This window comes from Paenibacillus bouchesdurhonensis (assembly GCF_900155685.1).
In the GTDB taxonomy this organism is placed as follows: domain Bacteria; phylum Bacillota; class Bacilli; order Paenibacillales; family Paenibacillaceae; genus Fontibacillus; species Fontibacillus bouchesdurhonensis.
In genome coordinates, this window is record NZ_LT732548.1 from 761284 (window position 1) to 818954 (window position 57671).

Sequence of the window (57671 nt, forward strand, 5' to 3'; positions counted from 1 at the left end):
CCGCACGCCTGTGCGCGGTGAAGCGGAGCTCACCGCGCTGTGCCGCAGCCTGCCGCAGGTGCAGGCTGCGCTGGAGGCGGGCGTAGGGATGATCTACGCCGACTTTGAATTCATTAAGCAATTCCCGGCAGCAGTGGAAGCCGTACATGCTGCGGGCAAACAGATTGCGCTGGCAACACCGCGCATCCATATGCCGGGCGAGAACGGCTACCATAACAATATCCTGCGTCTTCAGCCAGACGCGGTGCTGGTGCGCAACACCGGAGCGCTGTATTACTACCTGCGCCATCGGCAGGAGAATCCGGACGCAAAGCACCCGCGGCTCATCGGTGATTTCTCGCTGAATATGGCGAATCATAAAACGGTAGAGCTGTTCCTGGATGCAGGCTGCGACATCGTTACGCCATCTTACGATCTCAACATTCAGCAGATGGTTGATTTGCTGGGACAGAGCCAGGGCATGGCGGCAGACATGGAAATCGTCATTCACCAGCACTTGCCGATGTTCCATACGGAGCACTGCGTATACTGCACCTTCCTGAGCGAGGGCACGGATTATACAAACTGCGGGCGCCCTTGTGAAGAGCACAGAGTATCGCTGCAGGATCGGATCGGCATGTCCCATCCCGTTCGCGTCGATGAAGGATGCCGCAACACGGTATACAATGCGATTGAGCAATCCGGTGCGGAATATTTGCAGAACTTCCTGGAGCTAGGCGTGCGGAGCTACCGCGTGGAATTTCTGGAAGAGACGCCGGAGCAGGTGCATGAGGTTATCCGTCTCTATAGCCAAGCCTTGCGCGGAGAAATTAGCGGCACGCAAGTATGGAAGACGTTAAAAGCAACAAACCAGCTCGGCGTGACACGCGGACAGTTGGTGAAATAAGCTAGAGCCCCCTTTGAACGTCATCTTTGACGGAAAGAGGGGGCTCTTTTTTTACAAATGTATGTTGAGCTTGAAGGAGTTAAGCTTAATTACTTTTTAATCTCACCATTAATTGATAGAAGATATAAATGCTAAGCAGAATAAAAGATAGGAATGTGATTACTGCTAAACTGCCCCCAACTTGGGAATCTCGCAAAAATACTAATCCAACTAGACTCAAAATCATGTTAATTAGAAACCACCAGATCATAGCTCGTCCCGCAGCTTTGTTGAAAATCATACTTCTAAATGCATCCGTTAGTTTGCTAATTTATAACACATCCTTAGAATCAAAAGATTTGTATCCTCAATCTCCAAGCGAAGCGATTATCCTGCCCACAGATAGGGTTGTCGTATAATCAGCGGGCGTTCCAGAATGCTTGTGACCAGTCGGTCAGAAGATTGTTGAAGTCGGTGGATTAGAATTCAATAAAGACATCGTTACCCACATGCCGCTGCAGTCTCTATAGCTAAAGCAGTCGCATATTACGGCATCATGACGTGTTGTCCATTCGGGAAGAGGATCGGGAATGGATTCTAATTTTTGATCGCAAGCCCCGACGACGAGCCTGGCCTTGGTTAAAGCACCAAAGGGCTCAGCTTCGGCAAAGAAAGTTTTTACAACCTCACCGCCAACGTACTCTAGTTGGTATTTCCGTTCAATTCGCTTTTGCGTTTCGGCTGTTTCTTCTCGTAGGATTGGATTGCTACACTGTCGATCGGCACGTGACTTCCATCGATGGTTCCTTCCTCTTTACAGCGTGTGACGAGATCCTCAAACAACGTTTAGCCAGTCCGCTACTGTGCTGAAGAAGATAGATAAACGCTTTAGTTTCAAGTTTTTGAAGTTCTTCAAAGAAAAATGACTTTCTTGTAAAATATACATAGTGACTCCATTCTCTTGGGTTTACTGGGTTTATCGGCAGAACCCCAATAAGAGCATGGATGATGATGGGTTATTTGGATTATAGGTATGAATGAGTATTATTTGGTAAAAAAACCATAAAAAATATAGGGGTTTATGTTGATTTATACCAAAAACAATATAAATGATGAATAAATACAACATAAAACAATAAATATTAATTGCAATGTCAGTAAGAACATGATAACATCTGATTACAAACAACAAAATGATACGTTTAGCTGGATGTAGTTGAAAGTTTGTTGCTTGTATTCTTTATGAAAATTTATATCAAAACAAAGGGGCTGGAAATATGAAATACAAATTTATGAAAACGCTTATCATTAGTTTGCTGGCCGTGTTTTTGGTGATTACAGGCTGTTCGACTGGTGGCGGAACTAACAAAGGGACTGATGAAGGTTCTTCCAAGAGTGCAGGCGAGAAGAAAGTCGTCGTCGAAGGATTGCCGGATGCCATCAAGAGCAAGGATAACATCAAATTAATGGTAGTCCGCAAAATCGGTGGGGATGACCATACTGCACAGTTTCTGGCTGGAGCCAAGCAGGAAGGCGAATCGATGGGAATTACAGTGGATACTTTCACGGCAAATGGCGATACGGCAAGATTCCATGATGCAATCTTGCAGGCTGTAGACAAAAATTATGATGGAATCATTATTTCACATGGTGATGATGCAGCTACCGTTGACGAAGTGAAGATGATCGTTGATAAGGGCATTCCCGTAGTAACTTTTGACTCAAACCCTGATTTGAAGAATATTCCCGGTGTCACATTAACATCGCAGGATGATGAGGCGCTTGCCAAGTTAACTCTTGATAACCTGATCAAAGAGAAGGGCGAGAATGCGAAGATCATTTATCTGTGGGTTGACGGTTTCCCTCCAATGGTAAGACGTAACAATGTGTATCAAGAAGTATTGAAGCAATACCCTGGTATCGTTGAAGTAGAACGCTTTGGCGTAGCTGCTGGAGACACTTCTGTGCAAACGCAAAACGCGGTTTCCGCCATGCTGACGAAGCATAAGAAAGGTGAGATCGATGCTGTGTTCGCGGCTTGGGATGCATTCGCTATCGGTGCAACCAGAGCCATTAAGGAAGCTGGACGCGATGAAATCCAAATCTATGGTATCGACGTATCGAATAGTGACCTTCAACTGCTTCAAATGGAAGGAAGTCCATGGGTATCCACGGCTGCAGTTGATCCTCAAATGATCGGTGCTGTTAACGTTCGAATTCTACTTAATAAAATTGCTGGTGAAGAAACACCGCAAACTTATGATTTGGAAGCAAGTCTTATTACACAAGAGAAGCTTAAGGAGTCCACGGAACCGGTCAACATGGTCAATCTGTCGGAGGTTGTTCCGGGATGGGGCAAAACAGATGCATTCTTAACAGACTGGATGAAAGCGCTTAAGGACGCTTATAAAAAATAGCGTTACTAATACCCCGGTTGTAAGCGCTCTCCCTATAGAGGGCGCTATATACAACTACACGGGCTAGAGGGTGGCAAGAAATGGACGATATGAAAAGATCCAACATCGAAATGAAAAAAATCTCGATCGAGTTCCCTGGAGTTAAGGCGTTAAAGGAAGTTGATTTTGTTACAGAATCTGGAGTAAGCCATGCTCTGATCGGTGCCAACGGCGCAGGTAAATCAACGCTTATGAAAGTCCTTTCCGGTGCCTATAACCACTATACAGGTGAAATCTTCATTGATGGCAAGCTGGTCAATATTCGTTCTCCGAAGGATGCCAAGGATTTGGGCATTCAGATCGTGTATCAGGAGGTCGATACAGCCTTAATCCCTTATCTTACCGTTGGTGAGAATATCATGCTGGATGAAACCGTAAATGATATGGGCGGCAGGCAGTTTGTGAACTGGAAGGAGATACATCGTAAATCAAAGGAAGTGCTGGCTAGACTCCATGTTCCAGTCTCCACCAAGAAGCTTGCCAGTGAGTTAACCTTGGCAGAGAAGCAAATGGTGCTTATCGCAAGAGCTATCTCCAAGGAATGCAAATATTTGATTCTTGATGAGCCTACAGCTCCGCTAAGTCATGCCGAAACCGAAGAGTTGTTTCGAATAGTCAGAGATTTGAAGCAAGCGAACGTAGGCGTAATCTTCATTTCTCATCGTCTGCCTGAGCTGTTTGAAATTTGTGATGATATAACGATCATGCGCGACGGCGAGTTTGTCATTAAAGAGAAGATTGGGAATTTGGTTCAGAATCAAGTGGTTGAATATATGCTCGGCAAGAAAATGGATCAGCAGTTTCCGAAGCATAATATCACCATCGGCGAGAAGTGCTTTGAGATCAAAGGCTTCAGTGACGGGACGAATATTCAGGATATTAACATGTATGTGCGCAAAGGCGAGGTTGTTGGCCTGGCTGGACTCGTTGGTGCAGGGAAGACAGAGCTATGTAAAGCGTTGTTTGGTTTAAGCAAGGTCAGGACGGGAGAGTTGATCCTGAACGGCCGAAAGCTGGCTTATAAAACTCCGCATGCAGCAGTGAAGGAAGGGATTGCCCTTGTGCCGGAGGAACGCCGCAAGGAAGGCATTCTCGTCTCTGAATCTGTTTCAGTCAATCTAACTGCGGTAAGCTTGGGCAAATTCACCAGCTTGAGGACTTTCCTTAACTTTAAGAAGGAGAAGGAGATTTCTAGACAGATGATCGCCAGCCTGGGCGTCAAGACACCTCATGAACAAACAAAAGTAAAAAATCTTTCAGGCGGTAATCAGCAGAAAATTGCTATCGGCAAATGGCTTGTCGGTGATGCCGAGGTATATATATTCGATGAACCAACCAAAGGCGTCGATGTCGGCGCAAAGCGTGACATATTCGAACTGATTTCCGGTTTAGCGGCAAAGGGGAAATGCGTCATTTACGCATCCTGTGAAATGTCGGAGCTGCTGGGGATTTCTGATCGTATGTACGTGCTCTATGACGGTCAGGTTGTCAAGGAGCTGGAAACAAGCAAAACAAATGAAGAAGAGATACTGTTCTACTCGACTGGAGGCAAGTAGTATGAGCAAAGGGAACTCGGTACAAACAGCTCGTAAATTTGATTTCTTTGATATCCTGTACAAGTACGGAACCTTGATTACCATCGTGGCCCTGATTGCATTCTTCGGAATAATGTCGGATAGCTTCCTGCAAGGATCTAATATTATTAATATTCTAAGGTCAATCTCCATCGTAACGATTATCGCGATCGGGATTACGATCTCCCTGTCGGTTGACGGTTTTGACTTGTCGGTCGGCTCTGTTGCATCGCTAGCGAATGCAGTCGTCATTTCTATGTTCGTCTGGTACGGTCAGAACATCGTGCTGGGCATTATTGTAGCAATTGCCGTTAGCCTGATTGTCGGGATTCTTAATTCCTTCGCGATCGTAAAGCTGCGCATTCCGGATATGTTAATGACCCTGGCTATGATGTTCATTGTTCAGGGGATTGCCTTGACTTATACAAGAGGCGCGACCGTATCCGAGAACATGGTTATGCCGGACGGCAGCTTCGCGACAGGTACAATCAGCCCGCTCTTTGCCAAGCTGGGTCAGGTTCCTTGGATCATTATCATTATGGTCGTTGTCGTAGCCGTTGTTCATATTTTCTTGAATTATACGAAACACGGTCGCTATATGTACGTGATCGGGGGGAACCCAGAAGCTGCCAAGCTCTCCGGGATCGCTGTAAATAAATATCGCGTTGCAGCTTACCTGTTGTCTGCTCTGTTCGCAGCTATCGGCGGTATTATTCTGGCATCGCGGGTTATGACCGCTGAAGTTAACGCAGGCGCTCCCTATCTGATGGATGCAGTAGCTGCGGCCTTCATCGGCTTATCGGTTCTTGGTTCGGGAAAACCGAATGCGATTGGTACCTTTGTCGGTGCGATTCTGATCGGGGTTCTACAGAATGGGCTTGTTATGATGTCTGTTCCGTACTATGCGATGGATATTGTCAAAGGAACCGTTCTAGCTCTGGCGCTAGCTCTGACCTATTACAAGAATAAATCATAATGGACTAAGGCTAACTTCATTGATTTCATCAAAATAACTATCGTTTCTCGCAGGTGAAGCATTTAATCTTTACAGGAGGTATGGGAGAAAATGAGAGATTTCAGCACTTATTTTACAATGAAGGAATCAGATGTAATTGCATATGCAGCAACACAACTAGACATATTTGATCAGGATGCGGACTTGGTATGCACCGAAATCGGGGATGGAAATCTGAACTTCGTGTTTCGGATCCAGGACAAGAAATCGGGCAAATCAGTGATAGTGAAGCAGGCGGGTCCAGTAGCTAGAATTTCCAGTGATATCGTGGTTTCTACCGACCGTAACCGGATCGAGAGCGAGATTCTTGCCATCCAGTACCAACTCGCGCCCGGTTCTGTTCCGCAAATTTACAAATTTGACAGTGCGATGAATTGCTGCGTAATGGAGGATTTGTCCGATCATGTCATTATGAGAAAGGCGCTTATGGAACATAAGCAATTTCCTCTGTTTGCTGATCATATCACAACCTTCTTGGCAAGGACTTTGCTGCTTACCTCGGATGTTGTCATGAATCATAAAGAGAAGAAGGATCTCGTTAAGCGCTTCATTAATCAGGATCTGTGCGAGATTACTGAGGATCTAGTATATACAGAGCCGTTCTATGACTGTCCCCGTAATGATGTATTCGGTCCAACCCGAGCATTTGCCGAGGAACATCTATGGAAGGATGAGGCATTGCTGCTGGAGACCGCTAAGCTGAAGTTTGAATTCATGACGAATGCACAATCGCTAATTCATGGCGATCTGCATACCGGATCGATCTTCATCAAGGAGGATTCAACTAAGATCTTCGACCCTGAATTTGCCTTCTACGGTCCTGCAGGCTATGACATCGGCAATGTCATAGCTAACCTGATCTTTGCATACATTAACGCTGAAATGACAATGGAGGCAGGTGTGGCCAAGGAGAAGCATATCGCTTGGTTGCTTGAGACAATCCAGTCTATCATAGATTTATTCCAGGATAAATGGAACAAGCTGTGGGATGAGAAGGCGGCGGATCGGGTTGCCCGTTACGAGGGCTTCAAGTCCTTCTATCTAGGCAATATACTTAAGGATACCGCGGCTGTAGCTGGTCTTGAAATGATTCGTAGAACCCTTGGTCTGGCTCATGTGAAGGACATAACGTCTATAGCTGATGAGGCTAAGCGCGCAGAGGCTGAGAAGTTCTGTTTAATTGTAGGCAAGCGGTTCATCATGGAGAGGGAGCAGTTAACTACAGGCACTAAATACGTGGAAATTTTGCAGGCGGGGGTGCAGCATGACTAATCAACAGGATATTCTATCATCTGTAATTCAATCCGTAACATTGGACGATACTAACGATACACTTATCATTCTTGATCAGACCTTGCTTCCGAATGAGAAGGTGTTCCTTGAGCTCCAGGAGATGAAGGATATATGGGATGCCATTTATCATCTGCGTGTTCGCGGTGCTCCCGCTATCGGGATTGCAGCGGGATACGGTGTATATCTCGGAACGAAGCAATCCGGGGCGGAAACCTATGATGAACTGTATGCTGATTTCCTCAAGGCGAAGGAATATTTGGCTTCCTCAAGACCAACGGCAGTGAACCTGTTCTGGGCGCTTGACCGTATGGAAGCCCGTTTCAAGCGAGAGGCGGGCAAGTCTGTGGCTGAAGTGAAGGCTGCCTTGCTTGAAGAGTCTGAGTTGATCCGCTCCGAGGATGAGCAAATCTGTAAAAATATCGGTGAATACGCACTATCCTTGCTTAAGCCGGGGATGGGATTATTAACGCATTGCAATGCCGGAACGATAGCGACTGCCAAGTATGGTACTGCGCTTGCACCGATGTATTTAGGTCAAGAACGTGATTATAACTTCAAGGTTTATGCGGACGAGACGCGCCCGCTGCTTCAAGGAGCCCGTCTTACGGCATGGGAACTGAAGGAAGCCGGCGTAGACGTTACCCTGATCTGTGATAATATGGCTTCCATCGTAATGAAGGAGGGCAAGATTCAAGCTGTCCTCGTCGGCTGCGACCGTGTTGCCGAGAATGGCGATACTGCGAATAAGATCGGTACGTCGGGTGTGGCTATTCTGGCAAAACACTATGGAATTCCGTTCTATGTATGCGCCCCGTTATCCACGGTTGATTTGAACTGCAAACACGGCGACGATATTCATATCGAGCTAAGGCCATCTGAGGAAATCACTACGAAGTTTTACGTGAAGCCGCAGGCGCCGGAGGGTGTTCAGACGTATAATCCTAGCTTCGACGTAACAGACCATAGTTTGATTACGGCGATCATTACGGAGAATGGTATTGCATACGCTCCGTTTGAAGAGAGTCTGCCGAAGATGTTCAAGGACAACCCATAGGGTGATCTAAATATAGCTAGCGATTTTAGCCGATGAAGAGCAACCTCTGGCCTGTAATGGCTCTGGGTTGCTCTTTTTTTTGGAGTATTCAAATAAAGAGCCGCCTAGTCTGTGAATGTTCTGCAGGCTGGGCGGCTTGTTCGTCTTATGTTCCGGAGTGCGGAGGGATTATTCCTCGCATTCCGTCAACGCTACATTATGGGCTTCCAAGAACTCGTGCCACTCCAGGCTGAGCGGTGTGTCAACGACGATGTTGTGGATATGTTCAAAGTCACAAATACTTGCAAAAGAAGTCCGGTCGAATTTAGTGTGATCCGCGATTAAGTACACGGTGTTAGCGCGTTCCACAGCCAGTCTCCGTACTTCAGCCTGCTGCTCATTGGAATCTGTGATTCCGTGCTGCATGCTGATCGTCCGGCAGGAGATGAAGGCAAGATCGAAATAATAGCTGTTCATGTTCTGCTCAGCATTGCGGCCCAGCGCAGACATAGAACTGTTCGATACAACTCCGCCCACGATGACTAGACGAACATTCGGACTGTCTACTAGTGTGTTGACGATTTTGATTGAATTGGTTACTACAGTAATTCGTTTGTTTGCGATCATGTTGGCAATATACAAGGATGTTGTGGAGGCATCCAGAAATATAGAGTCCCCATTCTTGATGAATTCCACACACTTGCTGGCGATTCGTTTCTTGCCCTCCACATGGATATGTTCTCTCAGATTGACATTCACGTCATTCTGCACTCCGTCCGGGATGTAGGCGCCTCCGTAAATCCGAATTAAAACCCCTTCGTCCTCCAATTGTTTTAGGTCTCGGCGGATCGTTTCCTCAGTTACATTGAACATCTCAGTAAGTTCGGCAACAGTTACATTTTTCTTCTCTATAATCAACTCTTTTATTTTGGCCTTACGGGCAACTGGTAACATAAAGCGATCACACACTCCCCTAATTAGTTATGGTTTGTAGCTATTATAGCATGTTTGTGGATGGAATTTACTGCAATTGTGGGTTTTCTTGATTGAAAGCTTGCAGATTTAATTGTTGTTTGGCCTTTATTTACGTATTATTCGGTATATCTCTAAGATACATCACACAAAAACAACAAAACATCACATAATCAGAAATAAACAATTGACAAACAGTGTATAAAGTAGGAAAATCAATGTATGATCAATGTATGAAGTTATGATTTTGTTTGAAAGAGAATTCAGGAGGTGACTACATGTTGGATAATCAGAAACATTTAAGCGATTTTGAAGCAAAGAAGATGATTTGTGAAATTGGCAGACGGGTTTATGCGAAAGGCTTTGTAGCAGCGAATGATGGAAATATATCAGTGAAGACCGGGCCTAATGCGATTTGGGCTACACCTACGGGGGTTAGTAAAGGTTATATGACACCGGATATGCTGGTGAAGGTAGATCTGAACGGTAAGATACTGGCTGGCAAGCTGAAGCCTTCCTCAGAGATCAAAATGCATTTAAGAGTCTATAGAGAAAATCCAAATGTAAACGCTGTAGTCCACGCGCATCCGCAGGCGGCAACGGCTTTTGCGATTGCTGGGATCGGGTTGGATCAGGCGTATTCGCCGGAAGGCGTAATTTTACTTGGCAATGTGCCTGTAGCACCGTATGCAACACCAAGCACTCAGGAGGTGCCGGACTCCATTGCGCCTTACTGTAAGGACTATAACGCAGTGTTGCTGGCCAACCATGGCGCACTGACATGGGGCAGAGATATTACGGAGGCTTACTTCCGGATGGAATCGCTGGAGCATTATGCGATGACTGTGATCCTTACGAAGAAGATTACGGATCAAGTTCAGGAGCTAACCTGTGAGCAGTTAACCGAACTGATCAAGATCAGAGAGAGCATGGGGATTAAAACTGGAGGTACCCTGACCTGCCGTACAGACTCAGAAGCACTAGCTGCGGCACAAGCAACCAAGCAAGCTGCACCAGAAGCGGACAAACAGGAAATGATTTCGACGATAGTTGCCAAGGTAACGGAAGAAGTAATGAGAAGACTTTCATGAAATGATTAAGTACGGCTGGAAGTTAATGATTAGAGGGGTGAAGCATCGATGAATTTAACCGAAGCAGACGTTCAGAAAATTGTTAGCAGTGTCATGACCAATATCGAGAAGAAGCTATCGGATACGATCCCAACTGTTTCAGCAGCGGTACAGGTTGAACCTGCACGGCAAGCAAAGGCAGCCTTTGGCGGTGATCATGGGGTGTTTGATCGGGTCGAGGATGCCGTGAAGGCGGCTCATCAGGCTCAGGCTAATTTTGTTAAGAACTATAAGCTGGAGGATCGCGAGACGATGATTACGGCTATTCGTCAAGCAACTCTCGCGAACAGGAATGAGTTGGCTCAGATGATCGTCAGCGAGACGAAGCTGGGCAAGCTGGCGCACAAGCTGGATAAGCTGGAGCTAACGGCTGTCAAGACTCCAGGGACTGAAGATTTGAAAACGCTAGCATTTTCCGGAGATTCAGGCTTGACGATTGTGGAGCAAGGGCCATTTGGTGTAATTGGAGCGGTGACTCCTGTTACAAATCCGGTAGAGACGATTATCAACAACTCGATCGGAATGATTGCATCAGGCAATGCGGTTGTCTTCAATGTCCATCCGTCCTCGAAGAAATGCAGCGCATTCGCTGTCCAAATGATTAATCAGGCGATCCTTGCTGCGGGCGGTCCGGAGAACCTCGTTACGATGGTGAAAGAACCAACGAAAGAAACTCTAGATCAGATCGTTGCGGCACCGGAAACGAAATTGCTGGTTGGTACTGGCGGTCCAGGACTGGTCAAAGCGCTGCTAAGCTCAGGCAAGAAGGCGATCGGTGCGGGAGCAGGCAATCCTCCAGTCCTTGTTGATGAAACGGCAGATATCGAGCACGCGGCCAAAGAAATTATCAAGGGAGCCTCCTTCGATAACAACATTCTCTGTATTGCTGAGAAGGAGGTATTTGTTGTTGATTCTGTAGCGGATGACCTTATTTACCACATGATGAATAACGGTGCATACCGCCTGGATCAAGAGGAGCTTGAACAGGTGATGAGCTTCGCCCTGGAGGCGAATGAGAAGCAAGTAGCAAGAGGCTGCTCGCTCGATACGAAGCGTGTGTACCACACCGTAAAGGATTGGATCGGCAAGGATGCGATGGCTTTCTTGAATAAGCTGGGTGTGAATCCGGGTAAGGAGATCGATCTCCTCATTTGTGAAGTAGATTTCGATCATCCGTTCGTTCAGTTAGAGCAAATGATGCCGGTGCTGCCGATTGTCCGGGCACGTAATCTGGATGAAGCGATTGATATGGCGGTTAAGGCGGAGCACGGCAATCGCCATACAGCGATGATGCATTCACGTGATGTTGATAACCTGACACGTTTTGCGAGAGCGATCGGGACGACGATTTTTGTAAAGAACGCATCGTCATTGGCAGGTGTTGGCTTCGGGGGTGAAGGGCATACGACGATGACCATTGCGGGGCCGACAGGAGAGGGCATAACCTCGGCAAGAACATTTACAAGGCAAAGACGCTGCGTACTGGCAGAAGGCGCATTTCGAATCGTATAATTTGTGACCTATCAGGAGGTGATGAGAGATGGATCGTTACGCACTAGGTTTCCTGGAGGTTCAAGGCTACAGTGTAGCGCTTGCCGCGATGGACAGAGCATGCAAGACAGCGAATATTACGATTCACGGGATGGATTGCAACAATCCGCCTGATGAGAAGAATGCCGTCATTCCGGTCATGGTACAGGTGAAATTTACCGGATCCATCAGCGATGTGCAGATGGCGCTTGAGGTTGCACGTGAAGCAGCCTGTGAGTATGTAAGTCCTAATGAAGTGATGATCCGCTGCATTCCTTCAAGCTCCAAAGAATTACATGCCTTACTGCCGCTTGGAAAGGTAAGGCGCAAATAAGCAGATTGTCAGCAGGAGGAAGAAGATGAGAGAAGCCCTGGGCATGATCGAGACGATCGGGATGACTGCCGCGATCCGCGCTGCGGATATGATGGTCAAATGCGCTTATGTCGAAGTGATTGGATTTGAACAATCCGGTGCCGGTTATGTAACGGTATTGATCAAAGGCTCGACCGCTTCTGTACAGGCTGCCTTGGAGATTGGAGAAGAAGAAGCGGGCCGTACGGGACACATCATCGCCGTACATGCGATTAACAATTCCTATGAAGGAATCCACCCTATAATTCCGGTTGACAGAATGGAGAATGAAGATGAAGAGCTATGAGGCGATTGGCGTTGTAGAAGCACAGCATTTTACGACGGCACTGGAACTGGTCGATGAAATGTGCAAGACGTCTCATGTTCAACTGCTCGGTGCCGAGAAGTATCTGGGAGGAAGACTCATTAGCGTGATCGTGGCTGGCAGTATTGCGAATGTGACGGCAGCCATTGAAGCAGCTAGAGAGGTTTGCGCAAAGAAACCGAGTAATCCGCTTAAGATGAGTCTGGTAATCCCCAAGCCGCATGGCGAAATTATGAAGTTTATTATCCCGGTACAAGAAGAGGGCGAAGCGGCGAAGATAACCGCCTCCGAGTCGTTATTGCAAGAGACAGTTGCGCAAGATTCGGCGGTGCAGAATATAGCGGAAGATAAAGATGCACCTCGGAAGAAGAAAGCAAGGCAAAAGCCAGAGCCGGAGAAGAAGGTTGAAGTGAGCCATTCTGAAACAGTGCAGGATCAGCAAGTACAAACTCAAGCAGAGGTTCAAACACAGATTTCTAGCCCTCGCAAGGGTATGAAGAAACGGAAATAAAAGTACGAACCAAACTCTTTCAAAATACAACCCTATTAGGAGGAATTATCCCATGAACGAATCTATAGCGATTATCGAAACAAGAGGCTTGACGGCAGCGATTGAGGCAGCCGACGCGATGCTGAAGGCAGCGAATGTTGAAATTGTAGGCACGGAGAAGATTGGCTCCGGTCTTGTCACTGTCATTGTACGCGGCGATGTGGGTGCGGTGAAGGCAGCAGCAGAGGTAGGTTCCGAAGCAGCGCAAAGAGTTGGCGAGCTTGTAGCGACTCATGTTATTCCAAGACCGCATAGCGATGTGGCGAAGCTTCTTCCTATGTTGAAGTAGTCCTCGGACACCTTTCAGCAGGTGTGAGTGATTTAGGTGTATCTTCTGCAATTACTATATCGATTCTATGAACTTTTTAAAATTTGAGGAGGCATCCCCATGAAGGAATCTATCGCCATTATTGAAACAAGAGGCTTAACAGCAGCTATTGAAGCGGCTGATGCGATGCTGAAGGCAGCGAATGTTGAAATTGCAGGTACAGAGAAGATTGGCTCAGGCCTGGTGACGATCATTGTCCGCGGTGATGTAGGTGCAGTGAAGGCCGCCGCAGAGGTAGGCTCCGAGGCGGCGCAGAGAGTTGGCGAACTTGTAGCCGTACATGTTATTCCAAGACCGCATAGCGACATAGCGAAGCTGCTTCCTATGCTGAAATAATGAATATGAAAATTAACGATCGGCCCTAACAAAAAATAAGGAGGTTACATTATGAATGAATCTTTAGGTGTTATTGAGACAAAAGGCTTGACGGCAGCGATTGAAGCAGCCGACGCCATGCTGAAGGCAGCGAATGTTGAAATCATAGGCACAGAGAAGATCGGCTCCGGCTTAGTCAGCGTGATGGTGAAGGGGGAAGTAGGCGCAGTGAAGGCGGCGGTAGAGGTTGGTTCTGAAGCAGCACAAAGAGTTGGTGAACTTATCGCCGTACATGTCATTCCTAGACCGCATGGAGACGTTGTGAAGCTTCTCCCTAGCATGAACTAAGAAGTGGTGATCCTATGAAACAATCACTTACAGCTGAATGGACAGAGACGATTACAAAGCTTGTGATAGAGGAGCTGAATAAAGCTGGATTGGCTCCCTCCGGGGAGCCTCGAAAATATGTGCCGGTCGGTGTATCGGCCAGGCATGTGCATGTAAATCGCGAACATTTAGACATCCTGTTCGGATCGGGATATGAGTTGACTAAATTCAAGGATATTTCCCAGCCTGGCCAATTTGCAGCAAATGAGCAGGTAACATTGGTCGGTCCGAAGGGCAGGCTCGAGAAGGTTCGCATACTCGGACCATTGCGCAAGGATACGCAGGCAGAGATAGCGCCCAGCGATGCCAGAAGGCTTGGCGTAAATCCTCCAGTCAGACAATCCGGCGTACACCATGGCACACCGGGTATTACTCTTATCGGTCCTAAGGGAACCGTTGTTATAGAGCAGGGATGCATCGTAGCCGAGCGTCATATTCATATGACACCTTGCGAAGCTACTGCCTTCGGTGTTCAGAATGGGCAGAAGGTCCAGGTGAAGATCAATGGGCCGAGAGGTGGATTGATGGATGAAGTCATGATCCGAGTTAGAGATGATTTTGCACTGGACATGCATATTGATACGGATGACGGCAACGCCTTCGGATTGAAGACAGGGGATACGCTTGAGATTATTAAATAGTAAAGTGAGGACAAAGGGATGATTATTGGTAGAGTAATAGGCAATGTCGTTTCTTCCCGTAAATATGACACGCTTCAGGGCTATAAATTGCTGCTCATTCGTCTTCAATATACGGATAAGAGAGAAGTTATCGTCGCTGCTGATGTGATGGGTGCCGGTATAGGTCAGCAGGTGATCGTGTCATTTGGGGAAGGTAACCAGTATGCGTTAACCAAGAACGCTCCGATCGACGCGTTAGTCGTCGGGATTGTCGATAACGAGCCGATCATCGATTTGTTTGAGCAGCCTTAGCCTTAAACGAAGGGGGAAGCTGAATTGACAGAGACGATTCGCGTTCTGGCTGTAGGCGATCCGGCAGTGGCTGCTTATGTGGAACAGAAGTATGGCCTGATTACCACCTATGAGCAGAGGAATCAAGTGAAGGTTGATTTTGACATCGTACCGTTTGAACAGTATTACGGCACAATGATGGCGGCTTTTCAGGGAGAGCAGAATTATGACGTTGTCATGATTGCAGGACATTTGTGGCTCAAGGATTTCGTAAATAAAGGTCACTTGGCCGAAGTCAACTATCCTCGGAATGCCGCTTGGAATCTGCAGGATATCGTCCCTGTCGTACGCCAAGAGTTGGAGATAGCGGGAAATCCTTATTTATATCCTTCATTCTGTGATGGACATATTGTGCTGTACCGCAAATCAATCGTTCTCCGTCTCTTAGGCACTCTTCCTCCTGACGTGATTACGACGGATGAGTTGCTAGGCATGGCAGCAAAATGCCATAAGGACTCCTCCATGTACGGCATTGTGCTTAAAGCGCATCCGAGTGAAATATTCCTCGATTTTCTGCCATACTTACGTCAAGAAGGAGCGGATACTTTTGATCCAAATACGCATCTTCCTGTCTTCAACAATGAGCAAGGCCGCTCGGCACTGCGGAAATATATCGGGTTGCGGCAGTTCGCTCCGCCGGACACCCATTTGTATGGAAATGATGAGGTGCGGGAAGCCTTTCAACAGTTACGCTCCGTATTCGCTGTCACTTGGGGAGGGCAACTCGGTGTTATGCTGGATGAACGTTGTGAGCAGGTAGAGGATGTAGGTTTCGCAACGTTGAAGACAGCCTGGAACGTGACGTGGAGCTTCGCTATAAATGCGAAGTCGTCTAAGCAACAGGAAGCTAATTCATTACTGCAGTATCTGGCTTCACCAGAAGTAGATCGAGTGGTCGGCGCCTATGCAGGCTCGCCAGTCAGACGTTCAACTTATGACATGGACTCGGAGAAATACAATTGGTATTCCGCTCATCTTAATATGATAGAGAATTGTGCACAGCCTCTTCCTGCGCTGGATAACGCTGGTGATATATTAGGAGTGCTGTACGATAAAATAAGCAAGGCCTTTCAGGCAGAGTTGACGGTTGAGGAAGCGCTTCTGCAAGCGGAAGCGGAGATCCTCTCCATGCAGAAAGAGGGGAAGTCATCATGAAGGTAGTTGTCGTTGGAGGAGTTGCAGCAGGCATGTCTGCGGCTTCAAAGCTTAAGCGAATGGATCAGACTGCAGAAGTGGTCGTGTATGAGAAAGGGAGCTTCTTATCTTATGGAGCATGCGGATTACCGTATTATATCTCGGGTGTGAATGATGATTATACGAAAATGATCGCCCGTCCGCGTGAGAAATTTGAAGAGGCTGGCATTAATACACATTTGCGGCACGAGGTGCTCAAGGTGATTCCGGGTAGCAAGCAGATTATGGTCAAGGACTTGGAACGTAATCGGGTATTCATGGAATCCTACGATAAGCTGATGATTGCTACAGGGACTAGGCCGATCATGCCGAACCTGCCAGGCAAGGAACTGGACGGGGTTATGGCACTGAAGACGCTGGAGGATGGCATTGCGATGCAGCAGATCGTCACGAAGCCGGATGTTCAAGATGTCGTCATCGTTGGTGCCGGTTATATCGGGATCGAGGTCGCGGAGGCCATGGTCGAGCTTGGCAAGCGGGTACGAGTAGTAGAGCTTGGCGATCGCATTCTGAAGACCTTTGATCAGGAGATAACTGATATAGCGACAGAGGAACTGCTTCAGCATGGTGTTCAGCTAAATCTTGGAGAGATGGTTCAAGCAATTACTGGAGATGGCAAGGTGCAAGGCGTGCAGACAGATAAAGGCAGCTATCCGGCAGATTTAGTCATCATGTCTATAGGGGTCAGACCGAATACCGATTTTCTGCAGGGCTCGGGTGTTGCGCTGGCCCGCAACGGAGCTGTCATTATTGACCGTGAGATGCGTACTAGCGTTGAGGATATTTATTCTGCTGGCGACTGTGCTGAAGTGTACAGCAGAGTGATGGAAGAGAATACCTTCATCCCGCTCGGCACGACCGCGAATAAATGCGGACGGATCGCAGGCAGCAATATGCTTGGCAAGCATGAGAAATTCATCGGCACACTGGGCAGCGCAGCGATCAAGGTGTTGGGACAGGAGCTTGGACGGACAGGGATGTCTGAGGCGGATGCGCGCAGGCTGAGTATCGATTACAGCACGGTGTTTGTTACTTCGGGTGATCACCCAAGATATTATCCTGATCCGACTCCGATCCGGTTCAAGCTGATTTATGACAAGCGAACACAGGTTCTGCTCGGTGCCCAAGGCATTGGTAAGAAGGGAGTCGTGCTGCGGATCGACATTTTTGCGGTTGCTATTCACGCTGGCATGACGACACGCGAGTTGGGCATGGTCGATCTATGCTATGCTCCGCCTTTCGCAGGTGTGTGGGATGCCGTTCATATTGCTTGTAATGCAGCGAAGTAGCCTGGGAGGGAGAAACGGATGAGTTCAAAAATGATAAGTTTGGAAGAAGCGGCGGGATTAGTCCATGACGGTGACCGCATTGCCTTCGGCGGCAATGTGCTGCACCGTGCGCCGATGGCAATGGTGCGTGAGTTGGCCCGTCAGCGGCGGAAGAATCTTCGCATTGTGAAGACGGCAGGAGCGCATGACATTGATCTTCTGTGTGCTGCTGGTTGTGTGGAGTCCGTTGATGCGGGATTCGTCAGCTATGAGACGGAATTTGGTCTGGCGATGCATTACCGCAAAGCGGTAGAAGCCGGAAGAGTGATCGGTAATGAGCATGCCTGCTATACCATAATTTGCGCTCTGCGTGCGGCGGCAGCGGGAGCGCCGTTTATGCCTGTTGTTGGACTTAAGGCTGGAGACCTGCTGGAGGCAGCGGATTATTTCCGGGTGATACAGGACCCGTTCAGCGGCGATCCGGTAACGGTTGTTCAGGCAATTGTGCCGAATGTTGCTGTCATTCACGTTCAAGAGGCTGATGATCTGGGCAATGCCATCATTTATGGACCGAAATTTGAGGATGCGCTGATGAGCCGCGCGGCACGTAAAGTGATCGTAACAACAGAGAAGGTCGTACCCCGCAGTAAAATCAGGATGCGCCCTGATTTAGTCGACATTCCCGGATTTCTAGTCAGTGCCGTGGTGCATGCCCCGAGAGGTGCGGCGCCTTGCTCGGTGGAGAAGGCCTATGATGCTGATACGAAGGCTATCGAGCGCTTTAAGAAGCTCAAAGCTGAGGAAATGGACGTCTATTTGCGCGAGTACGAGACGAAGGACAGAGGTTTTAAGGCAGGTGGATTAAGATGAGTATAAATTTCATGAGCAAGGGCGCTGAGCCGAGAGTATGCGATATTATGATCTGCGCCATGGCAAGGCTATTAAGAGATGAGGATCGTGTATTCCACGGCGTATCGTCGCAGATGCCAATGGTAGCGATGATGCTGGCCAGACATATGCATGCCCCGAATCTCGTTCATCTGAATATTCCCGGTGGTGTCAATCCGGCTTCGATTAAGAAGCCGTCATACTCCTCGGCAGGCTCCGAATTGCTGGCGAGCGGCGAAGCTTATTTCCCGCTAGAGTATGTATTCGATCTGTCCATGCGCGGAGGGCTTGATGTAGCCTTCCTTGGTGGCGTACAGTTTGATGTTACGGGTAATGTCAATGCATCTGTCATTGGTGATTATCATAAGCCGAAGGTACGTCTGCCCGGCGGAGCAGGCAGCGCGGTGCTGATCCCTACAGCGAAGCGCGCGATCATCTGGCGTACGAAGCATGATAAGCGTACCTTTGTGGAGAAGGTTGATTTTGTGACGACCAGGGGAAACCTGTGGAAGATCGTCACGAATCTATGTGTCTTTGAATTCAAGAATGGTAGCTTGCACCTGGATTCGATTCATCCGACCTCCTCACTTGAAGAGGTGGCTGCCAACACGGACTTCCCGCTGCGCTACGACGAGATTCGCTATACCCCACTGCCGACAGAGCGCGAAATGAGCCTGTTGAAGCAGATCGACCCCTTCGATTATCGTGCGAAGGAAATGTAATATTTTGCATAGAGTCGTTCGACCTGGATAAAGCCGGGAAACGGACGGCTCTTTTGGCATGTTCTTGAATCTAGTCAGTAGAGTGGTGGATGGGCTCGGGGGTAGAAGTTTGCACCAGGAGTTGCTCAGTTCATCTGAAGCGTGGAAAGTGGTCGGATCTGCTGCTCCTTTGTCTCTCTAACGAAATTACAGAACGCTATTACCTCAAAAATAGTGCCAAATTGAATCCAACGAAACTGCATATCGTCATTGAGACTAAATATAGGCTTACAGTGCTTCGTTTACATTACTTTAAAAAACAGACCCAAGCTTTTTGTATCATGCATTAATAGCATAAATTATATTTGTAAATGAGCATTTTGCATTAATCTAAGCCCTTGATGAACAAAGGTTTTTGAGCACAAAAAAGGGACTTCATCCCGACTTGGAGAAGTTTTCAAGTGACCAAACCAGAAAACCCAAGGGAGGGGAGTCACTTTGTATATTCTACAAGAAAGTCTATTTTCCCTTTGATGAGCTACAAAAACTTGAATCTAAGGAATGTTTGCCTATCTTTTTCAGTCCCCTAGACTTACGACCCTATGCTAAGTAATTGAGAAGTTATTCAGCCCGAGGTGCCGACGGGCGTTGTAGGCAAGGGATTCTTCGAGCGCTGCTTGCTGCACCGCTCGAGAATATCAATACATTTACGGGTCTACATCGTCGTTTGGATGTCGATCTTCGCTTTCGTTATCAGTGTGGACTTCGGCTGGATCGTGAAGCTCCTTCTATCGCGACATTAAGCCGCGTGTTTGCTGAATTAGCCAGCAAGGGGTTGGCTAAACGCCTGTTTGAAGATTTCGTCCTCCAATGTAAGAAGGAAGGAATCATCGACGGAAGTCATGTTGCGATCGATAGTGCAGCAATTCATGCCTATGAGATGAAGCAGCCAAAACGGAAAAGCGAGCGGACTGGCAATGCCAACTGGGGCGCGAAGTTCGACTCGTTTGGCAACAAGGTCAAGTGGTTCGGCTACAAGCTTCATCTTGCCGTTGACACTGCAAGCGCTACCGATGGAGCTCTCCGTCACGCCAGCTCATGTCAACGACGGCGATATGGCTCCGTCACTCATAGGAAAGTAGCAGCGGGAACGAAAGTGAAGTTCTTTATTCTTGATGCGGGATATGACCAACTGAAAAACTACGATGCAGCGCGAAACGTAAAAGCCCAGGCGATTATTCCGATGGTGATTACTTGAAATTTCGCTGTCCCCATGCCACAGGTAAGATCGACTGTCCGCTCGGCACGGCTTCATGCTCGGCATCCAACTATGGAATGGTCGTTAAAGTCGATACGAAAAGCGATTTACGACGCTACTCGAGTCCACATCGGGACACGAAACGCTGGAAGGAGCTTTATAACGAAAGAACAAGTGTTGAACGATGTAACTCCCGGTTGAAAACTTATCTGACCGCGGATGCCATGCGCGTCTGGGGCAATCAAAAGGTGACCACTCACCAGTACCTAAACGCGATCGTATTACTGGCCTTATTTTCTGAAATGGAATTATGCAAAATGCTCACATAAATATCATACTGTACCACGCCTTTTTGATTAACCAATTGTTCTTTCCCGAAAAGAAGTAGCTACAGTCCGTGAATTCATCGGATATCATGACACTGCCATGAACCTTCACCGTTTACACCTCACTGCAATATTGGACGCAAGCCGATTTCGGCCTAGCAAGTCGCGGAGATTTACAAAGCTCGGCAAATTGAGCTGTTGTTTCGCTGGATTAAATAAAATGCATCCTTTAGTTTGTTAATTTAAAACACATCCTTATCCCATAAATATTAAACCTCCCTCGAAATAATATATGCTATCACTTGCCAGTATATATTTATCCAAATAAATATAAATATAGAAATTGATTTTAATATATTTCAATGAAATTATTGTATGCCGAATAGTATTAAATTCTTTAAATTAAAAATATCAAATATATAGAAGAATAGCCTAAAAACTGTCCTCAATCTTTAAGCGAAGCGATTATCCTGCCCACAGATAGGATTGTCGTATAATCAGCGGTCGTTCCAGTATGCTCGTGACCAGTCGGCCAAAAGATTGTTGAAGTCGGTGGATTAGAATTCAATGAAGACATCGTTACCCATGTACCGCAGCTGTCTCTAAAGCTAAAGCAGTCGCATATTACGGCATCATGACGTGTTGCCCATTCGGGAAGAGGATCGGGAATGGATTCGAATTTTTGATCGCAAGCCGCGACGACGAGCCTGGCATTTGTTAAAGCACCAAAGGGCTCTGCTTCAGCATAGAAGGTTTTTACAACCTCACCGGCAACCTTGAATTCCAACTGGTTATCGCAATTCATGGATAACTCGATCGGTATCGTTGCCCCTCCTTTTATCATCCAAGGCCCCCCATCGTTGGAAAATCCGGTATTCCAGAACCAGTGCCAGTAATCGTTAGCTGTTTCAGCAGGCTTAGTGGACAGGCCGCACTCGTAGTGAACATTCGCACCATATACGCCTAAATAAAAGTTAATGAACCCTACATTTTTCTCGAAGGTTGCAGTTTTGGGCAACTGAATGGTTGTTTTTAGCCCATATACGGCCTTGTCCGTCGACCAACGCAGAATTTTTGCATACTCTTCCATTACGATTACCTCTTTTCGTTATGTTTTTTAGGAAAAAGAGAGGAGAATCCATAGGCATGTCCACAATTTTTCCTCTCATATAGAAAGGTATTTATAGAAGGTGTTTCACAACCTGGTTATAAATGATACTTGAGTTTTAGATGCTGAAGCTCTATATAATTACCAATAAGGTAACTTTTCTATCTATTGTTGACTAATTGATACCAAAATGGTAACATGCAGAAAAACAAACTTATACTATATGACAATTCTAAGGACTAATGGTTAACAGGTTGTTTTTATGTATGCTTGTAACACTTTAGTAATATAAAGGAAATCCAGGAGGTGTTTTGAATGATTCTAACTAAATCTCAAAAAAGAACTTTTGATAATTATTATCAAAAAAATGAAGCTGTATTTTCAAATAGTATAGTCAGTAGTTTTTTTCAAAATGAAGAGAACATTGTTCTTTTACTTAAAGCAGTAGACCATGAACAAAAATATTTACCTGAACTAAACGAGAAATTTCGCAAGTATTTTTTTAGAGTTCGTTTTACGAAGTACTTGGTTTCTACTGTGCATTATTGTGCAATTGATCATATGAGGCAAAACCACAAAATGAAAAAAAGAAATATGCTTATATTTGATAGTCCGATATCTGATAAGGATATGTCTGTAACTTACGGGGAATTACTTCTTAGCAAACATGCAACTCAAGCTTCCGACATACCAAATTGCAGTCTCTCCACTTTTCCAGATTCCATAACCAATGATCATCTATCGAAGGCTTTTTCTCTCCTCACCAGCAAACAACAACAAATTATTACCTACAGCTATGTTTTATGCTACAAGGATGTTGAAATTTCCCGATTATTGGGTATTTCACAGCAAGCTGTGTGCAAAGCTAGAAATGCAGCACTGCGAAGACTACGACTCATCATCGAGGAAGGGGGTGATTCCGATGGAAAATAATCAATCCCTAGCTTTTATATTTACAGCTATTAGTCAGGTAGGCTTTCCAATTGTATTGACAGGTTATTTACTTCTTCGCTTTGAAAAAAAACTAGAGCATTTAACACAAACGATATCAAAACTTATTGATGTAATTCATAAAAAAGTGAGTGGGGAAGGTAATGATGGATGAACTATTTGATTTGGTGATCCAGGCACAAAATGGCGACCGTGAGGCAGTATATGAGGTAATAAAGATTATACTACCAGCTATAAAAAGTGTGCGAAACAAGATAGAACATAATAATAGAGATGATCTTGAACAAGAAATTATGGCGACGCTTATCAAAAAAATTTTATCGTATGACTTAACCCAGATCCCTGATTTCTCTACCTTCTTTATAGTTCTACAAAAACCGCAGAGTTATTATAAATCGTGATATCTAAAGTAAATAGGCTATCGTGTCGTGTATGGTATAGGAGTTCGTCAATATCTCCGTGTTTGGGTTGTTGTTAACACTTTCGAGATTTAGGGGGGACTCTTATTTATGTGCTCAAACATTACTACTCGTTATACTAGAAGTGATACAAATGTACAAGACCTGCATGTTTTAGAATCAAAAGATTTAACGGAGTTACACTTTGAAGATTCTCTTACTCATACGAATCAGAATACAAAATCAACAATAATAAAGTCAGATGGACTAGTAAATATCCATATCCAAACTAATTCTCAACAAGTAGTAGAGAAAATTTTTAGAGAGGAGGATGCGGGTTTGTGGTTTGATGAGGTGAGTTACATTAACCACATCAAGTATGAAATCGAGAATAATAAAATTACAGCTACCCTTTTAGGCGCAGTAAGCCCTTCGCTAGTTGTCGTAACTGTAAAAGTAGAATATGATGAGGATCTAAAAGTTGCAGATTTAGTTATTACTGAATTCCCTCAGAAGATATTTGTTTTTTCTCCTCCCATAGAAGAAATTTGATCTTTGTCAAAATAGTAGATACAGATTTTTTGCGCGACATCCAATAGGTACATACGTTCGAATTTGGAAGGCGTGTGTACCTATTGTGCAGAATTGATGCGCTGGTTGTTATAAAAAGACCTCGATGTATTCAAAAATGCTCTGCTTTTCGTCTTCGCGAATTCGGTACTTATTGAAATAAATCAGTGATATAGGTGATATCAGTCACCCATGTCTCGTTTGGCTTACTCGCTGTAAACTCTTCGTTCATTACGTTTTCTTGCACCGGCCGTAAAGCGTGTTTGCATTAATATTTAATTTGCGACCCACCTCCGCGACAGACTTCCCACTCTCCTTTATAAATTGAACTGTTTGTACGCCTCACCATGCGTAGTCTTTTTCATAGACACAGACTCCTTTCATCGCTCTTTTTTATTTGAGTTGCACCGCAACATTTTGCAACATCATTCGTATATACAAAAAAATGGAAAGTGGTGATCACGTCGTGCGAAGAATTATTACGAAATTATTGATATGTGCCGGGTTGCTAGCTTCTGTTGTCCTTCCGTTACAGGTTGGCTCTGTTCAGGCATCGAAATCTGAACTGCCAATCATTGAAAGTGACGCGGCCGTGTTTCAATTGATACCGCACAAAATATCTGCAAAATTGAACAAATCAACCATCACCTTGGATTCGGAGTCCTTAAAGGCATCTCCGCTGCTTATGAAGAAAGGCAACCTCTACTTACCGATCAAGTGGCTAGAGCTAGCGCATGTTGGAAAGATCATGAAAAGCACAAAAACGAATAGTTATTGGGTAGAGTTTAGCCCAGATCATCCAACTAACTTTTCGATCATTCATTTCAAGCCTGACAGCTCCAAGCTATATATTGAAGAGAACGGCAAACTTATAGTGACCGAGGATGCTCAGAAGATTCTGCCACCGTTTATAAAAAGCAATACGTTGTATGTTCCAGTTTCAATGTTGCCGCGGATGGGGATCAACTATAACTGGAGTCAGGGAACTTTGCAGTTGACGTGGAATGAGATGTCAGCGAAAGTCCTGAACCCTGTCTATACGACAGAGGCGGATCGCATCACGTTCAGTTCATTGGTTCAAAAGGGGTACGGGGACGTTTATTTAATGCATAGCATGGGTCTTGGCGGTATGACCGGCATTCCGGATAGTAAAGGGCCAAAGGCCACCGACAAGTTGATCAAAATTGGAAATCGTGAATTTAGTCGGGTTGAGTTTTCCGTTGATCTCCGTCCAGGACCGAATCCGCTGCAGATTCATTCTAATGACAATCCATCTGCAGACATCATCGTCAATCGGATCGTTAAGGATCCATCCTTGATTCCTATCCGATATCCCCATGATACGTATGCGGATAGTCTCGTGTTTATGGAACCAACACAAGGCTACCTGCGGGTAAAGGCCGGAGAAGCCATAGAAATTAGCGGATCTGTCTTTACGGAGAATACGCAGAGTCTTGGGTTGGAATTGACGAGGTTTCAGAATGGAGACTATCAAATAAGTGGCAACCGAACAGTCGTTCAGATAAACGAGAATAGAGAGTTTAGTGGCTCGATCGCGATTAATGAGCCAGGCAGTTATTTGATTAATATACTTAAACTTAGTCGGGACGTATTCGGAAGGGGAGAGACACCGCGGTACATTTCAGAGAAACGGGCGGAGATTGCGGTTGAAGTACTGCCGAAAGGCAGCAAGTAGTGAAAATAGCTAAGAAGTATACGCATGCAGGGCTATCCGTGGGATAGCTCTTTTTTTAAAAAAATTACACTAGGCTTATTGCCACTAATATCCACTGAGCAATTGCCTGATAATTACATAGATCATGCGTGCTTATCTGGGCACGCCTCACCTAAAAGCACCCTATAATTTAGCTAAGCTAATCATAGGGTGCTTTCCCATATCTGCTTTTTCGGGTGATTCAAAGAATATATACGAGATATCTTTCGCAAAACCGTAGCATGTCTCAAACATTACTTACCAATAAAGTTGCCATAAAAATATTCTATTTAGGGTTGTTAATTCTGCAGGTCAGGACACTTTATATGTCATAAGCCAAGTTAATCTGAAAGAACGAGAAACGAGGCTGAGGTATAAGTTCCCACGTTAGCTGCTGAGGGATACAGTCAGTTCAATGTGGTATCCCGAACCTTACCTATACAGTATTTCCTATGAAGATAACAACGAAACTACAAAAAAACAAAATGAGAGGAAGTAATAAACTATGGCTGAATATGCAAAGCTTGTTAAAGTTAAAACTAATAACGTTAATGACAAAGGATTCAAAGCAACATTACAATTACCAAGCAGTAAGACCTTGCCAGGAATATATGATTATATTAATTTTTATGTTGGCATTGGTACTTATGAATGCGGTATATCTTGTAAAGACAATTCTGATTGGAGAGAGAATGGCGTATTGAAGTGGCGTGCTTTTATGAATGGGGAAAGCTCTACAACTTATGGTCAAAATAAATACTCTGACGGTGGTATTGTCACAATTTCAATTGAAAGAAACGACCAGAACATAGTGGAGTTCAGGGTGAATGGTGTTAAAATATCAAACTTCACTAAACCACTCACCACTTATGAAAACTCTGCACGGTTAATCTTAGCTGCTTATCAAGCAACAGGAACCACTCCACCACTAGCGCCATGGAAAGTTAAACATCATCAAGTAAGGGCTTATGAAATGAAATATAAAAATAGCTCAGGTAATTGGGTTGCCTTTACAAATGGTAGTAATGTAACGACAGAAGAATGGCCACCAGGAGTAGCAACCCCGGACGGTATGAAGTACACTCTGGATAAGTCATATATTGGTAACGCTGAGGTATATGCATCTTTAAATAAATAATTTTTGAAATATGGTACTATGTAGGTCCCCTAAAGTTTTTTTGGGGGACTTACTTCTTGTGCAGTAAATTCTACCATTCATGTCGAATGTTATAATCACAAAAATATGCCGACTTCTGTTCCCTCAAAAGGGTGTCGATGACTCCCTCCCTCAGATACTTATGAATGAGTGAGATCACTCGTTCATCCTTGAACATCTTGGATAGACTTCGATGAGTTTACGATAGTAGGTAATATTCCCTTGAAATATTTGTTCTTATCATCTCACAATAGCAGCCTCCTTAAAAATAACTTCTACTGAGCCGAGGAGTTGCTCGAGTTTCTATACTCATATCCAAGCCCCCCAGGAACTATTTTCCCATCACCTATAAAAGAATGCTCATCGTCAATCCACTTTATTTGATAGATTGGCGCTAATCAAGACAGCCTTCTGTGTTGGTGCTAATCACCCTCCTAAATTCAAACATTTAGTGAACACAGCCTCTGAAAAGCCTGGAGAGACTAAGGGCCAGCCCCCGATAAAACCTCATTCATGATATAATGTAAGCGTAACCAAAATGATATGCGTTCGTGTTGTTCATTCATTTTGAAGGGGGATGAATTTCATGTTCGAAGGGTTCTTGGAAATGCAGGCCGTGGTTACTCGTGTACATGTGAAGCTAGAGCTCGGCGGGGAATTGGAGTATCGCAGGCTCGAATATGATACGGATCGATTTCTTCATACACCGGAGCCAGGCAGACATCATCCTAGCCAGGAGCAGTCTCGTCGCTTCTCTATACGCAAAATTTGGAATCAGTAGAGGTAGACGGGGCAGGTTAGAGCCTGATCCGTTGCAAAGCAGCAAATGCAGTGCCATTCAGACATAGACGGTTTTCCCGGATGACATTTGGGAGCCGTCTTTTTTACTTCGGTGGAGTTTACGTCGTTGTCCATATTTTGTGTATAATAGGCATATATTATTTCAGGTCTTTTAATTAGAAAGGGACAAAGAAATATGAAAATTCGTAAAGCGATTATTCCGGCCGCAGGACTCGGAACGCGGTTCTTGCCAGCGACAAAAGCGATGCCTAAAGAAATGCTGCCCATTCTAGATAAGCCGACGATACAATATATTGTCGAGGAAGCGGTAGCCTCGGGGATCGAGGATATCATCATAGTTACGGGGAAAGGAAAACGGGCGATCGAGGATCATTTCGATCATTCGTTCGAGCTGGAGTACAACCTCCATGAAAAAGGCAAGTGGAAGCTGCTAGAAGAGGTTCGGAAATCCTCCGAGATGGCAGACATCCATTATATTCGGCAGAAAGAGCCGAAGGGTCTGGGGCATGCGATTTGGTGCGCGAGGAAGTTTATTGGCGACGAGCCTTTCGCCGTGCTGCTCGGGGATGATATTGTCGAATCAGAGAGGCCGTGTCTGCGTCAAATGATGGAAGTGTATAACGAACAGAAGTCTTCAATCGTGGGAGTACAGCCAGTGCCATGGAGCGAGGTTTCACGGTATGGCATTGTTGACGGAACGGAAGTCGAGGAGCGGGTTTATATTGCCAATCAACTGGTGGAGAAGCCGGATGCCGATAAAGCGCCTTCGAACCTGGCCATCATGGGGAGATACATTTTAACGCCAGCTATCTTTGGCATTTTGGAGGAACAGCGTATCGGCGTAGGGGGCGAAATCCAATTGACCGATGCGATCTCCAGGTTGAAGGAATATGAGCGGGTAATCGCTTATAATTTTGAGGGAACCCGGCATGATGTGGGTGAGAAGCTTGGATTTATCAAAACAACAATACACTATGCCTTGCAAAGTGAAGAGCTGAGAGATCAACTGTTGGATTATATGGCGCAAATTATAGATAGAAATGAACATACAAAAACGGCCTCTCGTTAAACGAGAAGCCGTTTTTGTATACTTAAAACTGCAGATTTGCAAGCTGATCGATAGAGTCTTTCTCTGCAGGGTCGATTAGGATGAGTTGATCGTAAACGGCCTGATCGCTTGCTCCGCTTTTTTGCAATGCAGCAAGGTACCAACGCGCGATTTCCCGTCTGGTTAGATCATTTAGATCTTCGCTTAAGCCATCCTTCAAAATCGTGACTGCCTGCTCCGGCTCATTCATCATGAACTGCATCTTGCCGGCACTTAACGTCATTTGCGGCGTAATGTAAAATTCTCCGCCTTGGAACTGTCCTGGAGGCAGCGTCTTTAAATGTTCCACTCCAGCGGCAACATGCGCATACGCATCTAGACCGGTTTTGAAGTATTGCTCTTTTTCGGTGATATTGGCTTGACCAAGCGCTTGATAACCGAGCTCATAGGATTGATTGATCAGTTGATCATACCAGTTCATATCCCAGGCATACTTGTCTGCGTTGTCCCGAAGGATGGCGTAGACTTGCTCGGATTCCCCTTTTAACTGGTGCAGGGCGATAAGCTGGTTATAGATATTTTTATTAAACGGTTCTTTCTTTAAGGCGCTCGTTAGCAAGCTGTAGCTTTCATTGTAGAAAGACTCGTCTTGCGTTTGTTCATAGCCAGCTTTCATAAGTACGTGCAAATTCAACACAGCGTCTGGCTGGTTGGCGCGCTTTTGAAGCGCACGTTCGAGCGGTGCTTTGATCTCCTGGAAGTTCGTGCTCGTGCTCATCAGCTCTCTGCCTCTAGTCACTTCATCATTAGCTTGAATATAGCGAATAGAAGTAAAAATCAGAATGAGAGAAGCGACAACCGTTACTGCGCCGTACACTCCACGAGCTGTAGTGGCTTTCAAAGCAAGCCGCTTAACGGGTTTGTTATCCATAGCAGCGGCCATACCGGCCAGCCCGAGGAAAACGATGATGCCGATGTAGACATAACTCATATTGAAGTCCATCATGCTATGAATCAACAACGAGAATACGAGGATAAAGTACATGAAATAAGATTCGCGCTGCTCCTCGGATGAACGAATATAGCCTTTGATATATTTATAGAAAATAAACAGGATAAAAGCCAAGAACACGACAAATCCCAAAATACCAACCTCAACCAAATACTGCATGACAAAGCTGTGAGCTTGTCGGCTGAGATAAGGGTTGTTCTGATATTTCTCATATAGGGAGGCCCAGGCTCCACCGCCCGCACCGATCACAGGGTAGTCCATCATGACCTTCATGGCATCCTTATAGAAGGTTAGGCGCTCGAGTACACTGTGTTGCTGGAAGTTAATATTCTCTAGGCGCTCGCCGATGTTGCCAGGCAATAAATGCTTGGCATTAGTTCCCAAAAAGACTGCAGCTAAAATGACGACAGCTACGACAGAGCCAATGGGCAGCCACAGATTTGCAAGCTTTCGCTTCGATAAGCCGCTTAGGCGCTGCTCCAGCTTTGGAGCTAGGAAACGTTGAATTGCCCAGGCGAGAGCTGCAACGATAACGGATGCGATGAGAACGTACCCCCAACCTTTGGCTGGATCATTGATCAGTCCTTGATGGAATTGCTGCCCCAAATCTGTTACCGGCTTGGCGATCAGTAGTGTGCCAACTCCGGCGATCAAGCAATACATAATCCACAGAATCTGCTTCGCAGGTTTTAGAAACAGAAGCAGCGCGACAAATACGACTGGCAGGAAAACCAGCCCCCCGCGCGACAGCGTCAGTAGAATAGATAGCGCCATCGGTACGAGCATGAAAGCATGAATCGCTTGCACATACCATTTCCGGGAGCGTGTAATCGCGAACACGGCCACAAAAAAGAAAGCCATCAGAAATGCGGCGTAGGTGTTCGGATATTGGAATACGGAGGCCAGCCGTGGGCCGTTCGCGTCAATCCACACTGCTTGGTGATATTGTCCTTCATAAACCGTACCGGAAAACCATTTGACAATCGCGGATGCGGTTCTTCCTTGACCTAGCCAGTTGAGCAGCCCGAACATTACGATAATGTAAGCTGCCGTAATTGTCGTCGTCTCTACAAACCGATTCGCTTGTTTATTTTGCAGTAAGTACAAGCCTATAATAAACATGATGGCGTAGAGACATTGAATGAACATCATATTCATAGCAAAATAATGCGATGCCGCAGATATAAGCGAAATCAGGTACGTTATCGGCAGCAGTATGACGAAGACTGCTGTCCAATCCCGCTGATCCTCGAGCTTGATTTTCTTGTAGTATGCGACCAGCCAGATGAGCAGCAGGAAGCTGCCAATGATCACTGACCAGAAAATAGGCTTATCAAATTGCAATAAAAGACCGTTGAACAAGCCCGCTTGGAATGGAGCCCATATCATCAAAATGACAATACCAATCTTTAACAGCCACAAAACAGTCGACAATTTCTCTCCATTTCTCGACGCTGCGGCCTTTTTCCCGTATACTGGATTCGACAAGGTTTCAATCTCCTTTGCTTGTAGATACGTTAGTATTTTAGCATAAATTGAAGCAGAGATACTATTATTCTTGGGAAGGTATAATTATATATTGATATAACATAGAGCAAGGTGAAAATTGTATATTAAGAAGAGGTGTTGTCATAGTTTTTATGAAGTAAATAAAAAGTATAAAAGCAATTAGATTCATTATTAAATTGATATTTAATTAGAATTTTTGAAAAGTCGGTGATTGATTTGAGTTTTATTTATAACTTTTTTAAATATACAGAGTTACTAAAACAATTAGTAATTAGGGATCTTAAAGTGAAGTATAGACATTCTATATTAGGAATATTTTGGAGTATACTTAACCCACTACTTACAATGGTTGTTATATCCATAGTTTTTAGTAATCTTTTCAGATTTGATATTGAGAATTTTGCTGTATATTTTATGAGTGCTAGTTTATTGTTTTCATTTTTTAGCGAAGCCACTACTGTGGCAATGACTTCAGTTATTGGCGGAGCTAGTCTAATAAGTAAGGTGTATATTCCTAAGTATTTATTTCCACTTTCTAAATGTCTGTCATCGTTTGTGCATCTGATGTTAAGCTTTGCAGCCCTATTAATTATCATGTTCTCAACAGGTATTAGAATAAATTATACGATTTTTGCAATCCCACTTATATTTGTTTTAATCTTAGTATTTTCTATTGGGATTTCTTTGATTCTTAGTTCGGTATCCGTATTTTTTCGAGATATGACTCATTTATATTCAGTTTTAACATTGATGTTAATGTATATGACTCCAATATTTTATCCTGCGAGCATAGTTCCAGAGAAATTTAAATTTATCCATGATTTTAATCCTTTATTTTACTATGTAGAGTCTTTTCGAGAGATTATACTTGAGCAACGACTTCCATCATTGGATTATGTAATAATTTGTTCAATCATGTCCTTCGCAGCATTGATTATTGGCTTGTATGTTTTTTATAAGCGCCAGGATAAGTTTATTCTACATTTATAGAAGTAAGGGGAAATTATGACAATAAAAATGATTGAAGTATCAGATGTGTCAATGAAATTTAATTTGTATAAAGAAAAGGTAAATTCAATTAAAGAGTATTTTATTAAAGTGTTGCAAGGAAAAATGAGTTATGAGGAATTTTGGGCAATAAAAGAGGTATCTTTTACAGTTAACAAGGGGGAAATTTTTGGGATAATTGGATACAATGGGGCCGGAAAAAGCACGCTGCTTAAATTGGTTTCTGGAATTATGAAGCCTACAGTAGGAAGTGTAAAAATAAACGGTTCTATTGCACCATTAATCGAGCTAGGTGCGGGCTTTGATCCAGAGCTCTCAGCACGAGAAAATATATACCTTAATGGTGCAGTATTGGGGTACTCCAAGCAATATATGGATAAGAAGTTTAATGAAATTATTGCTTTTTCTGAGTTAGAGAGTTTTGTGGACATTGCGGTTAAGAATTATTCTTCTGGTATGTATGCGAGGCTAGGATTCTCTATTGCTACCTCCATTCAACCGGATATATTAATTGTGGATGAAATTTTGTCGGTTGGAGATGTGAAATTTCAAGAAAAGAGTTTGAATAGAATTAAACAAATGATAGATCAAGGTACTACAGTGGTTTTGGTAACTCATAATATTGATCAGGTTAAAAGCATGTGCAATAGGGTCATGTGGCTTCAAAATGGCTGCATTAGACGTATTGGCTCGCCCGAAGAGGTTGTTAATGAATTTTTAAAGGAAGGGTGAAAGTATGCTGAAATATGACGTTAATTTGGATGAAAACTCTGATAATTCTTTATCATTAATATTACGAAATATTGAGAGGAATTCAGTAGTATTAGAATTTGGCCCTGCTACTGGAAGAATGACTAAATATTTAAAGGAAAAGTTGAATTGTGATGTCTACATTGTAGAGATCGATCCAGAATCCGCACGAATCGCCTCTCAATACTCAAGTGATTGTGTTATAGGAAACATAGAAGAATACGCTTGGCTTGAGCATTTTGATGGCATTGAGTTTGATTACATTGTGTTTGCTGATGTGTTAGAGCATCTATACCAACCGCAAAAGGTTTTGTTAGAGTCGAAGAGACTATTAAAAGAGAACGGTTCAATATTTGTATCAATTCCAAATGTAGCACATAATTCTATTATCATTGACTTAATTAACAATAGATTCGATTATCAAGAGATCGGTTTGTTAGATAATACTCATATTAGATTTTTTACTTATAATAGCTTAATGAAGATGTTTGAAAAGGCGTTTTTGAAGCCTATTAAAAGTCTAGCCACTTATAACCGTCCGAAGGATACCGAATTAAATAATGACTATGATTCCATTAGCAATGAAATGCTGAAGTTTTTATTAAAGAATAGGGAATATGGTGAAGTTTATCAATTTGTATTTGAGCTTAAGAGAAGTAGCAACGAAGAATTAACCGTGAGAAATATTAAAACTACGCCAAATTACTATTACGCGCAGTTATTTATAAATGATGGAAACGGATTTAACGAATCACAAACAATCATTCAATATACAAATTACTTCGGGCAAGATCTAAGTGTTGCTTTCGACTTATCTGCTTTTACAAATATTCAGCAATTGAGAATTGACCCTTTAAATAGTTCCTGTATCGTCAAAGTTAAAAATATTATTATAAATGATGATTTTTACATTAAGGAATGGACAACAAATGCAATAAGGGAATGGGGTGGCGTGCTTCTCTTTGATACAAACGATCCGCAAATATTGATCGATACACACCGATTTGATGAAGTATGGAAGATTGAAATTGTTTACGAAATATTTGCTTACAGTCATGATTTTATGACATTTTCCTCCTATATAGCCGACTTTATTGATGATACTTTGATGGATAATCAAAAAAAGTCTGCCTATATTAATGAGTTAGAGTCACAACTTAGTTTGATAAAGGAAAAGGCAGCTCAGGACGAACAAGCATGCACCCTTGAACTTGAAAATAAAGCTACTTTATTTCAGCAGCAGGAGGAATTGTTAGCTGAGAAGAACAGTGTTATTTCGGAAGTAACTAAACAATTGGAAGAAGTTCAATTAGAGCTTGATAATGTAAACAGGGAATTTATAGCTAAGTTATCTACAAAAGAAGAAGATATTATACGGCTAAAAGGTCAACTGCAAAATATGAAGCAGCAATATGACCAATTAGGCCAAGAACATAATGAATTGATGAATAGAAAGAAGTTTTTCTTTCAAAAAGTAAAACGAAATAATTGATATATCTAGTTGTAGGAGGAGTTGCATGAGTAGAAAGTTGTCATTAATTACTCCCTTGTATAACACGCCTTTGAATTACCTGGAAGAAATTAAGCAGCAGATATTACCGTATAATGAAAAGATAGAATGGGTCTTAGTAATTGATTCTCCATTCAATAAGGAACTTGTAGAATACGTAGATGAGTTGAAGAGGAAATATGAGTTTATTAAGGTTCACTCTAATATAAAAAACCTTGGTATTTATAAGAGTTATGTGGCAGGTTATGAGTTAGCATCGGGGGATTATTGCGGAATTTTAGATCATGATGATCACTTAGATTTAGATGCTGTAGTGGCTTATCTAGAGGCTGAAAATGATTTTGATCTTTTGTACACGAATGAGTATAAATTTGATGATCAGAATAAGTTTGATTTTTTTGATAAACCTCAACTAGATATTTTGAGTACTGTTTTTTACTTTTATACTCATCATATTACTCTTATGAGAACACAGATTGTTAAACGGATTGTTAAAGAGTACAGTTCGGAAAAGTATAGCTCGATATTTGATATTTGTCTAATGTTGGATTATCTCCGTGAATTTAAAAAATCTGAGATAAATGTTGTTCATATTGACTCTTATTCTTATGGTTGGAGAGTTCATCAGGATAGCACTGCGCTAAATATTGATCAAAAGCCGGCTGCACATATAGAAAGAATCATGAAAGTTGAAGAGTTTTTCAAAGAATTTGATGAAACCCCTATTGTATCAATCGATAAAGATATACAATATTTGGTTTGTTCAGAATTTTTCTCTGGTTACGATTTGTATAAAACTCCATTTACGAGCAATTTGGAAGAGGTTAAGAGATGGTTTGATTCATTGGCGGATGGTCAAAATGTTTCTTGGATTGGAAGTCAGCCAGAATCATTGGATCTCATAGTAGAAATTTTAAGAATTTCACGTCGAGTTCCTTTTAAATATTTATTGGAATATACAAATGCACCTATCTTAATTATCCCAAGAAGTTCCTATATTTATTTACAATCAGAACCAAGCTATCAAAGGCATTTGCCGAATGTTCCTTTTATTATGAACCGGGATTTAAACTTTGTTGCCGTCAATAACTTAAAAGGATTGCTATTTAACGCTAAGCCAGATGTCACTAAGGATCAAGTAAACATAATAGTCATAAAGTGAGGTTTTTTTGTTGAATAAGTGTTCAGTACTACTCCCGGTGTATAACGGTGAAGCCTTTATAAGGCAGGCATTGGATTCAGTATTAACTCAAGATTACCCTAATTTTGAGGTTGTAATTGTGGACGATTGTTCTTCGGATTCTTCACGAGATATTATTTTGGAGTATAAGCAAAAGTATACGAACAAAATTAAATTTATCCAGAATGAAAAGAATGGTGGTGTTGGTCTTGCTCTTTTAAAGGCTTTTAAAGAAACGGAATCAACTTATATAGCGCAAATTGGGCAAGATGATATATGGGGAAAAGATTATTTGAGTAGTCAAATCCATTACATTGAAACTAACGGCTGCAATGTAGTGTTCTCTAAAGTTACATACATTGGTGATAATGGGGACAAGTTGAAGGATGTAGCAATGTTCAGACATGATAATATGGATATGCTGAACAGCAGAGACTTTTTTTCTGAATTAATTGGGGGTAATTTTTTGTGTGCTCCTTCATCAGTTTTTAAGATTGATGAAGAAATCGAAGATATTGTCACGCAATTCTGGGGGTACAATAACGATAGATTGCAGGATTTTGAGTTATGGCTTAATTTGGCCTGCTATTATAAATTTGGTTTCAATAAGAAAGCGAACTGTAATTATCGAATTCATCAGAATAATTTTAGTAAAGAAGAAAAACGTATAACTCAAGGCAAATATGAATTTTATGCTACGTTAAAGAGAGTGTTATTCTCCGAAGGTTTTGTGCAATTTTTAAAGAATCAGAAAGACAAGAAGGCATTTCTAGAATCTATCATCATTAGAATTCAAGTGAATATAGCCTACTCTAAATTGTTGTTTGTTTTATTAGTAGAGTGGTGTGAGTATTTATTAAACCTTGGTTTCGATATAGACCTTATTAGGTATGTAATGGCTGATTATTATAATCGTATGGGTTTGCTCAGTAAATGTATTTCAAATTATGGCAAGCTATATCATAAAATTAATGCCTTTGTATTAAAACCTTTTAATAACCCGAGTTTACAATATCTTGTTAATAGTGGAACATTTGAATTTCATTCTGATCTAAATAGCATTGATGTAAATACCATATGTTTAATTGATTCATCTTTATTAGATTATGCTATGAACAATTCTAAATTAATGCATCACTTAGCAGCAAGAAAAGTCATGATCTTTTGCAAAAAGGAAGAGCAAAATGCTTTGCAGATGAGATTTCCCGAATTGCTAATCATTTCGGATGAGGAAGAAACGAATGTTGAACGAAAAATAATAACTTATATTGAAGATAAAACAAATATGTTTTCCACAGGATTTTTCTTTGATCACGAGACACTCAATAGTAGTATTACGAGTCAAATGTATAGAAAAATTAAAATTACTCCAAGTAAGGATGAACAAATTAGAAGAGTACAATTTATAAGTTCTTCTAATATAAACTGTACCTTTTCTACTATTACAGATACAAATATTGATATTCTATCCGCCGAGAACAATGAATATTTACTAGACTCAGTCTCAAAAGGGGATATTTATTTAAAAGTTGAAGATGGTTTAGAGTTAGGTCAAAAAATCATTGTAAATAATAAACTATATATTTTATTTAATATAGAATTTCACGAAGAAATTATACCTGTTTATAAAGAGATTTCATACTATTCACTTAACATATATAGTGATATTGTTCCTAATCATCAAAATCCTTTTCTAGAATTAGAATATCATGCTATAGTCAATTCGCGTTCTTATCGTTATATGATGAAATTAAAGAAATTTGTTCATAAATATAAATTGCTTAGGTTTGTTAATTTTATAGATATGGGTTTGAGAAAAATTACGAGATGATAATTAGGAGGAAATATGAGGTATGTTGATATTATAGATTTCCATATTTTTGGGGATCATCGAGGATCGTTAATTTCATTAGAAGAGAACAGCGAGGTTGTACCATTTGATGTAAAGAGAGTGTACTATATTTTTGATACGAAAGAAGATGTAATAAGAGGGAAGCATGCCCATAGAAATTTGGAGCAACTTGTTATAGCGGTTAGCGGAGAATGTAATTTTTACGTGGATAATGGAATTGAAAGGAAAACAATAAAATTGGATCATCCATCAAAGGGAGTTTATATAAAAGGGATGGTCTGGAGAGAAATGATGGATTTCTCAGAAGATTGTGTATTAATGGTTTTGGCGAGTGAGCATTATGATGTAGCGGATTATATTTATGATTATGAGGAATTTTTAAAAACGGCTAGAGAAAAGCTTTAAGGAAGTTAAATTAGGGGGTTGAAAATTGAATATTTGTATTACTTCAATAGGATCTGCTACTGCAGTAAATTTAATTAAGCTATTAAAAGCACAAACGAAGCATGAAGTGAGCATTATTGGATTGGATTGCAATACATTTGGCTATACAAGTGGAAGTCTTCTAGTTGATAAGTTTATCCAATCCCCATTAGCTTTAGAAGAGAGTTACATTAACTTTATAGAACATTTAATCGCCAAAGAAAAGATTGATGTATTGATACCTATTCATGATTTTGAAATATTTAGACTCTCTCAGCATAAGCTAGACGTTAAAATGATTATTCCGAATCAAAAAACTATTGAATTGTTTCGAGATAAGCTTATTTCTGCAGTTTCCATGCATGAAATAGGAATCACTGTTCCTCCAATAATCACTCAAGGCGAGCCTATTGGCTCGGATGTTGAAAAGGTCATCGTACGGGAGAGAGTTGGTGTAGGAAGCACAGGTATACGTATTTTGCATGTAGATGACTATTTAAAAGTTGCAAAAGTCATGAATGAGGATAAAGAGTTTGCGCAGGGATTTATTACTGGTGATGAATATACTGTAGATGTTTTTTCAGATAAAGAAGGCTTGCCAAAGCTAATTATCCCACGTATTCGTCTAGAAGTAAAAGCAGGTGTTGCTACAAAAATAAGAATTGTTCACCATTCAGAGCTTATTAAAATGACAGAAAAAATATTAAAGAAATACCCTATACCAGGATTTTGTAATGTTCAATTTATTGTGAATGAAAAGGGAATATACTTTATTGAATTAAACCCTAGGTATGGGGGAATGAGCATATCCAGTTCTCTGGCGAGTGTAAATATAATGGAACTTTTCATAGATCATCTTGTGAATTATGAACCAATGTCCGATTATAGTGAATATATGAAGTTAGTAAAATGGAATTCTGTTGTTACCAGATATTATGAGGAAATGATATTCTATGAATAAAGTTAAAATATTTATGGATTACGATGGAACTGTCGTTTCCAATCAGAAGAGGTTATATCGTTTTTTTGTAGATCATTTACCTGAGGGTTACAAGGATATTTTAACTGTAGATGAATTTTGGAATTTTAAGGTATTAGGAATTCATGAGGTAGATTGGATAAATAAGCATTTTGCTTTAGGGTTAGACAAACTAGATTGGGATAGTCGTAAATCAAAATATATTGAAGAAATGAAATATTTGAAATACAATGAATTATTTTGGTATGCTATTCCGACCTTAGAGAAGCTTGCTTTAAATTTTGATCTTGTCTTAGTAACCAGGCGTAGTAATCAAAAAAATTTATTTCAAGAGATAGAGAACAATGGTGTTTCCAAATATTTTACAGAGATCATTGTTATTCAGCATCAAGGGAACGTATGTAAGTCTGTGAAAGTACTGGAGAAGTACAATATTTCCTCACATGATATTTTTGTTGGTGATACAGAAGATGATATGAAGGCTGGGTTAAAGCTTGGTATCAAAACTTATTTTGTGAAATCAGGGATTAGAAGAGAATGGATTCTAAAGAAGTATTTTACCAATGAGTTATCCTCTAAAATCAATATTATTGAGAACATTAGCCAACTTCAATAATCATGACTATAAATAAAGGATGGGGTAGGTTATGATACCAGTTTTAAGCTTAGAACCTATGCATCAGAAGATTAGACCAGAGGTAATAAGTGCTCTAGAAAAGGTGTATGATTCTAATTGGTTTATTTTAGGCAAAGAACTAGAACAGTTTGAAGCAGAATTTGCAGAGTATTGTAATGCGAAGTATGCAATTGGTGTGGGTAATGGATTAGATGCTTTATATTTAATTTTAAAGGCATATGGAATTGGCGCTGGGGATGAGGTAATTATTCCATCTAATACGTTTATCGCTACTGCACTGGCGGTAAGTTATGTTGGGGCAAAGCCTGTTTTGGTGGAACCAATTGAGGAAACTCATAATATTAATAGTGAACTTATTGAGGATAATGTAACGAGCAGAACGAAGGCAATTATAGCTGTTCATTTATATGGTCAGCCAGCAGATATGGATAAGATTAATTTAATAGCTAAGAAACATGGATTAGTGGTCATAGAAGATGCTGCACAGGCGCAGGGAGCGTATTATAAGGAGCGAAAAGTAGGCTCGTTAGGTAATGCAGCTGGGTTTAGCTTTTATCCAGGAAAGAATATCGGTGCCCTGGGTGACGGGGGAATGGTCACAACAAATGACGAACAATTAGCAAATCGTATCAAAGAGTTAAGAAACTATGGGTCGTCAGTGAAGTATACACACACAACTAAAGGAAGTAATACTCGTTTGGATGAAATACAAGCAGCAGTACTGAGGGTAAAATTGAGATATCTCAATCAGTGGAATGAAGAGCGAAATAGGATTGCTCAATATTATAACAGCAAGCTTGCGAACCAGGGCATAATACTACCTGAAGTACCTGAATGGGCTTCACCGGTGTGGCATCAGTATGTTGTGCGGGTCTCTAATAGAGACAAAGTGCAAGAAGAGCTTAGAAATAGAGGCGTTCAAACGCTGGTACATTACCCCATTCCAATACATTTGCAAGAGGCATATAAAGAATACAACTATTTAAAAGGTAGTTTAAAGCTGACAGAACTTTTAGCAAATGAAGTGCTTAGTTTACCTATGTGGCCGGGCCTAACAGAGGAGCAGATTGAAATAGTTTGCCAAGCTCTAAACGAGGTTGTTTGCCTTGGCAAGTAAGTTGTTTTAAGGAATGAGGTATATTAATGTTTCGTAAAAAAAAGGTTCGAATTGCAATTGTTGTCGCTTTGTTATATTGTATTGCTCTTGTTGGAATGTACTCTTATGAGTATCATTTTAAAAATGCTTGGTTTATAAAAAAACTAGAAGCGCTTAACTTGAATAAACTAGATAACAATTTGACATACAGTCTGGATGAATTGTCAGTTACAGAGGATGGATATATACAATTATCAGGGTGGACATTTATAAATGGTATGTCAACCAAGGATCAAAAAGTTGTGATTAAAATTTATACTGCTGATGAAACGGAATACCTGTTTGCTGAAAGTTTGAAAAGAGAAGATGTAACAAAGGCCTATGATAATGAAGCTAATTATGATAACTCTGGGTTTGTTGTTAAATTAAAAAATTCAAAGTTAAATAACGAGGTTTATAGAATTGGTATATACTTGGAAAATGAAGGGCGACAGGCTTATATTAATACTGAGTCTATAATTTATAGAGAATCTCAGCAGATTGCATTTGAACATTTATCCAATAAGGTGGACTTAACATTAAACCTTGAACAGCGAGATATGAAATACTCCATTGATGCCCTAAAAGAAAAAAAGTTTGGATTTGAAATGGTAGGATGGTCCTTTGCTAAAAATATTGATATGAGAAATTCATCCATATATATACTCTTAGATAATGGCAAGGATCATAAGCTAATATTTGATAGCTTTAAAGTCATTCGAGAGGATGTAAAACAGAAGTTTGGTTCTAATAATTTAGATCAAACAGGTTTTGTAGTTAGAATTCCTTATGATTCATTATCTGACGAATCTAAGTATAAGGTCTCTATCGTAATCAGGAATAATAAGAAGGATTCGGTTATTATAACAAATCGTGTTATTGAGAAGTGAATGTTAAAGCGGAATAGGTGAAGTTTTAGGAAGTAGTAATTTTAAATTGTTAATATACATTGTCGAAACTGAGTTAGGAGCGAAAGCGATGAAAGGAATTATATTAGCAGGTGGGAGTGGGACAAGGTTATATCCGCTTACTTTAGCCGTGTCCAAGCAATTACTACCGGTATATGACAAGCCGATGATTTACTATCCCCTCTCCGTATTAATGTTGGCTGGAATTCAAGACATTCTGATCATCTCAACTCCAGAGGATACGCCTCGATTTCAGGATTTACTAGGTGATGGTACTAGCTTAGGAATTAATTTGCAGTATGCCGTGCAGCCATATCCAGGTGGCTTGGCCCAGGCATTTATTATTGGCGAAAGATTTATTGGAAACGATAAAGTTGCATTAATACTAGGTGATAATATCTTTTATGGTCAAAATTTTACGAAGCTATTAAGAAAAGCTAGCGAGAAAGAGGCTGGAGCTACAGTATTTGGATATTACGTAAGCGATCCTGAAAGATTTGGAGTAGTAGATTTTAGCGAGGATGGATCCGTTACTTCAATCGAAGAAAAGCCTTCAGTACCTAAGTCTAATTATGCTGTTACAGGATTGTATTTTTATGATAATCAAGTGATAGACATCGCTAAAGAGATTTCTCCATCTAATCGGGGGGAACTCGAAATAACGGATGTAAACAAAACTTACCTAAACATGGGTCAGCTGAGTGTTGAGATTCTGGGGCGTGGCTTTGCTTGGCTTGATTCAGGAACACATGAGTCATTACTAGAAGCCTCTCAATTTATTGAAACAATTGAGAAACGACAAAGCTTGAAGGTCGCTTGTTTGGAGGAAATCGCCTATAACATGGGTTATATCTCCAGGGAGGAATTGTTGAAATTAGTTGAACCTTTAAAAAAGAACCAGTACGGTCAGTATTTAATTAGGGTTGCTAATTCCAAAAGCATGCAATTATTAAAGTATTGACCTTATAAATTGGGTATGCGACTAGAGATTAATTCTAGTCAAATGCATATTATATTAGGATATGTTATATCGAGCTCGATTTTACTGCGAGGTTACTGTCTATGTTTGCTGAGTTATCACTCTTGTATATAATTGATTATGAAATAAAAGGAGGAGCAGTATATGAAAATAACTCCTTTAAAGCTGGAGGGAGCCAGTCTGCTTGAACCGGTGGCACACGAAGATCATCGGGGTTTTTTTATGGAAAGTTATAATGAGAAGGTTATGAAAGACCTTGGACTGTCTTTTGAATTTATTCAGGATAACCATTCTTTATCAAAAGAAGCAGGGGTACTACGAGGACTGCATTACCAACTAAATCCAAGAGCTCAAACGAAATTAGTACGGGTGTTAACAGGGGCGATATACGACGTTATTGTTGATTTACGGGATTCCTCACCAACTTTTGGTCGTTGGGTTGGTGTAATTATTAGTGAGCACAACAAACGCCAATTATTAGTTCCTAAAGGTTTTGCTCATGGTTACTGCACACTCGTACCAAACACTCAAGTTTTTTATAAAGTGGACGAATACTACTCACCTGAACATGACAGAGGTATACTTTGGAGTGATCCTGAGTTAAATATCGACTGGCCAGTTCGTGAACCATTATTATCTGCGAAAGATGAGAAGCACCCGGTATTAGCAGAGGCTGAAATTAATTTTAAACTATAAAAAGTATCATAAACAGTTTGTTGTTATGAACAATAAGTCCATTTCAACTAGGAGGTCTCTTTTATGAAATTGCTTGTTACAGGCGGTGCCGGCTTTATCGGCAGCAACTTTGTATTATATATGCTACAACAGTACCCTGAATACAAGGTTGTTAACGTGGATTCGCTGACTTATGCGGGTAATTTGGAAAATCTAAAATCGGTGGAGGGCAACCCGAACCATTCATTTATAAAAGCTGATATTACAGATGCTAAGACCATGGATGAGCTTGTAAGTCAAGGTGTCGACGTTATTGTGAATTTTGCAGCTGAGTCACACGTGGATCGAAGTATTCTTGAACCGGACGTTTTCGTAAAGACGAATGTGCTGGGTACCCAAGTGTTGTTGGATGCCGCACGTAAGTATGAAATTACGAAATTCGTTCAAGTTTCTACGGATGAAGTGTATGGTACTCTTGGAGAGACGGGATTCTTCACGGAGACGACTCCGCTTGAACCTAACAGTCCTTACTCCTCAAGTAAAGCAGGGGGAGACTTACTTGTTCGTGCTTACCACGAGACATTTGGTCTGCCTGTCAATATTACACGCTGCTCTAATAACTACGGGCCTTATCAATTCCCAGAGAAACTTATTCCGCTGATGATCTCCAAAGCTTTAGCGGATGAGTCACTTCCAATTTATGGTGATGGGTTAAATGTTCGGGATTGGTTATACGTTGAAGATCACTGCAGCGCCATTGATCTTGTGATTCATAAGGGACAAAACGGCGAAGTTTATAACGTTGGTGGTCATAATGAGCGGACGAATATACAAATTGTTAAAACCATTTTAGAACAATTGGGTAAGCCGGAGTCACTCATGACCTTTGTTAAAGACCGCCCAGGACATGACCGCCGTTATGGTATCGATCCTACTAAGATTATGAGTGAGCTTGGCTGGAAGCCGAGACATAATTTTGAGACAGGGATCAAAGAGACGATTGCGTGGTATTTGCAAAATAAAGAGTGGTGGACTCGTATTCAGTCAGGAGCATATCAGGAGTATTACGCTAAGCAATATGGCGAACGCCTGGGAGAGAAGGCATGAAGGTACTGGTAACTGGAGCTGGGGGGCAACTGGGGAAAGATGTTGTCTCAGTACTTCAAGAGACGGGCCATGAGATCTTAGGATGTGATCGTCAGCAGCTGGATATAACAAACCTGGATCAGTGTTATGCTGTCGTGAACTCATTTCATCCAGATGCTATTATTCATTGTGCGGCTTATACAGCAGTAGATGCGGCAGAATCAGATGTTGAGGGCGCATACTTGGTTAATGCGACAGGTACCCGAAATTTGGTGCTGGCTGCAGAACAAGTACAAGCAAAATTGGTATACGTCAGTACAGATTATGTCTTCGACGGTAATGGACAACTGCCGTACCATGAATATGACAACACTAATCCACAAAGCATTTATGGTAAGTCTAAGCGTGCAGGTGAAGTATTAACACAATCTTTGTCGTCTAAATATTTCATTGTGAGAACCTCATGGCTATACGGTGTGCATGGTAATAACTTTGTTAAAACTATGATTCGATTAGCTCAAGAGAAACCCTTGTTGAAAGTGGTAAACGATCAAAAAGGCTCACCTACTTACACTGTGGATTTAGCTCAATTTATAGGACAGCTTATTGAAACAGAGAATTATGGAGTATACCATGCATCCAACAGTGGGTCATGTACTTGGTACGAGTTCACCCAAGCGATTGTTGACGAAGCGGCTAAGATTTTGGGAGTCAAAATAGAAGCACAATTAGAGCCGTGTACAACGGATGAATTTCCAAGACCAGCTCCGCGCCCGAAAAACTCAGTTATGGAGCATATTTCCATACGGGTAAACGGGTTTCAAGATATCCGACCTTGGCGTGAAGGTCTGCAATCCTTTTTGCAAGAATTGTCGTTAAAATAGTCAACTGAATTACAGTGGCGTGCTAAAGGGCTCCTGTTCTATACACATAGAATAGGAGTTTTTGTTTATAATGGATAATATAAAAATGTGGAGGAACTGTGGTGTGATTCCTAAAATCCAAGTTTTGCTGTCAACGTATAACGGTGAACAATTTCTTAATGAACAATTAGAGAGCTTATTAGCACAGCAGAATGTTGATTTAAACATTCTTATTAGAGATGATGGCTCGATAGATTCCACGGTAAGCATTATAGAAACGTTTATAAGAAAGTATCCTCAGATGGTCAAATTGTATATAGGCGAAAATAAAGGAGCAAAAGCAAGCTTTTTTGACTTATTAGAGAAGGCAGCAGAGCATTCTAATGATTTTGACTTTGTAGCTTTTTGTGATCAGGACGACGTGTGGCTGAGAGAAAAATTAGTATCTGCCGTTAAAATTCTTGAGAACGACAAGAACAATAATTCCATGCCGATGATGTATTGTTCAGCAACTCAAATGGTACAAAGTGATTTGCGAAATTTGGCTGTTTGGCCCAAGCCTCCCTGTCAACCAATTAGCATTTATAATGCGGTAGTAGAGAATATTGCTGTCGGATGCACAACAGTTCTTAATAGAGATGCCGTGAGGCTTCTTGCAGCCAATATGCCGACCCATATAACCGATGTAATCATGCATGATTGGTGGGCTTACATTTGCGTGTCTTCAAGTGGAAAAGTTGTATTTGATGAAAATCCTCATATTTTATATCGGCAGCATACAAATAATGCCCTTGGCGGCGGGACTGATAATTGGCTAATGAAATGGATTAATAGATTCAAAAGATTTTCAAATGGTAAGAATCATTATATTATCAGTAACCAGGCCAGGGTATTTCTTGAGACTTTTCAAAGTAAGCTGCCTTCTGAGCAGATAAATATAATAAGACAATTAGCGGACGTACCCCAAAAAAAAGTCTTTGAGCGTTTGTTATTCGCGTTACGTCAGCCCTTTTACCGCCAAAGTTCTATGGATAATTTGGTTTTGAAGATTCTTATATTTCTCGGCAAAGTCTAATAATTATAGAGTGAACTTTCCGACCTGCTTAGAAACCTATAGCTCCGAAATGAAGCATTCTAAATCCGCACGAACGGAGAGAGGGGCTTCGGGCCTTTTGGGCGGAGCTGGCAGCGAGCAGCAGCATAAAATGATCTAGCACCCATTAGCTCGGTTTGTTATAATGGGATGTATCATGTTAGAAGTGAGGTTGTTGAGATGGAAATCGAGAATGTACTTCAACAACAGCAGGAATTACTTGCGCAGCTTATTCAGATGGTTGCTGAAAATAATCAGAAGCTGACGAAAATGGATCAAAAATTTGATTTGATGGATCAACGTCTGGATTCTATGGATCAAAGATTTGATTCGATGGATCAACGTCTAGACTCTATGAATCAGCGATTAGGTCAAGTGGAGCAGCAGACGGCAAAGATCGACCTCATCGAGCAAAAGCTGGATAAATTATCTGGTCGATTAGAAGAATACCGTGACGAGGCATATTCGCAACGTCGGCATATGACCGGAATGGAAGCGGATTTAAACGAAATTTTTCGTCGAATTGAGAGACTGGAAGATCATACAGAAATCTAATCCATATTGGATATAAGACGTAGAGAGCACTCGGATTCAGCGGTGCTCTTTTCTTGTAATATGACAAAACTTTAGAAAAGGAATTAAGCCTATGTTACCTAGCGTTAGCGTACATATTGTAACCTATAAGCATCCGAATACCGGAAGTGCCACAGGGCTGCTCCTACTGAAATCCATGCCTGATATTGTCGATAGCACTGGAATTGTCATGAATGGAATTTGGCGCGCATTTGATCGGGGGGCGGGAGAGGCCGCACAGCTGTGGCACAAATCCGGTAACGTGTTTGGCGTATCAGGGGCGGCAGCTTTGTATGCCCGGACAATGATTAAGGATATTTCGGATTCAAGGGAAACTTTTTGATGCGGATTTCTTTGCATATTAAAGAAGATGTGGATGTGGCTTGGCGAGCACAGCAGCTTGGCTGGAAGGCTAATTATTGTGCAAACTTTTTTATTAAGAGCGGTGATTATTAATCCCGAGACTTCGTTTCAGTCCCTCGTGAAGAACTTGAGAGAAGTTAATATGTTGCTTCTCAGCTTCATCGTTTAACCACTTAGGCACCGTGAGCGTTTTCTTGACAGCCTTGGATTCCATCGCCTCTCTAATTACAGGCATGTAGATTTGGACATCACATGCCGCCTCGCTGTCCTCGCGTTGAACTAAAATATCATCGAGGGTGGAAGGCTCTGGAATGTTGTCACCATCTTGTTCCATAACATAAATAAATCCCTCCAGTGCTTCCTTTGCCGAAGCATGTGCTTCTTCGGCAGTATTCCCGAACGTATTGCAACCAGGGAGATCAGGGAATCTAACCGAAATACCTTCCTCGGCATAATCAAATAAGGCCCAAAATCGATAAACGTCTTTTTTCATAACTTTAATTCAACCTCCTAGGTGAAACGGTGTGGTTAGCCCTTAATTCCGGCATTTTTAAGATACTCGCTTGTGTTTTCGGAGGAAAGCTGTTCTTAGGATGTGGCACCGTAACTTTTCCGGGCTTTGTCGGATGCTTGAAGTAATGATGACTACCATGTACTCCGATTAAATACCATCCGTCCTCTTCGAGTAATTTGATTAATTCTCTCGAATGATATGCTTTCACATCGCCCCTCCTTATAACTTGATTTTACACGTATAAAAAGTACGTGTCAACAACAGGAGGAATATTAAGATTCACTACCAAACCACGTCACCCCTAGCGATAATTTGTCTCTTTATTTTCATTTATATGACCAAATCAGAGAACTCTATTAATTTATCAGTAGCAGTACCCCACCTATGTTATAATGTCGATAGATTACTATTTTTGTCAGGGGCGCGTTTTAAAATGGACTTAAGCATCATCATCGTAAATTACAATACCTGCCGTTTAACGCTCGATTGCCTGCAATCGGTATATGGCTCCGAGACGGCTTACAAATATGAGGTTTTTGTGGTCGATAACGCCTCTGTGGACGGCTCCGTCGAGGCGATTGAAAGTGAGTTCCCTCGGGTTCAGCTCATAGCTAACGAGGAGAACACCGGCTTCGCCAAAGCAAACAATCAAGGGATGGAGATCGCCAAGGGACGCTATGTGCTGCTGCTCAACTCGGACACGATCGTGCAGCCGGATACGCTGCAGACGATGGTGTCTCTTATGGACGTGCGGCCTGATCTCGGAGCTTCAGGCTGCAAAATCATCCTTCCCGACGGTTCGCTGGACAAAGCCTGCCGGCGGGGCTTTCCTACGCCTTCGGCGTCGTTTTACTATGCCTTCGGCTTCTCCCGGCTGTTTCCGAATACACCGCGCTTCAACCAGTACCAGCTCGGCTACCTCGATCCGAATGAAGCTTATCCAGTTGACTGCCTAATGGGAGCCTTTATGCTGGTGCGCCGCGAGGTGATCGGGCAAATTGGCGGATTGGACGAGATCTTTTTTATGTATGGCGAAGATGTCGACTGGTGCTATCGCATTAAGGAAGCCGGCTGGGGCATCCACTATGAGCCTGCGACATACATTGTTCACTATAAGGGGGCGAGCAGCCGCCGCAAGCCCTTCAAGATTATTTATGAGTTCCACCGCGCGATGTGGGTGTTTCACCGCAAGCATTACAAGCATCGTTACTCGTGGTTGACTAACGGAGCGATTTACTGCGGAATCGCGGTAAAATTCATGCTGTCCTTGATCGGTAATAAACTGAGACCGGGCAAGCCGGCGGCCCGCTCGCTACCAGCCTCGGGTTCAGCCAGCACGACGCAAGGAACCAACAGTAACATGGAGGTGAGACGATGATCCGGAAAAATCAACGATTTCTGACTCAACTGTATATTTTGACGGATTTCGTGTTCATTCAACTGGCCTTCTTGCTCGCCTGGTGGCTGAAATTCGAAAGCGGCCTGATTCCTTATGAGCATCCTCTTCCTTTGGAGATTTATGCGTTCTGGAGTCTAGTGTATGGTGCCGTATCCATCCTTGTGGGCGTTCTTGTTTCTTTTTATTCGCCCAAGCGCAAGAAGCGGTTCGCCGATGAAGTGCTCAAGATCATTCAGGTGCATTTTACGAGCCTCGTCATCCTGCTCAGCTTGATGTTCTTCGTGAAGCAGGTCGATATTTCGAGGTACTACCTGGCCATCTATATGGGCTTTAATCTGCTGTTCATCATGCTATACCGTTATTTTTTAAAAAATTCGCTGAAACAGCTTCGCAGAAAAGGCTATAACAAGCAGTTCGTGCTTATTATCGGAGCCGGTTCACTCGGCCGCAAATTCCACGATAACCTGAAGCTGTATCCGGAACTCGGATATGAGATTATCGGTTTTCTTGATGACTATCAGCAGTGGGAGGGCCATGAAAAGGGCCGATATAGTCCTATTCTAGGTACGGTCAATCAGTTGGAAGAGATTCTGGAGAGCAAGCTCATCGATGAAGTCGTGCTGGCCCTCCCGCTGGATGCGCACTCTCGCTACGCCAAGATCATCGCCTGCTGCGAGAAAGCGGGCGTGCGGACGCTGATCATCCCCGACTTTTTCGATTACCTGCCTGCGCGGCCGTATTTCGACAATTTTGCGGGCATGCCGATGATCAACGTGCGCGACATTCCGCTCGATATGGCGGGAAATCGCCTGGTGAAACGAGCCTTTGACATCTTATTTTCCATAGCTGCGATTATTATAACGCTGCCGGTGATGCTGCTTGTTGTCGTCGGCATTAAATTGACCTCACCCGGGCCGGTGATTTTCAAGCAGGAACGAATGGGGCTGAATCGACGCACCTTTCAAATGTATAAATTCCGTTCGATGAAGGTGCTGCCGGAAGGATCGGTGGATACGGGCTGGACGACGGAGAACGATCCGCGGCGCACGGCGTTTGGAGCATTTATACGCAAGACGAGCATCGATGAGCTGCCGCAATTTTTCAACGTGCTTGCCGGGCATATGAGCGTCGTGGGCCCTCGTCCCGAGCGTCCTTACTTTGTAGAGCAATTTCGGGAGGAAGTGCCGAAGTACATGGTGAAGCACCATGTTCGTCCGGGCATTACCGGATGGGCGCAAACCCATGGCCTGCGCGGGGACACGTCGATCGAGGAGCGAATCCAACATGATATTTTCTATATCGAGAACTGGTCGATGCTGCTGGACATCAAAATCATACTGCGGACGATCATCCACGGTTTCGTGAACAAGAACGCTTACTAGAGTTGCTTGCTAGAACTGCTTGTGCCGCTCTTTTGATCTGCTGCTTGAAACAAAGGATGTTGTTTAACGATGAGAAAAAAACGGCTATACAGCCTGCTGACAGTCTGTGCGATAGGGATCATCCTGCTTGCGATCTGGCTCCTCCGGCCATCAGAGCAGACGTTTACAGGCTTTAAGGCATACCGCATTATCGCTCATGCGATGGGCGGCATTGAGGACATGACCTATACGAACACTCGCGAAGCTTTTATCGCTAATTATGAGAAAGGGACTCGGGTATTCGAAGTGGACTTGCTGCTCAGCAAGGATGATGAGTTGATCGCTCGCCATGAATGGGGCGAGTTCTTCACGAACATGCTTCGTCAGCAGGATGAGCTCAGTAAGGAGCGGCACGGAGCGGTATGGACGGCGGCCGAATTTAAAGAGGCTAAAGTGGACGGACAGTTCGAGCCTCTTCTCTGGGAAGATATCGTGGATCTGCTGGCGGAATATCCGGACATCTACATTGTGACAGATACGAAGCAGATTACGCCGGAGGAAATCGATCATATTTTTGAAAAAATCGTAGAATCTGCGGAGAGCAAGGATCCAAAGCTGCTGGAACGCATCGTGCCGCAAATTTACAACCAGCCGATGCTGGAGCAAATTAAGCAATATCACCCTTTTGATTCCATTATATATACGCTTTATCAATCACAGGACAGTGATCGGCAGGTCATCAACTTTGCCCGTAACAACGGGATCGCTGCGGTGACCATGTCCGAGGGCCGAGTCAATGAGAAATTGGTCAAGTCTTTGAAACGGGCGGGAATTCCGGCGTATGTTCATACGATTAATGATAAGAAGCTCGTATCCAAGTATATGAATATGGGCGTTTACGGCTTCTATAGCGACTTTCTGGCTGGTAATGATGTCGATGCCTCCCGTTGATCTGTTCCCCTAAGATGCGAACATTGACACGGTATCCTTCGTCACTTAGACTTAGGAATGAAGTGCTTTTATCACCATTAAAAAGGTACCATCGATGATGAGATTTGAAGGTGGCGGGGCGTGTGACGGGCCCCGTTTTTCGTGCCGATGTGGGAGGAATGGAATTGAAGCAAGCGATACACTCTTGGCGACATGTGTTTAAAATCGATCCCGATCGCACCCTGGAGAATGCTGCCTTGGAAGCCATTTGTCTGTCAGGTACGGACGCGGTCATGGTGGGGGGCTCGAGTGGCGTCACTTACGATAACACGGTAGACCTGCTGTCGCGTGCGCGTCAGTTCGAGGTTCCTTGCGTATTGGAGGTTTCCGACCTGGAGGCGGTCGTTCCCGGATTTGATCTATACATGATTCCGATGGTGCTTAACACGAAGCATCCCGACTGGCTAATCGGACACCATGCACGAGCCGTCCATAAATATAGTTACTTGATCCCTTGGGAGCAGTTGATTCCTGAGGGATATATCATTTTGAATCCGGATTGTACCGCGGCGGCTGTCGCCGAAGCTGATGCATCTCTTACGGAATCTATGGCCGCTGCCTACGCGCAAATTGCCGACAAACTGCTGCATCTGCCAATCGTCTATTTGGAATACAGCGGCATGCTCGGCGATTTGGAACTGGTATCCACGGTGCATCGCACGTTGGATGAATCGCGGTTATTCTACGGAGGAGGCATCAAAGATGCCGCTACGGCGCGACTTGCCGCAGCAGCCTGTGACACGATTGTAGTGGGCAATGCCCTATACAGTGATTTGGATCAGGCACTTGCCACGGTCGCCGCGGTTAAGGGCTAGAGCGAGTGGACAGAGTCTGAGCAATTGCAAGGGCTTTGATCCAGACAGGCCATAGCTAGAGCTGGAATGCCCTGGCTGCGGCAGTAGTAGTGGCATTTTGAACGGATGTGTCTTGAACTGATGGAAAGGAGTATCTCTATGCAACCTGTAAATATACACGAAGCGATAACTAGGCTGAATCCAGAGCAGCGCCGGGCCGTGGAGGCCACGGAGGGCCCGCTGCTCATTATGGCGGGTGCGGGCAGCGGCAAGACGCGGGTGCTTACGCATCGCATCGCGTATCTGATAGCTACGCGCAAAGCGCCGCCATGGGCGATCCTTGCGATTACTTTTACTAATAAGGCCGCCCGGGAAATGCAGGAGCGCGTGTCCGGGCTCGTAGGGCAAGAAGGAAGGGACATTTGGGTCTCCACCTTCCACTCGATGTGCGTCCGTATTTTGCGCCGGGATATTGAACGAATCGGCTTTTCTTCGAGCTTTTCAATTCTTGACTCGACAGATCAGCTATCCGTCATTCGCAATTGCATGAAGGATCTCAATATCGATACGAAGAAATTTGAGCCGAAGGCGGTTCAAGCCATGATCAGCACCGCGAAGAACGAATTGATCACACCGCAGAAATATGAGCAAAAAGTGGGAGACTATTTCGAAGGAATCGTCGCCAAAGTGTACATGATGTATCAGAAGCGGCTTCGCCATAACAACTCCCTGGATTTCGACGATTTGATCATGAAGACGATCGAGCTGTTCAAGGAAGTTCCCGAAGTGCTCGACTTCTATCAGAAGAAATTCTCCTATATTCACGTCGATGAATATCAGGATACGAACCGCGCCCAGTACATGCTGTGCAAGCTGCTGGCTAATAAGCATCATCGCATTTGCGTCGTTGGGGACAGCGACCAGTCGATTTACCGCTGGCGAGGAGCGGATATTACGAATATTCTCAATTTTGAAGAGGACTATCCGGAGGCAACCACGATTCTTCTTGAGCAGAACTATCGCTCCACTTCAACGATCCTTAATGCAGCGAATGCTGTCATTGGCCGGAACACGGGCCGCAAGCCCAAAAACCTGTGGACCGACAAGGGCGATGGCGATAAAATTAAATTATACCGGGGAAATTCTGAGCATGACGAGGGTTATTTTGTAACGTCAGAAATCCATAATAGTATTAAAAGAGGCCGAAGCTATCGTGACCACGCGATACTGTATCGAACGAACGCACAATCGCGGGTCATTGAGGAAACGCTGATCAAATCGGACATACCTTATCAGATCGTGGGTGGAATCAAGTTCTACGATCGCAAAGAGATTAAGGATCTGCTCGCTTATTTGCGGCTGCTCTCCAATCCCGACGACGATATCAGTTTAACGCGAATTATTAATGTGCCAAAGAGAGGCATCGGCGACACGACGGTAGCTAAGCTGGCAGCAGCGGCAGCCGAGCGGGGGGTATCCATCTTCCGTCTGCTCTATACGGTCGATGATCTAGGCTTTGCCGGACGGACGCGGAATGCGCTCGTTGAGTTCTATGATATGATCTCCGCGCTGCATCAAATGGTGGAATATTTGTCCGTCACCGAATTGACGGAGAAGATACTGGAAATGTCGCAGTACCGCCTGGAGCTGCAAAATGAGAACACGCTTGAGTCGCGTTCTCGCCTTGAGAATATCGATGAATTCCTCTCCGTAACGATGGAGTTTGAGAAGAATAATGAGGAGAAGACGCTGGTTTCATTTCTAACCGATCTTGCGTTGATCGCGGATATTGACACGATGAACGATGAAGAGGGGGATCAGGCGGGCGATGCGGTCACTTTGATGACGATGCATAGCGCCAAGGGGCTGGAGTTCCCTGTCGTCTTCATTATCGGCATGGAGGAAGGGGTGTTTCCGCATAGCCGTGCGTTTCTCGACAACGAGGAGCTGGAAGAGGAGCGGCGGCTTGCTTATGTAGGCATTACAAGAGCGGAGGAGCGGCTGTTTCTCACCTGCGCACAAATGCGGACGCTCTTTGGCCGTACGTCAGCGAATGCGCCCTCCCGATTCCTGGAGGAAATTCCAGAGGAGTTGAAGGAGGGCACCGAGATTGCCCGTGATCGCTACCAGCGCGGCGCAGGAATTGGCGGAGCTTACAGCGGCCGCGGATTTGGAGCGAGTACAGGCGGCAACTTCGGACATCGATCGCCTGATCAGGGGGCGAGAGCCTCAGCGCCGTCTTCCAGCGGCGTTACCGTCACTACAGGTGTATCCAGCGGCTCGACTGTTAAACCTACGAACTCCGGTGACTTCAACGCTGGCGATAAAGTGTCGCACGGCAAATGGGGCATAGGAACCATCGTAGCGGTAAAAGGTACGGGGAATGATATGGAACTGCAGATTGCTTTTCCCGCCCCGGTAGGGGTTAAGCGTCTGCTCGCCGGCTTCGCACCGATTACGAAGGTAGAGGAGATGTAACAACTCCCGACTCACTGCTGTCATGCAGCGAAATTCCGTGTGCTGGGTGCCTTGCGTGGTACGCAATTGTTATGAAACATCATGGAAACAAATGCAATAATGAATTGTAACAGCGAAACGATGCGGAGCCTAACAACGCGAGTGATGAGCAGGTGAGCGTAACCGGCGCAATTATAGGAAGCGGTGCTGGCGCGTGTAACCTCGATCACTGCTTCGTCGGGCAAGATATAAGCAGTAAACGAAAGGCCGAAGGGGCCGGAGCGAATAGAGCTGGTCTCTTTACCTTCGATACATAATTTGTTTAGGAGGGTTGTCCGTATATGGATGCGATGCAAACGATGGAACGGCTCGTTGAACAATTAAATCAATACAACTATCATTACTACACCTTGGATCAGCCTTTGGTAAGCGACAAGGAATATGACGCCCTGTACGACCAGCTGACTGCGCTGGAAGCCGAGACGGGTATCGTCCTCCCTGATTCCCCAACCGGCCGTGTGGGCGGGGAACTGCTGAAGGGCTTCGAGCCGCATCGGCATTTATCGCCGCTTTGGAGTCTGGACAAAGCGCAGACGGAGGAGCATCTGGTGAACTGGAACAATCGAGTACTTCGTCTGATCGGGGACTATAATAGTAAAAATCCGGACACCCCGCTCCCCGCCCCTACCTATGTGGTCGAGCTTAAGTTCGACGGGTTGACGTTGAATCTCACTTATACCGACGGAAAGCTCGTTCAAGCATCGACTCGGGGGAATGGCGTAGTTGGTGAAGGGATTCTCGCCCAAGTCAAGACGATCAAGTCGGTGCCGCTGACGATCCCCTACAGCGAGGGGACGATCGAGGTTCAGGGAGAGGGCATTATGAATTTGTCCGTTCTGGCCAAATACAACGAGACTGCCGCCGAACCGCTTAAGAACGCGCGGAATGCCGCCGCGGGAGCACTGCGTAATTTGAATCCGCGTACGACGGCTGAACGCAAGCTGAACGCGTACTTTTACAATGTCGGATACTCCGATAACATCCAATTTGCCGATCATCGCGAGATGATGAGCTTCCTGCAGGACAATCGTTTTAAAGTGAACACGTATATTGAGTACTTTGATGATTTCGTCCAGGTTATGAAGGCGTTAGAGGATATTCAGCAGCGCCGTGATTCCCTTGATTATTTGATCGACGGAGCCGTCGTTAAAGTCACCGATATGAGAACCCGTGAGGTGCTGGGCTATACCGATAAATTCCCAAGATGGGCCATCGCTTATAAATTCGAGGCTGAAGAGACAACGACGATTCTGGAGTCTGTATCCTGGAACGTGGGACGCACCGGTAAGATTACGCCGCTAGCCAAGGTTGAGCCTGTCGAGCTTGCTGGCGTAACGGTACAGAACTGCACGTTGAATAATGCTGGCGACATTGAGCGCAAGAACTTGAAATTTGCACTTGGAACACGGGTATTCATTCGCCGCTCAAATGATGTCATCCCGGAAATTCTCGGGAAAGTTACCGAGGAGCATGATGGAGAGGAAATCGTATTCCCGGATACCTGTCCGGCTTGCGGCTTCCCGTTGGAGCAGCGCGGTGCCCATTTATTCTGCAACAATCGACTTGATTGCAAGCCGCAAATTGTGACGCGCATAACCCATTTCGCTTCTCGTGATGCCATGGATATCGAGTCGTTAAGCGATAAAACGGCGGAACAGCTGTATGAGGAACTGGATGTCCACGAGCCGGCTGATCTATATACGATCGAGTTTGATCAACTGATCAAGCTGGAGCGTTTTGGCGAGAAGAAAGCCAACAATCTGCTGGATGCGATTAATAAAAGCAAGGGTCGGGATTTGGCTTCGTTCTTATATGCGCTGGGCATTCCGAACACCGGTAGATCGACAACAAAGGTGCTGGCTGATCATTATCGCGATTTAAATACGATTATGACGGCTACAGAGGAAGAGTTGATGCAATTGCCGGATATCGGCGGCATCGTTGCTGAGAGCATCGTCACGTTCTTCGCCGACCCGTTCATGCAGGCTGGCATCAATAAAATGCTAGAGCTGGGCGTGGAGGCTAAGGCTCCGGAGGAGCGTGCTCCGGTGAAGGAATCCTTCTTTACAGGCAAGACTGTGGTACTCACTGGAACGCTGCACCAGTTGACCCGCGATGAAGCGACAGAACGTCTTGAGGCTCTTGGTGCCAAAGTGACGGGGAGTGTATCCAAGAAAACCGATCTCGTCATCGCCGGAGAGAAGGCTGGCAGCAAGCTGACCAAGGCCAAGGAACTTGGGATTGCGGTCATCGAAGATGAGAATGAGCTTGTTCGTTTGCTGAACGAATAGCTTGCTAAGCAGCAGCTTGATGAATGATGAATGTCCCATTGAGGCTGCATCACGGCTGGATGCTGCTGAGGATGCCCCTGCGGAAAGATGACTAGTAAGGATAGCTCTTGGATGGATGTCCCACGGAAAGATGATTGCTGAGGATATCCTCGGATGGATGACCGACGGACGGATACACCACTCAGGATGTCTCACTGAGGATATCTATCTCACTGAGGATATCTCGGATGGATGCCCTCATATGGGTGCCCATGGATGAATCTCTCGAATGCCCCCTTGGCAAGCAGAAGCTTGCTGGGGGGCATTTTACTTATGAATAGTAAGCTTCGATGGTTGATGGATCAAAGCGGTATTATGCTTGGTTACCGGAGCATTAACTTTGATTCGCAGCACGTTTGAAGCGCATATTGTGGCAAGCATACGAGCCAAAGTAGAGAATGATTGGATTTAGAAAAGGCGACTAAGTATTTCTGAATTTGCTGGATTGAGTGAATACGGGTGGATATTGGTGCAGCATACAGTTGAGGGGATAATAGCTACGACCAGTTCCGTAAATATCGTAGATACCCCAGATACCTCCAATACATCAAATCCGCAGATATCCCAAATACCGCTAATACCGCAGATGCTGCAGTTACGGCAAACACCTCATATACCGCTAATACCTCCGATTCGGCCAATAACCGCCAATAACCGCCAACACCATAGATGCCGCAGTTACGGCAAATATCGCAATACCGAAGATACTGCATACCGTAAAATGGTATATACATACCAACTGTATTTGTTGTAT

The 57671-nt window shown here is 43.7% G+C and carries 58 protein-coding genes and 2 pseudogenes; 54 read left to right on the plus strand and 6 right to left on the minus strand.

Going from position 1 to position 57671, the window contains the following annotated elements:
* A partial coding sequence (locus tag CZ379_RS07790; protein WP_199925526.1) for a U32 family peptidase occupies window positions 1–886 on the plus strand: 886 nt, incomplete at its 5' end.
* 684 nt (window positions 887–1570) lie between these two features.
* Here the strand turns inward: CZ379_RS07790 and CZ379_RS27265 are convergent.
* Window positions 1571–1708 (minus strand): annotated as a pseudogene (locus CZ379_RS27265) (transposase); the annotation flags it as partial.
* A 434-nt stretch (window positions 1709–2142) separates the two neighbouring features.
* Between CZ379_RS27265 and CZ379_RS07800 the strand changes: the two are divergent.
* From CZ379_RS07800 to mtnA, 5 genes are all read left to right on the plus strand, one after another.
* Window positions 2143–3282 carry a sugar ABC transporter substrate-binding protein gene (locus CZ379_RS07800; RefSeq protein ID WP_110931137.1) on the plus strand — a complete coding sequence of 380 codons (1140 nt, stop codon included), beginning with the start codon at window positions 2143–2145 and terminating at the stop codon, window positions 3280–3282.
* Window positions 3283–3371: 89 nt separating this feature from the next.
* Window positions 3372–4877, plus strand: a complete 1506-nt coding sequence (locus CZ379_RS07805; RefSeq protein ID WP_110934280.1) for a sugar ABC transporter ATP-binding protein — start codon at window positions 3372–3374, stop codon at window positions 4875–4877.
* Between the two features lies 1 nt (window position 4878).
* A complete protein-coding gene (locus CZ379_RS07810) occupies window positions 4879–5871 on the plus strand; it encodes an ABC transporter permease (RefSeq protein ID WP_110931138.1) in 993 nt (330 codons plus the stop codon).
* Window positions 5872–5961: 90 nt separating this feature from the next.
* Window positions 5962–7182, plus strand: coding sequence for an S-methyl-5-thioribose kinase (gene mtnK / locus CZ379_RS07815; protein WP_110931139.1), 1221 nt, complete (start codon window positions 5962–5964; stop codon window positions 7180–7182).
* Window positions 7175–8257 carry an S-methyl-5-thioribose-1-phosphate isomerase gene (gene mtnA / locus CZ379_RS07820; protein ID WP_110931140.1) on the plus strand — a complete coding sequence of 361 codons (1083 nt, stop codon included), beginning with the start codon at window positions 7175–7177 and terminating at the stop codon, window positions 8255–8257. The genes mtnK and mtnA overlap by 8 nt, the downstream gene beginning before the upstream one ends.
* Window positions 8258–8425: 168 nt before the next feature.
* On the opposite strand, the gene CZ379_RS07825 is transcribed toward mtnA, so the two are convergent.
* Window positions 8426–9190: a DeoR/GlpR family DNA-binding transcription regulator gene (locus CZ379_RS07825; RefSeq protein ID WP_110931141.1), complete on the minus strand. Its 765-nt coding sequence runs from the start codon at window positions 9188–9190 to the stop codon at window positions 8426–8428.
* A 296-nt stretch (window positions 9191–9486) separates the two neighbouring features.
* Here CZ379_RS07825 and CZ379_RS07830 point away from each other — a divergent pair, with 296 nt between their 5' ends.
* The 17 genes and pseudogenes from CZ379_RS07830 (at window position 9487) to CZ379_RS26605 (ending at window position 20734) form a co-directional block, all read left to right on the plus strand.
* Window positions 9487–10299, plus strand: coding sequence for a class II aldolase/adducin family protein (locus tag CZ379_RS07830; RefSeq protein WP_110931142.1), 813 nt, complete (start codon window positions 9487–9489; stop codon window positions 10297–10299).
* A gap of 48 nt (window positions 10300–10347) precedes the next feature.
* Window positions 10348–11850, plus strand: a complete 1503-nt coding sequence (locus CZ379_RS07835) for an aldehyde dehydrogenase family protein (RefSeq protein ID WP_110931143.1) — start codon at window positions 10348–10350, stop codon at window positions 11848–11850.
* A gap of 28 nt (window positions 11851–11878) precedes the next feature.
* Window positions 11879–12202 (plus strand): BMC domain-containing protein, encoded by a 324-nt coding sequence (locus tag CZ379_RS07840; RefSeq protein WP_110931144.1) that lies wholly within the window; start codon window positions 11879–11881, stop codon window positions 12200–12202.
* A 25-nt stretch (window positions 12203–12227) separates the two neighbouring features.
* The gene (locus CZ379_RS07845; RefSeq protein ID WP_110931145.1) at window positions 12228–12527 is read left to right on the plus strand and encodes a BMC domain-containing protein; all 300 of its coding nucleotides are present in this window, start codon (window positions 12228–12230) and stop codon (window positions 12525–12527) included.
* Entirely contained in the window at window positions 12514–13056 is a 543-nt protein-coding gene (locus CZ379_RS07850; RefSeq protein ID WP_199925527.1) for a BMC domain-containing protein, read from the plus strand. The genes CZ379_RS07845 and CZ379_RS07850 overlap by 14 nt, the downstream gene beginning before the upstream one ends.
* Window positions 13057–13108: 52 nt before the next feature.
* On the plus strand, window positions 13109–13384 hold the full coding sequence (locus CZ379_RS07855; RefSeq protein WP_110931147.1) for a BMC domain-containing protein: 276 nt from the start codon (window positions 13109–13111) through the stop codon (window positions 13382–13384).
* Window positions 13385–13483: 99 nt separating this feature from the next.
* Window positions 13484–13759: a BMC domain-containing protein gene (locus tag CZ379_RS07860; RefSeq protein WP_110931148.1), complete on the plus strand. Its 276-nt coding sequence runs from the start codon at window positions 13484–13486 to the stop codon at window positions 13757–13759.
* Between the two features lie 51 nt (window positions 13760–13810).
* Window positions 13811–14086, plus strand: a complete 276-nt coding sequence (locus CZ379_RS07865; RefSeq protein WP_199925528.1) for a BMC domain-containing protein — start codon at window positions 13811–13813, stop codon at window positions 14084–14086.
* Window positions 14087–14100: 14 nt separating this feature from the next.
* Window positions 14101–14766 (plus strand): phosphate propanoyltransferase, encoded by a 666-nt coding sequence (gene pduL / locus CZ379_RS07870; RefSeq protein ID WP_110931150.1) that lies wholly within the window; start codon window positions 14101–14103, stop codon window positions 14764–14766.
* Window positions 14767–14784: 18 nt separating this feature from the next.
* Complete coding sequence (locus tag CZ379_RS07875; protein WP_110931151.1) at window positions 14785–15057, plus strand: EutN/CcmL family microcompartment protein; 273 nt, start codon at window positions 14785–14787, stop codon at window positions 15055–15057.
* A gap of 24 nt (window positions 15058–15081) precedes the next feature.
* Entirely contained in the window at window positions 15082–16251 is a 1170-nt protein-coding gene (locus tag CZ379_RS07880) for an ABC transporter substrate-binding protein (RefSeq protein ID WP_110931152.1), read from the plus strand.
* On the plus strand, window positions 16248–17579 hold the full coding sequence (locus CZ379_RS07885) for a CoA-disulfide reductase (RefSeq protein WP_110931153.1): 1332 nt from the start codon (window positions 16248–16250) through the stop codon (window positions 17577–17579). Before CZ379_RS07880 ends, CZ379_RS07885 begins: the two co-directional genes overlap by 4 nt.
* Window positions 17580–17597: 18 nt before the next feature.
* Entirely contained in the window at window positions 17598–18428 is an 831-nt protein-coding gene (locus CZ379_RS07890; RefSeq protein ID WP_110931154.1) for a CoA transferase subunit A, read from the plus strand.
* Complete coding sequence (locus CZ379_RS07895; RefSeq protein WP_234404854.1) at window positions 18425–19168, plus strand: CoA-transferase subunit beta; 744 nt, start codon at window positions 18425–18427, stop codon at window positions 19166–19168. The genes CZ379_RS07890 and CZ379_RS07895 overlap by 4 nt, the downstream gene beginning before the upstream one ends.
* Window positions 19169–19760: 592 nt before the next feature.
* A pseudogene (locus CZ379_RS27150) lies at window positions 19761–19946 on the plus strand (transposase); the annotation flags it as partial.
* A 9-nt stretch (window positions 19947–19955) separates the two neighbouring features.
* On the plus strand, window positions 19956–20405 hold the full coding sequence (locus CZ379_RS26600) for a transposase (protein WP_407668700.1): 450 nt from the start codon (window positions 19956–19958) through the stop codon (window positions 20403–20405).
* Window positions 20402–20734, plus strand: coding sequence for a transposase (locus CZ379_RS26605; RefSeq protein ID WP_234404856.1), 333 nt, complete (start codon window positions 20402–20404; stop codon window positions 20732–20734). Before CZ379_RS26600 ends, CZ379_RS26605 begins: the two co-directional genes overlap by 4 nt.
* Window positions 20735–21176: 442 nt before the next feature.
* Here the strand turns inward: CZ379_RS26605 and CZ379_RS07905 are convergent, their stop codons facing one another.
* Window positions 21177–21821 (minus strand): hypothetical protein, encoded by a 645-nt coding sequence (locus tag CZ379_RS07905; protein ID WP_110931155.1) that lies wholly within the window; start codon window positions 21819–21821, stop codon window positions 21177–21179.
* Window positions 21822–22154: 333 nt separating this feature from the next.
* On the opposite strand from CZ379_RS07905, the gene CZ379_RS07910 reads away from it, so the two are divergent.
* The 8 genes from CZ379_RS07910 to galU all read left to right on the plus strand — a co-directional run bounded on the left by CZ379_RS07910 (window position 22155) and on the right by galU (window position 28498).
* Window positions 22155–22772 (plus strand): RNA polymerase sigma factor, encoded by a 618-nt coding sequence (locus tag CZ379_RS07910; protein ID WP_110931156.1) that lies wholly within the window; start codon window positions 22155–22157, stop codon window positions 22770–22772.
* Complete coding sequence (locus CZ379_RS07915; RefSeq protein WP_110931157.1) at window positions 22762–22944, plus strand: YvrJ family protein; 183 nt, start codon at window positions 22762–22764, stop codon at window positions 22942–22944. The genes CZ379_RS07910 and CZ379_RS07915 overlap by 11 nt, the downstream gene beginning before the upstream one ends.
* Window positions 22937–23191, plus strand: a complete 255-nt coding sequence (locus CZ379_RS07920; RefSeq protein WP_199925529.1) for a helix-turn-helix domain-containing protein — start codon at window positions 22937–22939, stop codon at window positions 23189–23191. Before CZ379_RS07915 ends, CZ379_RS07920 begins: the two co-directional genes overlap by 8 nt.
* Window positions 23192–23299: 108 nt before the next feature.
* A complete protein-coding gene (locus CZ379_RS07925; protein ID WP_110931159.1) occupies window positions 23300–23740 on the plus strand; it encodes a hypothetical protein in 441 nt (146 codons plus the stop codon).
* Window positions 23741–24224: 484 nt separating this feature from the next.
* A complete protein-coding gene (locus CZ379_RS07930) occupies window positions 24225–25454 on the plus strand; it encodes a hypothetical protein (RefSeq protein WP_110931160.1) in 1230 nt (409 codons plus the stop codon).
* A gap of 523 nt (window positions 25455–25977) precedes the next feature.
* Window positions 25978–26610 (plus strand): hypothetical protein, encoded by a 633-nt coding sequence (locus tag CZ379_RS07935; RefSeq protein ID WP_110931161.1) that lies wholly within the window; start codon window positions 25978–25980, stop codon window positions 26608–26610.
* Between the two features lie 604 nt (window positions 26611–27214).
* Window positions 27215–27409, plus strand: a complete 195-nt coding sequence (locus tag CZ379_RS07940) for a hypothetical protein (RefSeq protein WP_110931162.1) — start codon at window positions 27215–27217, stop codon at window positions 27407–27409.
* 195 nt (window positions 27410–27604) lie between these two features.
* Window positions 27605–28498 (plus strand): UTP--glucose-1-phosphate uridylyltransferase GalU, encoded by an 894-nt coding sequence (gene galU / locus CZ379_RS07945; protein ID WP_110931163.1) that lies wholly within the window; start codon window positions 27605–27607, stop codon window positions 28496–28498.
* Window positions 28499–28520: 22 nt separating this feature from the next.
* Here the strand turns inward: galU and CZ379_RS07950 are convergent, their stop codons facing one another.
* A complete protein-coding gene (locus CZ379_RS07950; RefSeq protein WP_110931164.1) occupies window positions 28521–30977 on the minus strand; it encodes an O-antigen ligase family protein in 2457 nt (818 codons plus the stop codon).
* Window positions 30978–31205: 228 nt separating this feature from the next.
* On the opposite strand from CZ379_RS07950, the gene CZ379_RS07955 reads away from it, so the two are divergent.
* The 17 genes from CZ379_RS07955 (at window position 31206) to CZ379_RS08035 (ending at window position 46992) form a co-directional block, all read left to right on the plus strand.
* The gene (locus CZ379_RS07955) at window positions 31206–31988 is read left to right on the plus strand and encodes an ABC transporter permease (RefSeq protein ID WP_110931165.1); all 783 of its coding nucleotides are present in this window, start codon (window positions 31206–31208) and stop codon (window positions 31986–31988) included.
* Window positions 31989–32003: 15 nt separating this feature from the next.
* A complete protein-coding gene (locus CZ379_RS07960; protein WP_234404858.1) occupies window positions 32004–32738 on the plus strand; it encodes an ABC transporter ATP-binding protein in 735 nt (244 codons plus the stop codon).
* Between the two features lie 4 nt (window positions 32739–32742).
* Entirely contained in the window at window positions 32743–34248 is a 1506-nt protein-coding gene (locus tag CZ379_RS07965; RefSeq protein WP_110931166.1) for a class I SAM-dependent methyltransferase, read from the plus strand.
* A 25-nt stretch (window positions 34249–34273) separates the two neighbouring features.
* On the plus strand, window positions 34274–35428 hold the full coding sequence (locus CZ379_RS07970; protein WP_110931167.1) for a glycosyltransferase: 1155 nt from the start codon (window positions 34274–34276) through the stop codon (window positions 35426–35428).
* A 10-nt stretch (window positions 35429–35438) separates the two neighbouring features.
* Entirely contained in the window at window positions 35439–37277 is a 1839-nt protein-coding gene (locus tag CZ379_RS07975; RefSeq protein ID WP_234404859.1) for a glycosyltransferase, read from the plus strand.
* A 15-nt stretch (window positions 37278–37292) separates the two neighbouring features.
* Window positions 37293–37703, plus strand: a complete 411-nt coding sequence (locus CZ379_RS07980) for a sugar 3,4-ketoisomerase (protein ID WP_110931169.1) — start codon at window positions 37293–37295, stop codon at window positions 37701–37703.
* A 25-nt stretch (window positions 37704–37728) separates the two neighbouring features.
* Complete coding sequence (locus CZ379_RS07985; RefSeq protein WP_110931170.1) at window positions 37729–38682, plus strand: ATP-grasp domain-containing protein; 954 nt, start codon at window positions 37729–37731, stop codon at window positions 38680–38682.
* Window positions 38675–39316, plus strand: coding sequence for an HAD family hydrolase (locus CZ379_RS07990; protein WP_110931171.1), 642 nt, complete (start codon window positions 38675–38677; stop codon window positions 39314–39316). The genes CZ379_RS07985 and CZ379_RS07990 overlap by 8 nt, the downstream gene beginning before the upstream one ends.
* Before the next feature lie 31 nt (window positions 39317–39347).
* Window positions 39348–40454 carry a DegT/DnrJ/EryC1/StrS family aminotransferase gene (locus tag CZ379_RS07995; protein ID WP_110931172.1) on the plus strand — a complete coding sequence of 369 codons (1107 nt, stop codon included), beginning with the start codon at window positions 39348–39350 and terminating at the stop codon, window positions 40452–40454.
* A gap of 26 nt (window positions 40455–40480) precedes the next feature.
* Window positions 40481–41362, plus strand: a complete 882-nt coding sequence (locus CZ379_RS08000; RefSeq protein ID WP_110931173.1) for a hypothetical protein — start codon at window positions 40481–40483, stop codon at window positions 41360–41362.
* 88 nt (window positions 41363–41450) lie between these two features.
* Window positions 41451–42341 (plus strand): glucose-1-phosphate thymidylyltransferase RfbA, encoded by an 891-nt coding sequence (gene rfbA / locus CZ379_RS08005; protein ID WP_110931174.1) that lies wholly within the window; start codon window positions 41451–41453, stop codon window positions 42339–42341.
* A gap of 162 nt (window positions 42342–42503) precedes the next feature.
* Entirely contained in the window at window positions 42504–43055 is a 552-nt protein-coding gene (gene rfbC / locus CZ379_RS08010) for a dTDP-4-dehydrorhamnose 3,5-epimerase (protein WP_110931175.1), read from the plus strand.
* 63 nt (window positions 43056–43118) lie between these two features.
* A complete protein-coding gene (gene rfbB / locus CZ379_RS08015; RefSeq protein WP_110931176.1) occupies window positions 43119–44141 on the plus strand; it encodes a dTDP-glucose 4,6-dehydratase in 1023 nt (340 codons plus the stop codon).
* Window positions 44138–45004: a dTDP-4-dehydrorhamnose reductase gene (rfbD, locus tag CZ379_RS08020; RefSeq protein WP_110931177.1), complete on the plus strand. Its 867-nt coding sequence runs from the start codon at window positions 44138–44140 to the stop codon at window positions 45002–45004. The genes rfbB and rfbD overlap by 4 nt, the downstream gene beginning before the upstream one ends.
* A gap of 70 nt (window positions 45005–45074) precedes the next feature.
* Window positions 45075–46058, plus strand: a complete 984-nt coding sequence (locus tag CZ379_RS08025) for a glycosyltransferase family 2 protein (RefSeq protein WP_110931178.1) — start codon at window positions 45075–45077, stop codon at window positions 46056–46058.
* A 198-nt stretch (window positions 46059–46256) separates the two neighbouring features.
* A complete protein-coding gene (locus tag CZ379_RS08030) occupies window positions 46257–46631 on the plus strand; it encodes a magnesium transporter CorA family protein (protein ID WP_110931179.1) in 375 nt (124 codons plus the stop codon).
* A gap of 91 nt (window positions 46632–46722) precedes the next feature.
* Window positions 46723–46992, plus strand: coding sequence for a hypothetical protein (locus tag CZ379_RS08035; protein ID WP_234404860.1), 270 nt, complete (start codon window positions 46723–46725; stop codon window positions 46990–46992).
* A gap of 93 nt (window positions 46993–47085) precedes the next feature.
* Here CZ379_RS08035 and CZ379_RS08040 read toward each other — a convergent pair whose 3' ends face one another.
* Window positions 47086–47505, minus strand: a complete 420-nt coding sequence (locus CZ379_RS08040; protein ID WP_110931180.1) for a type II toxin-antitoxin system HicB family antitoxin — start codon at window positions 47503–47505, stop codon at window positions 47086–47088.
* Window positions 47506–47509: 4 nt separating this feature from the next.
* Window positions 47510–47734, minus strand: coding sequence for a type II toxin-antitoxin system HicA family toxin (locus CZ379_RS08045; RefSeq protein WP_110931181.1), 225 nt, complete (start codon window positions 47732–47734; stop codon window positions 47510–47512).
* Between the two features lie 225 nt (window positions 47735–47959).
* Here CZ379_RS08045 and CZ379_RS08050 point away from each other — a divergent pair, with 225 nt between their 5' ends.
* From CZ379_RS08050 to ligA, 6 genes are all read left to right on the plus strand, one after another.
* Window positions 47960–48904: a glycosyltransferase family 2 protein gene (locus tag CZ379_RS08050; RefSeq protein WP_110931182.1), complete on the plus strand. Its 945-nt coding sequence runs from the start codon at window positions 47960–47962 to the stop codon at window positions 48902–48904.
* Window positions 48901–50307, plus strand: coding sequence for an undecaprenyl-phosphate glucose phosphotransferase (locus CZ379_RS08055; RefSeq protein WP_110931183.1), 1407 nt, complete (start codon window positions 48901–48903; stop codon window positions 50305–50307). The genes CZ379_RS08050 and CZ379_RS08055 overlap by 4 nt, the downstream gene beginning before the upstream one ends.
* A 69-nt stretch (window positions 50308–50376) precedes the next feature.
* Window positions 50377–51237, plus strand: coding sequence for a phosphatidylinositol-specific phospholipase C/glycerophosphodiester phosphodiesterase family protein (locus tag CZ379_RS08060; RefSeq protein WP_110931184.1), 861 nt, complete (start codon window positions 50377–50379; stop codon window positions 51235–51237).
* Between the two features lie 164 nt (window positions 51238–51401).
* Window positions 51402–52091 carry a heptaprenylglyceryl phosphate synthase gene (pcrB, locus tag CZ379_RS08065; RefSeq protein WP_199925532.1) on the plus strand — a complete coding sequence of 230 codons (690 nt, stop codon included), beginning with the start codon at window positions 51402–51404 and terminating at the stop codon, window positions 52089–52091.
* 138 nt (window positions 52092–52229) lie between these two features.
* Window positions 52230–54548 carry a DNA helicase PcrA gene (pcrA, locus tag CZ379_RS08070; RefSeq protein ID WP_110931185.1) on the plus strand — a complete coding sequence of 773 codons (2319 nt, stop codon included), beginning with the start codon at window positions 52230–52232 and terminating at the stop codon, window positions 54546–54548.
* Between the two features lie 320 nt (window positions 54549–54868).
* The gene (gene ligA / locus CZ379_RS08075; RefSeq protein WP_110931186.1) at window positions 54869–56878 is read left to right on the plus strand and encodes an NAD-dependent DNA ligase LigA; all 2010 of its coding nucleotides are present in this window, start codon (window positions 54869–54871) and stop codon (window positions 56876–56878) included.
* The last annotated feature ends 793 nt before the right edge of the window (window positions 56879–57671 follow it).

Coding starts and splice junctions, on each gene's coding strand:
- mtnK (WP_110931139.1), top strand. CDS start 5,962: ATGAGAGATTTCAGCACTTATTTTACAATGAAGGAATCAGATGTAATT.
- rfbB (WP_110931176.1), top strand. CDS start 43,119: ATGAAATTGCTTGTTACAGGCGGTGCCGGCTTTATCGGCAGCAACTTT.
- CZ379_RS07860 (WP_110931148.1), top strand. CDS start 13,484: ATGAAGGAATCTATCGCCATTATTGAAACAAGAGGCTTAACAGCAGCT.
- ligA (WP_110931186.1), top strand. CDS start 54,869: ATGGATGCGATGCAAACGATGGAACGGCTCGTTGAACAATTAAATCAA.
- CZ379_RS07805 (WP_110934280.1), top strand. CDS start 3,372: ATGAAAAGATCCAACATCGAAATGAAAAAAATCTCGATCGAGTTCCCT.
- rfbC (WP_110931175.1), top strand. CDS start 42,504: ATGAAAATAACTCCTTTAAAGCTGGAGGGAGCCAGTCTGCTTGAACCG.
- CZ379_RS07810 (WP_110931138.1), top strand. CDS start 4,879: ATGAGCAAAGGGAACTCGGTACAAACAGCTCGTAAATTTGATTTCTTT.
- CZ379_RS07925 (WP_110931159.1), top strand. CDS start 23,300: ATGTGCTCAAACATTACTACTCGTTATACTAGAAGTGATACAAATGTA.
- pcrA (WP_110931185.1), top strand. CDS start 52,230: ATGCAACCTGTAAATATACACGAAGCGATAACTAGGCTGAATCCAGAG.
- rfbA (WP_110931174.1), top strand. CDS start 41,451: ATGAAAGGAATTATATTAGCAGGTGGGAGTGGGACAAGGTTATATCCG.
- galU (WP_110931163.1), top strand. CDS start 27,605: ATGAAAATTCGTAAAGCGATTATTCCGGCCGCAGGACTCGGAACGCGG.
- CZ379_RS07865 (WP_199925528.1), top strand. CDS start 13,811: ATGAATGAATCTTTAGGTGTTATTGAGACAAAAGGCTTGACGGCAGCG.
- CZ379_RS08030 (WP_110931179.1), top strand. CDS start 46,257: ATGGAAATCGAGAATGTACTTCAACAACAGCAGGAATTACTTGCGCAG.
- CZ379_RS07830 (WP_110931142.1), top strand. CDS start 9,487: ATGTTGGATAATCAGAAACATTTAAGCGATTTTGAAGCAAAGAAGATG.
- CZ379_RS07970 (WP_110931167.1), top strand. CDS start 34,274: ATGAGTAGAAAGTTGTCATTAATTACTCCCTTGTATAACACGCCTTTG.
- CZ379_RS08000 (WP_110931173.1), top strand. CDS start 40,481: ATGTTTCGTAAAAAAAAGGTTCGAATTGCAATTGTTGTCGCTTTGTTA.
- CZ379_RS07840 (WP_110931144.1), top strand. CDS start 11,879: ATGGATCGTTACGCACTAGGTTTCCTGGAGGTTCAAGGCTACAGTGTA.
- CZ379_RS07905 (WP_110931155.1), bottom strand. CDS start 21,821: ATGGAAGAGTATGCAAAAATTCTGCGTTGGTCGACGGACAAGGCCGTA.
- mtnA (WP_110931140.1), top strand. CDS start 7,175: ATGACTAATCAACAGGATATTCTATCATCTGTAATTCAATCCGTAACA.
- CZ379_RS07850 (WP_199925527.1), top strand. CDS start 12,514: ATGAAGAGCTATGAGGCGATTGGCGTTGTAGAAGCACAGCATTTTACG.
- CZ379_RS08040 (WP_110931180.1), bottom strand. CDS start 47,505: ATGAAAAAAGACGTTTATCGATTTTGGGCCTTATTTGATTATGCCGAG.
- CZ379_RS07875 (WP_110931151.1), top strand. CDS start 14,785: ATGATTATTGGTAGAGTAATAGGCAATGTCGTTTCTTCCCGTAAATAT.
- pduL (WP_110931150.1), top strand. CDS start 14,101: ATGAAACAATCACTTACAGCTGAATGGACAGAGACGATTACAAAGCTT.
- CZ379_RS07835 (WP_110931143.1), top strand. CDS start 10,348: ATGAATTTAACCGAAGCAGACGTTCAGAAAATTGTTAGCAGTGTCATG.
- CZ379_RS07910 (WP_110931156.1), top strand. CDS start 22,155: ATGATTCTAACTAAATCTCAAAAAAGAACTTTTGATAATTATTATCAA.
- CZ379_RS08060 (WP_110931184.1), top strand. CDS start 50,377: ATGAGAAAAAAACGGCTATACAGCCTGCTGACAGTCTGTGCGATAGGG.
- CZ379_RS07980 (WP_110931169.1), top strand. CDS start 37,293: ATGAGGTATGTTGATATTATAGATTTCCATATTTTTGGGGATCATCGA.
- CZ379_RS07825 (WP_110931141.1), bottom strand. CDS start 9,190: ATGTTACCAGTTGCCCGTAAGGCCAAAATAAAAGAGTTGATTATAGAG.
- CZ379_RS07935 (WP_110931161.1), top strand. CDS start 25,978: ATGGCTGAATATGCAAAGCTTGTTAAAGTTAAAACTAATAACGTTAAT.
- rfbD (WP_110931177.1), top strand. CDS start 44,138: ATGAAGGTACTGGTAACTGGAGCTGGGGGGCAACTGGGGAAAGATGTT.
- CZ379_RS07845 (WP_110931145.1), top strand. CDS start 12,228: ATGAGAGAAGCCCTGGGCATGATCGAGACGATCGGGATGACTGCCGCG.
- CZ379_RS07800 (WP_110931137.1), top strand. CDS start 2,143: ATGAAATACAAATTTATGAAAACGCTTATCATTAGTTTGCTGGCCGTG.
- CZ379_RS08035 (WP_234404860.1), top strand. CDS start 46,723: ATGTTACCTAGCGTTAGCGTACATATTGTAACCTATAAGCATCCGAAT.
- CZ379_RS07990 (WP_110931171.1), top strand. CDS start 38,675: ATGAATAAAGTTAAAATATTTATGGATTACGATGGAACTGTCGTTTCC.
- CZ379_RS07960 (WP_234404858.1), top strand. CDS start 32,004: ATGACAATAAAAATGATTGAAGTATCAGATGTGTCAATGAAATTTAAT.
- CZ379_RS07995 (WP_110931172.1), top strand. CDS start 39,348: ATGATACCAGTTTTAAGCTTAGAACCTATGCATCAGAAGATTAGACCA.
- CZ379_RS08055 (WP_110931183.1), top strand. CDS start 48,901: ATGATCCGGAAAAATCAACGATTTCTGACTCAACTGTATATTTTGACG.
- CZ379_RS07940 (WP_110931162.1), top strand. CDS start 27,215: ATGTTCGAAGGGTTCTTGGAAATGCAGGCCGTGGTTACTCGTGTACAT.
- CZ379_RS07915 (WP_110931157.1), top strand. CDS start 22,762: ATGGAAAATAATCAATCCCTAGCTTTTATATTTACAGCTATTAGTCAG.
- CZ379_RS07895 (WP_234404854.1), top strand. CDS start 18,425: ATGAGTATAAATTTCATGAGCAAGGGCGCTGAGCCGAGAGTATGCGAT.
- CZ379_RS08050 (WP_110931182.1), top strand. CDS start 47,960: ATGGACTTAAGCATCATCATCGTAAATTACAATACCTGCCGTTTAACG.
- CZ379_RS07920 (WP_199925529.1), top strand. CDS start 22,937: ATGGATGAACTATTTGATTTGGTGATCCAGGCACAAAATGGCGACCGT.
- CZ379_RS07890 (WP_110931154.1), top strand. CDS start 17,598: ATGAGTTCAAAAATGATAAGTTTGGAAGAAGCGGCGGGATTAGTCCAT.
- CZ379_RS07885 (WP_110931153.1), top strand. CDS start 16,248: ATGAAGGTAGTTGTCGTTGGAGGAGTTGCAGCAGGCATGTCTGCGGCT.
- CZ379_RS07965 (WP_110931166.1), top strand. CDS start 32,743: ATGCTGAAATATGACGTTAATTTGGATGAAAACTCTGATAATTCTTTA.
- CZ379_RS07855 (WP_110931147.1), top strand. CDS start 13,109: ATGAACGAATCTATAGCGATTATCGAAACAAGAGGCTTGACGGCAGCG.
- CZ379_RS08025 (WP_110931178.1), top strand. CDS start 45,075: ATGGATAATATAAAAATGTGGAGGAACTGTGGTGTGATTCCTAAAATC.